This window comes from Kitasatospora purpeofusca (assembly GCF_000718025.1).
GTDB lineage: Bacteria > Actinomycetota > Actinomycetes > Streptomycetales > Streptomycetaceae > Kitasatospora > Kitasatospora purpeofusca.
The window spans coordinates 171,083-228,753 of the sequence record NZ_JODS01000010.1; the positions used below are offsets into that span (position 1 = coordinate 171,083).

44 protein-coding genes, 1 tRNA gene, 1 other RNA gene and 1 riboswitch (2 of these 47 running past the window's edge) are annotated in these 57,671 nt (G+C 73.2%); of the genes, 10 read left to right on the forward strand and 36 right to left on the reverse strand.

Annotated elements, in window-relative coordinates:
* A protein-coding gene (locus tag IF01_RS0116890; RefSeq protein WP_037779999.1) for a hypothetical protein crosses the window boundary here: on the forward strand, positions 1-337 show its 3' portion. The gene continues 233 nt to the left of window position 1, outside the view; 337 of the gene's 570 nt are visible here — the last part of the coding sequence; its start codon lies off the left edge, out of view; the stop codon is at positions 335-337.
* A 30-nt stretch (positions 338-367) separates the two neighbouring features.
* On the opposite strand, the gene IF01_RS0116895 is transcribed toward IF01_RS0116890, so the two are convergent.
* A complete protein-coding gene (locus IF01_RS0116895) occupies positions 368-901 on the reverse strand; it encodes a VOC family protein (protein ID WP_051742541.1) in 534 nt (177 codons plus the stop codon).
* Positions 902-1,293: 392 nt separating this feature from the next.
* Between IF01_RS0116895 and IF01_RS0116900 the strand changes: the two genes are divergently transcribed.
* Positions 1,294-1,755, forward strand: a complete 462-nt coding sequence (locus IF01_RS0116900) for an Lrp/AsnC family transcriptional regulator (RefSeq protein ID WP_030308163.1) — start codon at positions 1,294-1,296, stop codon at positions 1,753-1,755.
* A gap of 67 nt (positions 1,756-1,822) precedes the next feature.
* Here the strand turns inward: IF01_RS0116900 and IF01_RS0116905 are convergent, their stop codons facing one another.
* The 3 genes from IF01_RS0116905 to IF01_RS0116915 all read right to left on the reverse strand — a co-directional run bounded on the left by IF01_RS0116905 (position 1,823) and on the right by IF01_RS0116915 (position 5,695).
* Positions 1,823-2,629, reverse strand: a complete 807-nt coding sequence (locus IF01_RS0116905; protein ID WP_030394258.1) for a S16 family serine protease — start codon at positions 2,627-2,629, stop codon at positions 1,823-1,825.
* 79 nt (positions 2,630-2,708) lie between these two features.
* Positions 2,709-3,359 (reverse strand): IclR family transcriptional regulator, encoded by a 651-nt coding sequence (locus tag IF01_RS0116910; RefSeq protein WP_030308168.1) that lies wholly within the window; start codon positions 3,357-3,359, stop codon positions 2,709-2,711.
* A 503-nt stretch (positions 3,360-3,862) separates the two neighbouring features.
* Positions 3,863-5,695 carry a DEAD/DEAH box helicase gene (locus IF01_RS0116915; protein ID WP_051742540.1) on the reverse strand — a complete coding sequence of 611 codons (1,833 nt, stop codon included), beginning with the start codon at positions 5,693-5,695 and terminating at the stop codon, positions 3,863-3,865.
* A gap of 325 nt (positions 5,696-6,020) precedes the next feature.
* Between IF01_RS0116915 and IF01_RS0116920 the strand changes: the two genes are divergently transcribed.
* Positions 6,021-6,455: an SsgA family sporulation/cell division regulator gene (locus IF01_RS0116920; protein ID WP_030394260.1), complete on the forward strand. Its 435-nt coding sequence runs from the start codon at positions 6,021-6,023 to the stop codon at positions 6,453-6,455.
* A gap of 83 nt (positions 6,456-6,538) precedes the next feature.
* Here the strand turns inward: IF01_RS0116920 and IF01_RS0116925 are convergent, their stop codons facing one another.
* The 3 genes from IF01_RS0116925 to IF01_RS0116935 are packed head-to-tail and all read right to left on the reverse strand — an operon-like array spanning position 6,539 to position 11,156.
* The gene (locus IF01_RS0116925; RefSeq protein ID WP_051742539.1) at positions 6,539-9,190 is read right to left on the reverse strand and encodes a rhomboid family intramembrane serine protease; all 2,652 of its coding nucleotides are present in this window, start codon (positions 9,188-9,190) and stop codon (positions 6,539-6,541) included.
* Complete coding sequence (locus IF01_RS0116930) at positions 9,187-10,515, reverse strand: alpha/beta hydrolase (RefSeq protein ID WP_051755506.1); 1,329 nt, start codon at positions 10,513-10,515, stop codon at positions 9,187-9,189. Before IF01_RS0116930 ends, IF01_RS0116925 begins: the two co-directional genes overlap by 4 nt.
* Positions 10,512-11,156, reverse strand: a complete 645-nt coding sequence (locus IF01_RS0116935) for a class F sortase (RefSeq protein ID WP_030394263.1) — start codon at positions 11,154-11,156, stop codon at positions 10,512-10,514. Before IF01_RS0116935 ends, IF01_RS0116930 begins: the two co-directional genes overlap by 4 nt.
* 434 nt (positions 11,157-11,590) lie before the next feature.
* Here IF01_RS0116935 and IF01_RS0116940 point away from each other — a divergent pair, with 434 nt between their 5' ends.
* A complete protein-coding gene (locus tag IF01_RS0116940) occupies positions 11,591-12,835 on the forward strand; it encodes a polysaccharide deacetylase family protein (protein ID WP_030394264.1) in 1,245 nt (414 codons plus the stop codon).
* An 81-nt stretch (positions 12,836-12,916) separates the two neighbouring features.
* Here the strand turns inward: IF01_RS0116940 and IF01_RS0116945 are convergent, their stop codons facing one another.
* Together IF01_RS0116945 and IF01_RS0116950 are read right to left on the reverse strand one after the other, a co-directional pair.
* Complete coding sequence (locus tag IF01_RS0116945; RefSeq protein ID WP_037780001.1) at positions 12,917-14,356, reverse strand: MFS transporter; 1,440 nt, start codon at positions 14,354-14,356, stop codon at positions 12,917-12,919.
* Between the two features lie 96 nt (positions 14,357-14,452).
* On the reverse strand, positions 14,453-14,767 hold the full coding sequence (locus IF01_RS0116950) for a DMT family transporter (protein WP_030394266.1): 315 nt from the start codon (positions 14,765-14,767) through the stop codon (positions 14,453-14,455).
* Positions 14,768-14,812: 45 nt separating this feature from the next.
* A riboswitch (guanidine-III (ykkC-III) riboswitch) is annotated at positions 14,813-14,877 on the reverse strand.
* Positions 14,878-15,135: 258 nt separating this feature from the next.
* On the opposite strand from IF01_RS0116950, the gene IF01_RS0116960 reads away from it, so the two are divergent.
* Positions 15,136-15,210: transfer RNA gene (locus tag IF01_RS0116960), tRNA-Cys, on the forward strand.
* Positions 15,211-15,331: 121 nt separating this feature from the next.
* Here the strand turns inward: IF01_RS0116960 and IF01_RS0116965 are convergent.
* The 6 genes from IF01_RS0116965 to IF01_RS0116990 form a co-directional block, all read right to left on the reverse strand.
* Positions 15,332-17,659: a xanthine dehydrogenase family protein molybdopterin-binding subunit gene (locus IF01_RS0116965; RefSeq protein ID WP_030394268.1), complete on the reverse strand. Its 2,328-nt coding sequence runs from the start codon at positions 17,657-17,659 to the stop codon at positions 15,332-15,334.
* Positions 17,656-18,915 (reverse strand): (2Fe-2S)-binding protein, encoded by a 1,260-nt coding sequence (locus IF01_RS51550; protein WP_094745574.1) that lies wholly within the window; start codon positions 18,913-18,915, stop codon positions 17,656-17,658. Before IF01_RS51550 ends, IF01_RS0116965 begins: the two co-directional genes overlap by 4 nt.
* Positions 18,912-19,778 carry an FAD binding domain-containing protein gene (locus IF01_RS50000; protein WP_051742572.1) on the reverse strand — a complete coding sequence of 289 codons (867 nt, stop codon included), beginning with the start codon at positions 19,776-19,778 and terminating at the stop codon, positions 18,912-18,914. Before IF01_RS50000 ends, IF01_RS51550 begins: the two co-directional genes overlap by 4 nt.
* A gap of 325 nt (positions 19,779-20,103) precedes the next feature.
* The gene (locus tag IF01_RS0116980; RefSeq protein WP_030394271.1) at positions 20,104-21,714 is read right to left on the reverse strand and encodes a beta-N-acetylhexosaminidase; all 1,611 of its coding nucleotides are present in this window, start codon (positions 21,712-21,714) and stop codon (positions 20,104-20,106) included.
* A gap of 96 nt (positions 21,715-21,810) precedes the next feature.
* On the reverse strand, positions 21,811-22,092 hold the full coding sequence (locus IF01_RS0116985; protein WP_030394272.1) for a DUF3039 domain-containing protein: 282 nt from the start codon (positions 22,090-22,092) through the stop codon (positions 21,811-21,813).
* Positions 22,093-22,177: 85 nt separating this feature from the next.
* On the reverse strand, positions 22,178-22,762 hold the full coding sequence (locus IF01_RS0116990) for a YqgE/AlgH family protein (protein ID WP_030394273.1): 585 nt from the start codon (positions 22,760-22,762) through the stop codon (positions 22,178-22,180).
* Positions 22,763-23,080: 318 nt separating this feature from the next.
* Between IF01_RS0116990 and murA the strand changes: the two genes are divergently transcribed.
* Positions 23,081-24,454 carry a UDP-N-acetylglucosamine 1-carboxyvinyltransferase gene (murA, locus tag IF01_RS0116995; protein WP_051742537.1) on the forward strand — a complete coding sequence of 458 codons (1,374 nt, stop codon included), beginning with the start codon at positions 23,081-23,083 and terminating at the stop codon, positions 24,452-24,454.
* Between the two features lie 115 nt (positions 24,455-24,569).
* Here murA and IF01_RS0117000 read toward each other — a convergent pair whose 3' ends face one another.
* From IF01_RS0117000 to ftsE, 8 genes are all read right to left on the reverse strand, one after another.
* Entirely contained in the window at positions 24,570-24,851 is a 282-nt protein-coding gene (locus IF01_RS0117000) for an HU family DNA-binding protein (RefSeq protein WP_030308200.1), read from the reverse strand.
* Between the two features lie 558 nt (positions 24,852-25,409).
* Positions 25,410-26,882: an NAD-dependent malic enzyme gene (locus IF01_RS0117005; protein WP_030394275.1), complete on the reverse strand. Its 1,473-nt coding sequence runs from the start codon at positions 26,880-26,882 to the stop codon at positions 25,410-25,412.
* Positions 26,883-27,328: 446 nt separating this feature from the next.
* Entirely contained in the window at positions 27,329-29,629 is a 2,301-nt protein-coding gene (locus IF01_RS0117010; RefSeq protein ID WP_030394276.1) for a HelD family protein, read from the reverse strand.
* 128 nt (positions 29,630-29,757) lie between these two features.
* Positions 29,758-30,139, reverse strand: a transfer-messenger RNA (tmRNA) gene (gene ssrA / locus IF01_RS45010).
* A gap of 86 nt (positions 30,140-30,225) precedes the next feature.
* Complete coding sequence (smpB, locus tag IF01_RS0117015) at positions 30,226-30,702, reverse strand: SsrA-binding protein SmpB (RefSeq protein ID WP_030394277.1); 477 nt, start codon at positions 30,700-30,702, stop codon at positions 30,226-30,228.
* A 44-nt stretch (positions 30,703-30,746) separates the two neighbouring features.
* The gene (locus IF01_RS0117020) at positions 30,747-31,895 is read right to left on the reverse strand and encodes a S41 family peptidase (protein WP_030394278.1); all 1,149 of its coding nucleotides are present in this window, start codon (positions 31,893-31,895) and stop codon (positions 30,747-30,749) included.
* 122 nt (positions 31,896-32,017) lie between these two features.
* Positions 32,018-32,929, reverse strand: a complete 912-nt coding sequence (gene ftsX / locus IF01_RS0117025) for a permease-like cell division protein FtsX (protein WP_030394279.1) — start codon at positions 32,927-32,929, stop codon at positions 32,018-32,020.
* Between the two features lie 76 nt (positions 32,930-33,005).
* A complete protein-coding gene (ftsE, locus tag IF01_RS0117030; RefSeq protein WP_030394280.1) occupies positions 33,006-33,695 on the reverse strand; it encodes a cell division ATP-binding protein FtsE in 690 nt (229 codons plus the stop codon).
* Between the two features lie 350 nt (positions 33,696-34,045).
* Here ftsE and IF01_RS0117035 point away from each other — a divergent pair, with 350 nt between their 5' ends.
* Positions 34,046-34,240, forward strand: coding sequence for a hypothetical protein (locus IF01_RS0117035; protein ID WP_030394281.1), 195 nt, complete (start codon positions 34,046-34,048; stop codon positions 34,238-34,240).
* 103 nt (positions 34,241-34,343) lie between these two features.
* Here the strand turns inward: IF01_RS0117035 and prfB are convergent, their stop codons facing one another.
* From prfB to IF01_RS0117050, 3 genes are all read right to left on the reverse strand, one after another.
* On the reverse strand, positions 34,344-35,456 hold the full coding sequence (gene prfB / locus IF01_RS0117040) for a peptide chain release factor 2 (protein WP_030394282.1): 1,113 nt from the start codon (positions 35,454-35,456) through the stop codon (positions 34,344-34,346).
* A 103-nt stretch (positions 35,457-35,559) separates the two neighbouring features.
* Entirely contained in the window at positions 35,560-36,819 is a 1,260-nt protein-coding gene (locus tag IF01_RS0117045) for a serine/threonine-protein kinase (protein WP_030394283.1), read from the reverse strand.
* Positions 36,820-37,044: 225 nt separating this feature from the next.
* Positions 37,045-39,030 carry a serine/threonine-protein kinase gene (locus IF01_RS0117050; RefSeq protein ID WP_030394284.1) on the reverse strand — a complete coding sequence of 662 codons (1,986 nt, stop codon included), beginning with the start codon at positions 39,028-39,030 and terminating at the stop codon, positions 37,045-37,047.
* Between the two features lie 428 nt (positions 39,031-39,458).
* Between IF01_RS0117050 and IF01_RS0117055 the strand changes: the two genes are divergently transcribed.
* On the forward strand, positions 39,459-42,278 hold the full coding sequence (locus IF01_RS0117055) for an FtsK/SpoIIIE domain-containing protein (protein WP_030394285.1): 2,820 nt from the start codon (positions 39,459-39,461) through the stop codon (positions 42,276-42,278).
* A 148-nt stretch (positions 42,279-42,426) separates the two neighbouring features.
* Here IF01_RS0117055 and IF01_RS45550 read toward each other — a convergent pair whose 3' ends face one another.
* Positions 42,427-42,648 (reverse strand): DUF397 domain-containing protein, encoded by a 222-nt coding sequence (locus IF01_RS45550; RefSeq protein ID WP_341845491.1) that lies wholly within the window; start codon positions 42,646-42,648, stop codon positions 42,427-42,429.
* A gap of 17 nt (positions 42,649-42,665) precedes the next feature.
* On the reverse strand, positions 42,666-43,481 hold the full coding sequence (locus IF01_RS0117060) for a helix-turn-helix domain-containing protein (RefSeq protein WP_244215532.1): 816 nt from the start codon (positions 43,479-43,481) through the stop codon (positions 42,666-42,668).
* Positions 43,482-43,751: 270 nt separating this feature from the next.
* On the opposite strand from IF01_RS0117060, the gene IF01_RS0117065 reads away from it, so the two are divergent.
* Positions 43,752-44,189 carry an ATP-binding protein gene (locus IF01_RS0117065; RefSeq protein WP_051755518.1) on the forward strand — a complete coding sequence of 146 codons (438 nt, stop codon included), beginning with the start codon at positions 43,752-43,754 and terminating at the stop codon, positions 44,187-44,189.
* Between the two features lie 174 nt (positions 44,190-44,363).
* Positions 44,364-45,320, forward strand: coding sequence for a helix-turn-helix domain-containing protein (locus IF01_RS45555; protein WP_208624321.1), 957 nt, complete (start codon positions 44,364-44,366; stop codon positions 45,318-45,320).
* Here the strand turns inward: IF01_RS45555 and IF01_RS41845 are convergent, their stop codons facing one another.
* The 8 genes from IF01_RS41845 to IF01_RS0117110 all read right to left on the reverse strand — a co-directional run.
* On the reverse strand, positions 45,321-46,409 hold the full coding sequence (locus IF01_RS41845) for a CU044_5270 family protein (protein WP_051755520.1): 1,089 nt from the start codon (positions 46,407-46,409) through the stop codon (positions 45,321-45,323).
* Entirely contained in the window at positions 46,406-47,035 is a 630-nt protein-coding gene (locus IF01_RS0117080; protein WP_030394290.1) for an RNA polymerase sigma factor, read from the reverse strand. The genes IF01_RS41845 and IF01_RS0117080 overlap by 4 nt, the downstream gene beginning before the upstream one ends.
* Before the next feature lie 100 nt (positions 47,036-47,135).
* Positions 47,136-48,032: a hypothetical protein gene (locus IF01_RS0117085; protein ID WP_051755522.1), complete on the reverse strand. Its 897-nt coding sequence runs from the start codon at positions 48,030-48,032 to the stop codon at positions 47,136-47,138.
* Positions 48,033-48,142: 110 nt separating this feature from the next.
* Positions 48,143-53,089 (reverse strand): NAD-glutamate dehydrogenase, encoded by a 4,947-nt coding sequence (locus IF01_RS0117090; RefSeq protein WP_030394292.1) that lies wholly within the window; start codon positions 53,087-53,089, stop codon positions 48,143-48,145.
* 333 nt (positions 53,090-53,422) lie between these two features.
* Entirely contained in the window at positions 53,423-55,048 is a 1,626-nt protein-coding gene (gene pruA / locus IF01_RS0117095; protein ID WP_030394293.1) for an L-glutamate gamma-semialdehyde dehydrogenase, read from the reverse strand.
* A gap of 218 nt (positions 55,049-55,266) precedes the next feature.
* Positions 55,267-55,923: an HAD family hydrolase gene (locus IF01_RS0117100; protein ID WP_030394294.1), complete on the reverse strand. Its 657-nt coding sequence runs from the start codon at positions 55,921-55,923 to the stop codon at positions 55,267-55,269.
* A gap of 126 nt (positions 55,924-56,049) precedes the next feature.
* The gene (locus tag IF01_RS0117105) at positions 56,050-56,559 is read right to left on the reverse strand and encodes a DUF6912 family protein (RefSeq protein ID WP_030394295.1); all 510 of its coding nucleotides are present in this window, start codon (positions 56,557-56,559) and stop codon (positions 56,050-56,052) included.
* Positions 56,560-56,734: 175 nt separating this feature from the next.
* On the reverse strand, positions 56,735-57,671 hold the 3' portion of the coding sequence (locus IF01_RS0117110) for a patatin-like phospholipase family protein (protein WP_078880032.1). Its footprint extends 173 nt past the window's final position; the window shows 937 of its 1,110 coding nt (coding positions 174-1,110); the start codon falls outside the window, past its right edge; the stop codon is at positions 56,735-56,737.

Below are 57,671 nucleotides of genomic sequence, written 5' to 3' on the forward strand. Positions count from 1 at the left end.
CCCGGTGTCGGCCACCCCGTCCAAGGCCGCTTCCCCGGCCGCCGCCGCGCCGACCGCGGCCCCGTCGACCGCCGCCGCCGTGTCGCACCGCCCGGCGCCGGCCACGAGCACGACGTCCTCCGTCCGCAGTTATCTCGTCCCGGGCGGCAAGGTCGCCCTGGACCTCGGGCCCGACCGGGCCTCGCTGGTCACGGCCGCCCCGGACCCGGGCTGGCAGATGCAGGTCTGGGACGGCCCGCAGTGGATCCGGGTGGACTTCACCAAGGACAACCAGGCCAACTCGGTGTTCGTCTACTGGAACGGGCACCCGCCGGTGGTCGACACCGTCACCCGCTGAGCGGGTCCGGCCCGCGCCCCCGGCGCTCCGTCACCACCGCTCGAAGGGCACGTAGCCCGGCAGGTAGGGCCCCCGGTAGCGGGACCGGTCGACCAGGGTGTGCCTGGTCCCGCCGGGCACCCCGATCGCGGCGAGCACCACCGTGCCGTACGCGTCCCGCACCTCGTACGGCTCGGCGAGCGAGGCCGCGCCCCGGTCGACGGCGTAGTCGTAGGCGTAACAGACGTCCGGCACGGCCACCGCGAGGTCGATCACGCCGTCGCCGTGCCGGGCCAGGTGGCCGGCCAGCTCCCGGCCGCGCGGGCCGATCACCTGGACCAGCGAGGTCAGCACGAAGCGGGTGCCGGGCCCCTGCAGTACGTAGGAGACGATCTCGGGTTCACCGGTCTCGGGCCCGGCGTACGCCGCGCAGCGCAGGCCGAGCGCGACCGCGTACCGGTGGGCCGCCCGTTCGGCGTCGCCGACCACGAAGACCACCGCGTCGGCGCGGCCCATCGGGAGGAGGCCGGGCTCGTCGGGCCCGGCGGCGGTGAGCAGCACGGGTTCGGCGGCGGTGTCGGTCATGTCAGCCCTCCCGGTGGGGGTACGGGACCACGGTTCCGCTCGCGGACCGGTGGGGGCCGGCGCGCGGGGTTGTGGCTGGAGGGTGGCGCCGGGGCGACATCCGCGCAACTGTTCCGTTTCCTCCTGGTCAAGCTGTGCTCCGGGGCGGGAGAATCGGCCGCGCCGCTGTACACAATGCCCACCCGAGGACGGAGCCCGTGATGCCCCCCGCCCACGCCGCCAGCCCGACGGGCGCGCCCGGATCGCCCAACTCGCCCACCGGGCAAGGGCATTCCGGCACCACTCCGCCCCCTGCCGGAACCGCGGCCGGAACCGGGACCGGAGCCGGGACCGGAGCTGCGACCGGAGCCGGGGTCCCGGCCGGGGCGGCCGCGGGGAGCACCAACGACGCCATCGACGCCCTGGACGGCCGGCTGATCCGGCTGCTCGCCGAGGAGCCCCGGATCGGCGTCCTGGAGTGCTCGCGCCGGCTCCAGGTGGCCCGCGGCACGGTGCAGGCCCGGCTGGACCGGCTCCAGGCGCGCGGGGTGATCGGCGGCTTCGGCCCCGAGGTGGACCCGGCGGCGCTCGGCTACCCGGTGACGGCCTTCGCGACCCTGGAGATCTCCCAGGGCCAGGGCGCGGACGTGCGCGCGCACCTGGCGGCGGTGCCGGAGGTGCTGGAGCTGCACACCATCACCGGGCACGGCGACATGATGGTCCGGATCGTGGCCCGGTCGAACGCCGATCTGCAGCGGGTGATCGACCGGGTGGTGGGCTTCGACGGGATCGTCCGCTCCTCCACCGCGATCGCGCTGGAGAACCCGGTGCCCTACCGGATCCTGCCGCTGGTCGACCAGGCCGCCGCCGAGTAGCCCACCGCCCCGGCCACCCGACCGCTCGGCTGCTCGGCCGCTCGGCAGAACCCGGCGACCCGGCGGCTCAGCACCCCGGAACGGCCCCGCCCGACTGCAGCGCCTCCAGCACGGAGACGGACTCCCCGAGCGTGCCGACCGGCACCAGCCGCAGCCCCGCCGGGAGGTTCACCTTGGCGTCCGAGCACTCGTCCTTGGGCACCAGGAAGACGGTCGCGCCGTCCCGCGCCGCCGCCTGGGTCTTGAGCGGCACACCGCCGACCGGGCCGATCACACCCTGGTCGTCGATGGTCCCGGTGCCGGCGACGGTCTGCCCGCCGGTGAGGTCGCCGCCCTTGCCGTCCCCGCGGAGCTTGTCGACGATGCCGAGCGCGAGCATCTGCCCGGCGCTGGGGCCGCCGATGTCACCGAGGTCGATCTTGACCTTCACCTGCGCGGGCGACAGCTGGAGGTAACCCAGTGCGGCCGTGGTGGCGGCGTCCTGGGACTCGGTCATCTGCTGGGCGGTGACCTCGTTGGCCTTGGCCGGGTCGCCCTGGGGGTAGACGGTCTCGCTGGGCCGGACGGCCTCGTCCTCGTCGAACCAGGCCTGCAGCGAGCGCCACAGCGTGGTCCGCTCCCCCGGGTTGGTCGCCGAGATGGTCACCATCCGCAGCTGCCCCTGGGTGGCGCGGACCGGGGCGCCGGTGACGGTGAGCACCGGACGGCCCTGGTAGCTGCCGAGGGTGTCCGCGGTCACGCCGGGGAAGGTCAGCGTGTAGGGCAGCGGGACGAAGGCGGCCACCCCGAACAGCGCGGCGACCGTCGCGCCGCAGAGCGCGAGGGCCCGGGTCCGGGGGGAGGTCAGGGCCTTGGGCAGCTTGGTGTCGGACACAGAGGCATCCAAACACACCGGGGCCGTCCGGCGGGCACGCACACGGCCACCCGAACGGCCCACCCGGCGGCTCGGGCGGTCAGCGCAGCGCGTCGGCGACCTCGGTGGCCGCCTCCACCACCCGGGGGCCGACCCGCTCCGGGACCAGCCCGTTCAGCATCACCACGCCGACGCTGCCCTCGATGCCGCTCAGTCCGAGCAGCGCCGCGGCGGCGCCGGACGCGCCGGACTGCTCCTCCGCCCGGGTGATGACGAAGCCCTGCTCCGGCCGGCGCTGGCTGGGGAAGGTCCGGGCCTCCAGGATCGCCCGGCCCGCCGCGCTCTCCCCGAGGGGGTGGCGCAGCCCGGTCCGGTAGGCGACGTGGAAGTCGGTCCAGCTGGGTTCGACGACGGCCACCGCGAGCGCCTCGTTGCCGTCCACCAGGGTCAGGTGGGCGGTGGCCCCGAGGTCCTCGGCGAGGCTGCGCAGCGCGGGCAGTGCCGCCTCGCGCAGCAGCGGGTGCACCCGGTGGGCGAGCCGCAGCACGCCCAGGCCCACCCGGGCCCGGCCGCCGATGTCCCGGCGGACCAGCCCGTGCTGTTCCAGGGTCGCCAGCAGCCGGTAGACGACGGTCCGGTTGACGGCGAGGCGGGCCGCCAGTTCGGTCACGGTGAGCCCGCGCTCCGAGTCGGCGAGGAGTTTGAGGACCCGGACTCCCCGGTCCAGGGTCTGGGAGGTCTCTGCAGTCACGACGCGCAATTCCTTTCCGCGGCGGTCGCGGATCGGCTGGCCGGTCCGGGACTCGGTGGTCGCGCGCAGGGGGGTGGCCGCGCCAGGGCCGCGGTGTGTCGTCCTTGACGTCCTGGGGCCCTGCGGCGCCCGTCCGGCGGGGGTTGCCCGGCGGGAGAGCGTGGGGGAAAGGTAGTGAAGGAATTGCGGCGGCGGAAGTGTTTGTCCAAAATTCGGTCAAGATCAATTCTTCCGGGCCGGACAGAAGCGGACGAACCCCCGCATTCCACCCGGCCCGACCGGGCGCAAGTTCGAGCACAGTCCGAAGTCCGGACAGACAGCCGGGACCGGAGGAGCCGGGCGACCGACCCGGAACAGCCCCGGAGCGCCCGGGAACGACCCGGAGCACCCCGGCAGCACCCCCCGAACGCCGACCCGGCCACCCCGCCGGCGAATCCGGCGGAATGGCAGGCCCACAGACCGGCGGACCCACAGGCCCACCGGCCCGCGGCCCCGACGGATCGTTACTTCGCCCACTCCCGGATCTTGGCGATCCGCGCCTTCAGCTGGTTCGCGGTGGCCTGCGCGGTCAGCGGACCGCCGCACTGCCGGCGCAGCTCGTTGTGGACCGTGCCGTGCGGCTGGCTGGTGCGGTGGTGCCAGGCGGCCACCAGCGCGTTCAGCTCCTTGCGCAGCTCCCGCAGCTCCTGATGGGTCACCACCGGCCGCTGCTCGGCCGGCAGCTCCAGCAGGTCGGCCTCCTCGGCCGGCTTGCCCTTGCTCCGCTGGATCTGCCGGTGCTGACGCTTCTGCAGCAGCATCTGCACCTGGTCCGGCTCCAGCAGGCCCGGGATGCCGAGGTAGTCCTCCTCCTCCTCGCTGCCCGGGTGCGCCTGCATCCCGAACTCCATGGCGTTGTAGAGCACCCGGTCGAAGACCGCCTCGGAGCCCAGCGCCTCGTAGGAGAACTCGTCGCCGCCCGCGCCGTCCGGGCCGTCGTTGGCCCGCTCGGCCTCGGCGAGCAGCCGGTCCTCCTCGTCGAAGAGGCCCTCGCCCTCCTTCTTCGGCCGGTCCAGCACATGGTCGCGCTGGAGCTCCATCTCGTTGGCGAAGCCCAGCAGCATCGGGACGGTCGGCAGGAAGACGGAGGCGGTCTCGCCGCGCTTGCGGGCGCGCACGAAGCGGCCGACGGCCTGGGCGAAGAACAGCGGGGTGGAGATCGAGGTGGCGTAGACGCCGACGCACAGCCGGGGCACGTCGACGCCCTCGGACACCATGCGGACCGCGACCATCCAGCGCGAGGTCCCGGCCGCGTAGTCGGAGATCCGCTGCGAGGCCTCGGTCTCGTCGGAGAGCACCAGGGTGACCTTCTCGCCGCTGATCTCGCGCAGCATCTTGGCGTAGGCGCGGGCCACGTTCTGGTCGGTGGCGATCACCAGGCCGCCGGCGTCCGGGATCGCCTTGCGGACCTCGGTGAGCCGGCGGTCGGCGGCCTGCAGCACGGAGGGGATCCACTCGCCCTGCGGGGAGAGCGCGGTGCGCCAGGCCTGGGCGATGAGGTCCTTGGTCATCGGCTCGCCGAGCCGGGCCTCCAGCTCGTCGCCGGACTTGGTGCGCCAGCGCATGTTGCCGCTGTAGGACAGGAAGATCACCGGACGGACGACGTGGTCGGCGAGCGCGTGCCCGTAGCCGTAGGTGTAGTCGGCGACCGACTTGCGGATGCCGTCGCCCCCGGCCTCGTACTGGACGAAGGGGATCGGGTTGGTGTCCGAGCGGAACGGCGTACCGGTCAGCGCGAGGCGCCGGGAGGCCGGCTCGAAGGCCTCGAAGCAGGCCTCGCCCCAGGACTTCGAGTCACCGGCGTGGTGGATCTCGTCCATGATGACCAGCGTCTTGCGGGCCTCGGTGCGGTTGCGGTGCAGCATCGGGTTCACGCCGACGCCCGCGTAGGTGACCACGATGCCGTGGTACTCCCGGGAGAGCGGACCGGAGGAGTAGCCCGGGTCCAGCTTGATGCCTATCCGGGCGGCGGCCTCGGCCCACTGCTTCTTCAGGTGCTCGGTGGGCGCGACCACGGTGATCTGCTGCACCAGGTGGTTGTGGAGCAGGTACGAGGCCAGGGTCAGCGCGAAGGTGGTCTTACCGGCGCCCGGGGTCGCGACCGCGAGGAAGTCGCGCGGCTGGTTCTCGATGTACTTGTCCAGCGCCCCCTGCTGCCACGCCCGGAGCTTGCCCGCCGTACCCCAGGGGGCACGGCCGGGGAAGGCCGGGGACAGCTGGTGCGAGGTGGTCGGCGCGGCATGGCCGACGGCCCGGACGGGCGCGTGCGACTCGTTCGCGTCGGAGAAGAGCGGCATCGGGGCGGCGGCAGTACTCACGGTCTCCGAGGGGGGATCATCGCAGGTCAGAGGCGTTTTCGCGGCCTCGATCCACGGTCGGACGGCGTTCGGACAACCCACCCAGCGTACCGGTCCCGGCGTCGTTCGGGCGGCCACGGCGGCGCCGGGCCGGGCGGGCGTCCGCCCTGCCCGGGGCGGGTGCGGCCGGAAATCGATGTGAGGTGGATCACAGCGGAATTCCGGGAAACCCGGGTAAGCGGAACCCCTCCCACCGCCTCTCTTCGGGGTGAGGCCGCTCCACCCTCCACCGCCCGCCGCGGCCTCACCAGCGAAGGGAAGCGCCGTGCACGCCACCGCCGAAGAGACCGTCCAGGCCCGACTGATCCTGTCCGCGCACCGGTCCGCCCGGCTGCGGGTCACCCTGACCTATCGGACGGACGACCCGCTCGCGGTCCGGATGGCCTTCCCCGGCGAGTTCTCGCTGGACGAGCCCACCGCCGCGGCCGGGCCGGAGGGCGGCGACATCGTCTGGGTCTTCGCCCGCCGGCTGCTCGCGGGCGGCCTGGAGCTGCCCTCCGGCGTCGGCGACGTGCAGGTGCGGCCCGGACCCGGCCGGAGCACCCTGGTCGAGCTGCGCGCGCCCGAGGGCACCGCGCTGGTCCGGTTCGACGCCGCCGACCTGCGGCGCTTCCTGTGGCGCAGCCGCCTGCTGGTGCCCGAGGGCGAGGAGCACCTGTACCTGGACGCCGACCGCGCCCTCGCCGAGCTGCTCGGCTGAGCGGGGCGGCCCGGGTACGGCGGACGCCGGTCGTCCGGGACCGAGGTCCCGGACGACCGGCGTGACGAGGAGCAGGCATCCGGCTAGGACGACAGCTTGCGCATCAGCCGCACGCCCTGCGTCGGCGTGAGGTGCGGCAGGTACGCCTTGCCGATCGCCCGGGTGATGCTGGGCAGCGCCGCCGGGTCGGGGTACGCCATGTACATCGGCCGGTACTCCGGCTGGAACTTCGCCTTGAAGGCGAGCAGCGAGCGAAAGCCGTACACCGGCTCCAGCACCCGGCCCAGCCAGTCCAGGGTCTTCTGCAGCCCGGTGGGCGGCTCCTTCTCCGAGCGGGCCAGCGGCGCGCCGGAGAGCGAGAGGAAGCGCGCGCCCTCCTGCTTGAAGCCGAGCGCGGCCGAGGCGATCAGGAACTCGGTGACGCCGCGGAAGCCGTCCGAGCGCCGCCGCATGAAGTCCAGCGTCCAGCCGACCGGCTCGCCGTTCTCGTAGACCGGCATCCAGCTGGTCAGGCCGTGCACACTGCGGTCCTCGTCGATCGCGAGCAGCAGCCGCACCGCCGGGTCGTCCAGCTCCTCCAGGCCGCCGAGGGTGAACCCCATCTCGGGCAGGCCCTTCTCGGAGACCCACTCCTCGGAGATGGCCCGGATCTGCTCCTTCAGCGCCAGCGGGGCCTCGTGGTAGGACCACCACTCGGCGGTGATGCCCTGCTTGCCGGCCTTGTTGAGCGCGGTCCTGATGTCCTGCCACTTGCGGCCGGTGAAGGCGAGGTCGGGCAGGGCGACGACGGTGTCCTCGGCGACCTGGAGCGAGCGCCAGCCGAGCTCCCCGGCCGCGGCCCGGGTCTGCGGGGTGACGCTGTAGAAGCACGGCGTCCAGCCCTTGGCGTCGCAGTACCGGGCGAAGCCGGCCACCGCGCGGTCCCGGGCCGCCGGGTCGCCGAAGGGGTCGCCGGTGGTCAGCGCCACGGTGTTCAGCACCCGGTAGGCGACGGCGGCCCGGCCCTCCTCGTCGAACCAGTAGTGGTTGCCGTCCCAGGTGGTGAGGAAGGACAGCGTGCCGCCGCCGTGCTCGGTGAGCAGGGCCCGGGCCCGGGCGGCGTCCTCGGCGGCGACCTGGACCACCGGCCGGCGGAAGGTCAGCAGCAGCGCGGCCAGCGCGACCGCCCAGAAGCCGAGCCCGCAGTACGTCTCCAGGGCGCGGGCGAACGGCCCGACCGCGATCGGGTAGTCCGGCAGCAGGTCGTTGTAGGCGGGCGGCAGGAACTGCGCCGGCAGCCCGTGGACCAGCCCGCGGAAGGTCGCGCCCGGCTCGAACTGCCCGGCGGCCAGGACGCCCAGCCCGGTGTAGGCGGCGGAGGCGACGACCAGCGCCCCGCCGACCACCGCGAACAGCCGGCCGAGCACCGCGCCCGGCAGCCGCAGCGTGAAGCGCTTGCGGGTGGCCAGCAGCAGGCCGACGGTGACCATCGGCAGCAGCAGCGCCTCGACGAAGTACTGGACGACGTCGCTCGAACCGGTGCTGGTCTCCGCGAACAGGACGACCAGCATCGCGGTCCAGAGCAGCTCGGTGGCGACGGTGATCCGCCAGGCGAAGCGCAGGCCGCGGCGCAGGCCCTCGGCGAGCACCAGCAGCAGGGCCGGGAAGAGCGTGGCCATCAGCCGGGCCGGGGTGTCGAAGATCCGCTGCACGGCGTGCGCGCGGGCGCAGTCGTGGGCCGAGACCGAGCAGAAGTCGGCCACCTCGTCCGGGGTGAGCCGGTGCGAGAGGTAGATCTCCGAGAAGGTGTTGAACGGGCCGGCCGCGTTGTCGTACAGCGAGGCGATCATCGGGCCGAGCGCGGCGGCGACCAGGCAGAGCGCGACCAGCACCCGGGTCTCGGTGTGGGAGGAGCGGTGCGAGCGCAGGTGCGGGCGGCGGCGGAACAGCAGCGCGCCGGCGGCGAGGCCGACCAGCGCCCCGCTGAAGCGCTGGACGCTCTGCAGGTGCCCCACGTACAGCGCCATCACCAGCGGCATCAGCAGCACCAGCAGGTGCAGCCGCCGGCGCCAGAGCACGGTGAGCCGGTAGCCGAGCACGCCGGCCAGCGCGAACAGGCCGACGCCGGGGCCGACCGCGGTCTGGCCCGCTATGGAGAGGGTCCACTGCTCGCCGAGCTTCGCGCCGACCACGACCACGACGGTCCCGGCCATGACGCCGGCCAGCTGTCCGGCGACCAGCACCGCGACGGTGCGCAGCCGGCCGAGGCGGCGCTCGGCGGCCGGGCCGACCAGGAGCAGCAGCAGGCTGGTGAAGACGTAGGCGCCGATGCCGGAGCACCAGAACAGCGAGGTGAGGGGCGTCCACCAGCGGCCCGCGTGCAGGGTCGGCCGGCCGATGCCGACCTGCTCCAGCAGGGCGTCGGACGGCCCCCGGGTGAGGCTGCCGGTGGCGGCGCCGACGGCCCACAGGCCGACCAGCAGCACCAGGGTCAGCGGCGCCTCGCCGAGCCGGGCGGCCAGCCGGGCGACGAGCCCCGCGGCCGCGCGGACGACCCGCTGCCGGGGCCGCGGCGCGGGCGCGCCGGGGCCCGGGGCGCCGCCGTCGGACCCGCCGGAGTCGGCGGACGCGGCGTCGGCGCGGTTGGAGCCGGCCCCGGTACGGAAGGGCCTGGGCACGAGCAGGCGCGACTGTCCCCCGCCGCGGCTCTGCTCCTGCTCGGCGGCGACTCCCGGGGAGGCGCCGAGCAGGGTCACCGGATCATCCCGGTCTGCTGTGCCAGCCAGGGCAGCTGGTCGGCGATGCCGGGCCGGAAGATGATCCAGCCGTGCCCGCCGGGCATGAGGTCGAACTTGGCCTGCATTCCCGCCTCCACGACCGCGCGGTACACCTTCTCCTGCTGCGGCCGGAACTCGTCGTCGTCACGGCCGACCACGATGGCCCCCGCGGTGTCCGGGAACTTCTTCCGCGCCATCACCTGGAGCGGGTCGACGGCGGCGAACTTCGCCGCGTCGCCGTCGTAGGCCGCCTGGACGGTCTCCTCACGGGTGCCGAGGGTGGGCTCGTCCTGACCGGACATGTCGAGGAACGAGCCGTAGACCTCGGGCGCGTTGACGGCGAGCTGGAGCGCGCAGGTGCCGCCCATCGAGGCACCGGCGATCACCCAGTTCTTGCGGCCCTCGGCCGTCTGGAGGTTGGCGTGCACCCAGGCCGGCACGTCCTCGGCCAGGAAGGTCTGGACATTGGCGATCTTGGAATCGAGGCAGAGCGTGTTGTTCCAGGTCGAGCCCAGCTGGTCGACCATCACCACGATCGGGGCCAGCCCGTGGTGCTCGGCGGCGAAGGCGTCGAGGGAGTCGGCGATCTGGCCGCCGAACACCCAGTCGCCCGGCGTGCCCGGCTGGCCGGCCAGCAGCACGACCACCGGCAGCAGCGGACGGGGAGTGGCCTGGTAGGCCGGCGGCAGGTACACGTACCCGTCGCGGGACTCGAAGCCGGACTTGGTGCCCGGGACGGCGACGGAGGAGACGGTGCCCTTGGCCGGGAGGTCCGCGGGCGGCTGCCAGACCTCCTCCAGCACCTTGCCGGGCGGGCGGCCGATGGTGGCGGCGGCCTTCCCGGTGGTCAGCTCCTGGGTCTTCTCCAGCCACGGCGCCAGCATCACCCGGCCGGTCGGGTACTGGTCGAAGCCCCGGTTCACCTGGGAGGAGGCCATCAGCAGCACCAGGGCCCCGGCGCCGACCGCCAGCAGCCTGCGGCGCAGCGTGCTGCCGCGCATCCGGAAGGCGACCAGGGAGAGCCCGAGCAGACCGACGGCTATCCACCAGGTGACGTAGTGCGGGGTCCCCTCGGGGAAGGGGTGCCACCAGTCGTCGACGGCGGTGTCCAGCAGCAGGCTGAGCGCCGCCGCCGTGACCAGGGCCGCGGGCAGTCGGCGGCGCCACCACCCGCGGGTGCGGGAGTAGCAGGCGAGGAACAGCAGTGAACCCCAGCCGGCCACCAGGACGGCGCGCGGGATCGGGCCGCGGGTCAGCGGCCAGTCGATCGGGTTCCAGCTCAGGGCGAGGGAGACGGTGGTCATACGTTCGTCCCCGAACGCCTGGTGTCGGCCAGGAAGCCGTAGGCGACGACGTTGCCGTCGTAGCCCCGCTCCTCGCTGTAGCCTCCGCCGCAGGTGATCACCCGCAGCTGGGCATCGGCGGCCTGGCGGTACACCCGGTCGTCCGGGAAGTCCTTTCGGTCGTGCACTTCGATGGCGTAGAGCTGGTAGACCGCGGTGCGGCCGTCCTCGCGGAGGATCTCGATCCGGTCCCCGCGGTGCAGCGCGCCCAGGTCGTAGAAGACGGCGGGCCCGCTGTGGTTGTCGACATGGCCGGCGATGATCGCCGTGCCGCGCTGGCCGGGGGTGGCACCGTCCCGGTACCAGCCGGCGAGGTTTCGGTCCTCCTCGGGAGGGGTCTGGAGGTGGCCGTCCCGGTCGAGGCCGAGGCCGGTGACCGGGGCGTCGAGCCGCACGGCCGGGATCCGGATCCTGGTCGGCCGGGAGGGGCCGAGCGGTGGCACCACGGAGACCGGTGCGAAGCCGGTGAGGGCCTGCCCGCTGCCGGGGGCCGGGGGGAGTACGGCGTGACCGCCGTCGGTGAGCAGCCATGCTCCCAGCACGAGCGCGGCGCCGACCGCCAGGGTACCCGGCCACGGGCTCCTGCTCTGCTGGGCGCCCACCGGCGCTCCCCTCTGCTGACGTCGGACGGTTGCCGGTTTCTGGGAGATGTCTGAGAACAATGCAACCGGATCGGACCTTATGCCACATCCATACGATGGTCGTACTCACTCCCCCCGATCGGCAGGGTCCGAGGGGCCCGACATGGTCCGCGCGGGTGAGTCGTCACCGTGACGCCACACTCCGGTCACCTGGCGGTTGTCCGGTGAAGGGACAATCTCTTCATCTGACACTCAGGAACGTCATCGCGGTTGCATCCTTCGGGCGATGAGTTCCGACCGTTCGTGGTGGAGCGTTGACCGCTTCCGATCACATGCCATGCTGACCCCGTTCACAGGCCTATCACCGCACTTGTCCCACCGGACCCCCGTCCGGCGGACGGTCGCGCGCGCCTGCCGTGCCCCGCCCCCGCGCACGCCCCACGAACGGAGTGACCATGGACGCCCTCTCCCGCCGCACCCTGCTGGCCGCGGGTGCCGCCGGAGCCGCCAGCCTCGCCGCGGGCTGCGCGAGCCGGACCGGTCCCGACGGCGCGCAGGCGAACACTCCGGCCCCGGTCCCGGCCACCCCGGCCGAGGACCACGCGACGACCCCGACCGAGGCCGCCAAGCCCCCGGTCACCCTGATCGGCGACGGCTCCACCTCGGACACCGGCCCGCAGCCGAACCAGCCCACCCTCGAACCGCTGCGGCCCGGCCAGCGCCCGCCCCAGTTCGTCGTCTTCTCCTGGGACGGCGCCGCCGAGCTCGACAACGGCCTGTTCGCCCGCTTCCGCCGGCTCGCCCGGGAGCACAACGCGTCCATGACCTTCTTCCTCAGCGGCTCCTACCTGCTGCCCGAGGCGAAGAAGGACCTCTACCGCCCGCCGCAGCACAAGGTCGGCGCCTCCGACATCGGCTACCTCAGCGACCAGCACATCCACGACACCCTGGAGAACCTCCACGCCGCCTGGCTGGAGGGGCACGAGATCGGCACCCACTTCAACGGCCACTTCTGCGGCGCCAACGGCGTCGGCCAGTGGTCCCCCGAGGACTGGGACAGCGAGATCGAGCAGGCGATGGGCTTCGTCACGAACTGGCGGACCAACACCGGCTTCAGCGACCTGCCGGCACTGCCCTTCGACTACCGCAAGGAGCTGATCGGCAGCCGCACCCCCTGCCTGGAGGGCCAGCGCAACCTGCTGCCCACCGCCGTCCGGCGCGGCTGGCGCTACGACAGCAGCGGCAACGGGACCCAGGTGTGGCCGCAGAAGATCCAGGGCGGCGCGCTCTGGGACCTCCCGCTGCAGTCCATCCCCTTCCCCGGACACACCTTCCAGGTGCTGTCGATGGACTACAACATCATGTTCAACCAGTGCGGCAGCAACACCAAGGCCGACCCTGCGCTCCACCCCGGTTACCAGACCCAGGCCCGGGAGGCCTACCTGCTGGGCTTCGAGCGCGCCTACACCACCAACCGCGCCCCGTTCGTCATCGGCAACCACTTCGAGGAGTGGAACGGCGGCATCTACATGAACGCCGTCGAAGAGGTGATCAAGGCGATCGCCGACCGGCCCGAGGTGCGGATGGTGTCCTTCCGCCAGCTGGTCGACTGGCTGGACGCCCAGGAGCCGGCGCTGCTGCGCAAGCTGCAGAGCCTCGCCCCCGGCCAGGCACCGCCCGGGGGCTGGGAGACCTTCTGATTGTCGCCCGCTCGCCTCCGGGGCAGGGCTCGGGGCGGGTTTCCACCCGTTCGCGCACAGGTGGGGGCCGGGGGCGCCCGCTCAGGCGGCCTTGCGGACCCGGCCGGAGACCAGGGCGCCGAGCAGCGCCACCCCGGCCATGACCCCGAAGATCACCGCGAAGGCGCCGGTCGAGCCGGCGCCCGTCGCGCCGTCGTGGACGGCGGCCACCGAGCCGCCGCCCAGCGCCCCGAACAGCACCCCCGCCAGACCCATCAGCAGCACATTGCCCAGCGCGTCGCTCACCTGGAGCGAGGCCGAGTTGGCGCCGGCGTCCTCCGGCGTGGACAGCTTCATCATCAGCACGCTGATGCTCGCCACCGCCAGGCCCATGCCGATCCCGCCGACGCCCCAGGCCACCGCCGCCACCCAGGCGGGCACCGCCGGGACCAGCACCAGCGCCGCGCCCGCGATGGCCACCGCGGTCAGCACGAAACCGCCGCGGATCATCAGCGTCCGGTGGCGCTCCGCCCCCGGCCGGCCCTGGATCCAGGAGCCCAGCGCCCAGGACAGGCCGCCGCTGGTGAGGGTGAGGCCGGCCAGCGTCGGCGAGAGCCCGCGCTCGGTCCTCATCATCAGCGGGATGAACGCCTCGGCCGCGAAGAACGCCCCGGCCGCGACCCCGCGCAGCAGGATCACCGTCGGCAGCCCGCGCCCGGCCCGCAGCGTCCCGGCCGGCAGCAGCCCCAGCACCGCCGGGAGCAGCAGCGCCGCCCCCACGGCGGCCGGCAGCAGTCCGGGCAGGTCGAGCCGCTGGCCCGCGTACTGCAGCAGACCGGCGCCGACCGCGGCCATCGCGGCCAGCCCGGTGCGGCGGCGGTCGAACGCGGCGCCCTTGAGCAGCGGCTGCTCACGCTCCGAGCGGCGCAGCGCCGGGCCCATCACCGCGAGCGGCAGCAGGATCAGCGCCGGCACGGCGAGGAAGACCCAGCGCCAGCCGATGTGCTGGGTGACCGCCCCGGAGACCAGCGGGCCGACGATCGAGGGCAGCACCCAGGCCGCCGAGAAGGCCGCGAAGACCGAGGGCCGCAGCCGCTCGGGGTAGGCCCGGCCGACCACCACGTACAGGGCGACGATCACCAGGCCGCCGCCGAGGCCCTGGAGCGCCCGGCCGCCCACGAAGATCCACATCCCGGGTGCCGCCCCCGCCACCAGGAGACCGGCGCCGAACACCGCGATGCCGGTGAAGAGGGGTCGCAGCGGCCCGCTGCGGTCGCACCACTGTCCGGAGACCACCAGGGCGAACAGGGTGGTGGTGAAGTAGCCGGAGAAGGCGAAGGCGTACAGCCCGAACCCGTCGAGCTCGCCGGCGGCGACCGGCATCGCGGTGTTGACGGCCGTCGCCTCGAAGGCGATCACCAGGACCACCGAGACGATGCCCAGGGTCAGCGCCCGGAAGCGGTCGCCCATGACCCCTCCGCCGGGGTCGGTCGATATCGGAACGGAGGCGGTGTCGGCCGACACGGGGGAGGCTGTGGTCATACGTATGATCGTAAGGCGCATCTGGCCCGATGGCCCCTGACCGTGGTCGTAGTCCCACTCCTCCCCCGGTCCTAGGACGGGAGGGTCGCGGGAGGGTCAGTGCAGCACCTTCAGGCCCACCACGCCGGAGACGATCAGGAGCAGGCAGCCGATCCGGGCCAGGGTCGCCGCGTCACCGAGCACGGCCATGCCGTAGAGCGCGGTACCCACCGCGCCGATGCCGACCCAGACCGCGTAGCCGGTGCCGATCGGGATCGTGCGCATCGCGTACGCCAGTCCGCCCATCGAGAGCGCCAGGGCGATGCCGAACACCACGGTCGGGACCAGCCGGGAGAAGCCCTTGGAGTTCTCCAGGGCCACCGCCCACACCGTCTCCAGGACACCGGAAATAATCAGAACGAGCCAAGCCATGACGGCCGTACCTCCGCAGTCGGCAGCGGCCGGGTTGCCGCTGTCACTGCGCCGTCTTGTCGTGACCGGGTACGACGCGCTCGTCCGGGGCGGCCGCGAGGACCACCTGTTCCCGACCGTAGCACACCCGGTCGGGAATCCCGCCACACAGAATTTGCAACAGGATATTGACGCTCCGCCCGGTATTCCGCCAGACTGAATTCATCAACACGGCGAACGACGACAAGGAGTCGGACATGGACAGGAGGACGGCGGCCCTCGCGCCCCGCACCTGCACCACCGCTCCCCGGTGTTGTCGCGCCTGTCGCTGCTGCCGCTGCGCCTGAGCGCACCCGCAGTTCCAGCCCGCACCACCAGCCCCACCCCATGGCCGTGTGCCCGAGTGGTTTAGGGAACCGCCTGCAAAGCGGTGCACACGGGTTCGATTCCCGTCATGGCCTCCAGAAAACGAATTGCCGGTCCGGCGCCGAAATGGCGCCGCCCGGCAATTCGTCGTGCTTTCCGAAACAGAACGCGGGCCCCGGGTGATTCCGCGCTCCTGCGGAATCACCCGGCGGCACCGGCTCAGCCGGTGACGGCGTCCTCCGGGCGGATCGGCAGCCGGCCCACCGGCAGGCCGGTGGCGGCCCGGACCGCCGCGGCCACCGCCGCCGGCGCGGTCACGGCCGGCACCGCGCTGACCGCCTTGGCCCCGAACGGCGCCACCACGTCACGCTCCTCCAGCAGGGCGGCGACCCGGATCTCCGGGGTGTCCAGCGCGGTCGGCAGCCGGTAGCCGGTCAGCGAGGGGTTCGCCAGCACGCCGCCCTCGGTACGGAGGTCCTCCAGCAGCGCCAGGCCGACGCCCTGGGCGACCCCCGCCTCGATCCGGTCCTCGATCTGCCGCGGGTTCAGCGCCCGGCCGACCTCCTGGGCCACCGTCACCTCGACCACCCGGACCGCGCCCAGCTCGATGTCCACGTCCACCACCGCGCGCATCGCGCAGAACGCGATGGAGACGAAGGCGTCGCCCTGGCCGGCCTCGTCCAGCGGCTCGGTCGGGTGCGGGCGGCACTGCGCGGTCGCCCACAGCTCCTTGCCCTCCAGCGCCTCGGCCACCGGCATGCCGAGCACCCCGTCGTACGAGGTGATCTTGCCCTCGGCGATCTGCAGCAGCTCCACCGACATCCCGAAGTCGGCGGCGATCGGCTGGAGCAGCTGGTGGCGGACCATCAGCGCGGCCCGCTCGACCGCGCCGCCGGACACCCAGGTGTGCCGGCCCCGGGCCGCCGGCCCGGCCACCGCCTGGTCGCTGTCGGCGGGCGCGATGTACACCTCGCTGACGCCCAGCACGCTCTGCACGATCTGCCGGGCCAGCGTGGCGAAGCCCTGGCCGGCGTCGACCGCGGCGCAGATCACCGTGGCGTGGTCGCCGCTGACCCGCACCGTCGCGGTGGCGACCTCGTCCTCGCCCTCGGCGCCCAGCATGTGCACCATGCCCAGCGCGTAGCCGATCCCGCGCCGCACCGCGGCCGGGTCGCCCGCGCCGCCGGGCCCGCCCGGCAGCAGCCATTCGGCGTCCGGGTCGTCCACCGGCAGCGCCGGCAGCGGCTCCGCGGCCACCGCGTCCAGCAGCGCGGCCACCGGCGCCGGGCAGGTGACGGCCTGTCCGGTGGGCAGCGGGTCGCCGGTCGCCATCACATTGCGCCGGCGGACCTCCACCGGGTCCACGCCGATCCGGGCGGCGAGCTGGTCCAGCTGCGACTCGTAGGCGAAGCACGCCTGCAGCGCGCCCTCGCCGCGCATCCGTCCGGCCGGCGGGTTGTTGGTGCGCACCGCCCAGGCGTCCACGAAGACGTTGGGGCAGTTGTACGGGCCGACCGAGAAGGCAGTGGCGGCGGCCAGCGCCTCGGCCGAGACGTCCGCGTAGGCGCCGCCGTCCAGCAGGATCTGCGCCTCGACCTTCACCAGCGTGCCGTCGGCGTCCGCGTGGTGGCGGTAGCGCAGCAGCGCCGGGTGCCGCGAGGTGTGGGTGTGGAAGGACTCCTCGCGGGTGAGCGTCATCTTCACCGGACGGCCGGTGCGCAGCGCCAGCAGCGCCAGGGTGACCTGGAAGGAGAGGTCCTCGCGGTCGGAGGTGGCGCCGGGCACGCCGGTGACCACCAGCCGGACCCGGTCCGGCTCCAGGCCCAGGCAGGTCGCGGTGCGGTCCCGGTCGCCGTGCGGGTCGGTGGAGGACAGGTGCAGCTCGACGCCGCCGTCCGGGCGCGGCACGGCCAGGCCGGCCTCGGCGCCGAGCGGGGCCGGGTCCTGCCGGCCCACCTGGTACAGGCCCTCGACGATGATCTCGCCGGCCGCGTCCGGGTCGCCGGTGCGCAGCGGCAGGTGGCGGAAGAGGTTGCCGTCCGGGTGCAGCGGCGGGGCGGTGAAGGCCTGCTCGGGGTCGGTGACGGCCTCCAGCGGCTCGTACTCGACGACGATCAGGCCGACCGCGAGCCGGGCGGTGTCGGGGTGGTCGGCGGCGACCGCGGCCACCGGCTCGCCGTGGTGGCGGACCACCCCGGCGGCCAGCACCGGGCGGTCGGCGACGATCGGCCCGGAGGGCGCGCCGTCCGGGCTGCCGTCCGGACCGGCCGGCAGGTCGGTGGCCGTGACCACCGCGTGCACACCGGGCAGGGCCAGCGCGGCCGAGGTGTCGATGCCGAGGATCCGGGCGTGCGGGTGCGGCGAGCGCAGCACCGCGCCCCACAGCAGGCCCTCGGCCCACAGGTCGGCGGCGTACGGGTAGATGCCGAGCGCCTTGGGCAGGGCGTCGCTGCGCAGCGGGGAACTGCCCAACCCGAACGGCTCCGTCGTGCCGCCCGCGTCGCCGTCCTGCTGGGGTGCTGCGCCGATGTCGGTAGGCGACGTCATGATGCGTGGTCGTCCTCGGGGAGCCGGATGCCGTGGGCGGGGGTGGCGCCGTACGGGACGCCGGCCTGGGCGGTGCCCTCGGCCGGGACGCCGTGCGGGGGTGCGGGGACGTACGGCGTGCCGTGCGCGGGGGTGGCGGGGGTCTCGTAGACCGGGCCGTCGTACGCCGAGGCGGTGTCGTAGCCGGGCTGCTGCGGGTAGCCGCCCTGGTCGGGGTAGCCGGTCCCGGGCAGGTAGGTGCCGTGCGCCGGGGTCGCACCGGGGTACGGCTGCTGCTCGGGGTAGCCCTGGGCGGGGTAGAACCCGGTGGACCCGTCGGCCTGCTGGGGCGGGACGTCCCGGACGGGGGCCAGCACGGTGGTGTCGTACACCCCGCTGTCGTAGCCGCCCTGCCCGTCGTAGCCCCCCCGACCGTCGGGGGCGCCGTGACCGTCGGGAGCGCTGTGCCGGTCGGGCGTGCCGTGCCCGTCCTGGGTGCCGTAGCCCGTGCCGACCCCGGCGCCGGTGCCGGCCGTGGTGCCGGCCTCCTCCGTGCGCGGCTGCGGGACGTGCTCGATCCAGGTGTCCTCGGTGTAGACCGGCAGGTCTGCGGTCTGCGGTCCGGGGTCCGCGGGGGCGGCCGCGGCGGGTGCGGCGGCCCGGTCCGCCGGGGCGGCCGCGGCCTCCTCGGCGGCCGCCTCCGCGGCGCCGGCCACCGCCGCGCGCGCGTCGGCGACGGTCTGGACGGCGGCCAGCGCGCCCCGGTAGCCGGTGCACCGGCAGAGGTTGCCGCACAGCGCCTGGCGCGCCTCGACCTCGGTGGGCCGGTGGTTGCGCTGGAGCAGGTCGTGCACGGCCATCGCCAGGCCGGGCACGCAGTAGCCGCACTGCACCGCGCCGGACTCGGCCAGCGCCTGCTGGACGTCGCTGGCGCCGCCGCCGGCCGACAGGCCCTCGACGGTGTTGATCTCGCTGTCCTGGGCGAGCGCGGCGGGCACCAGGCAGCCGGCCACCAGCTGGCCGTCGACCTGCACCGAGCAGGCCCCGCACTCGCCCTGCTCGCAGCCGTCCTTGGCGCCGGCCAGGCCCAGCCGCTCGCGCAGCACGTAGAGCAGGCTCTCGCCGATCCAGGCGTCCGTGACGGGCCGTTCGAATCCGTTGACCCGCAGGGTGTACGAGGTGGTCGGCCGCAGCTCCCGGCTGACCTGCGGCGCGTGGTCGTGCGCGTGGTCGAGCAGCCCCGCGTCCAGGGCCTCGATGGGGTGGTCTGTGGTCACTTGAGCGCCCTTCCCAGTGCCCGGCGGGCCAGCACCGCTACGGTACGCCGCAGACGGACGGCGGCCGCGCTCGGCCCCTCGGTGACGGCCTCCCAGGCACCCTCCGCGCCGTAGCCGTCGGGGACGCAGGCCGCGGCCACGTACTCGCCGAAGGCCGCGGTCGCGGCGGGGTCGATCTCCCGCGAACCGTCCCAGTCGATGCAGCCCGCGACCCAGGCCTCGGCCTCCAGGGGCCGCAGCGGGACCGGGGCGACGGCGCCGACGGCGCAGCGCACGGCGCGCCGGGCCGGGTCCAGGACGAGGGCGACGGAGGCGGTGGCGCGGGCCGGGCCGCTGCGGCCGGTGGCCTTGAGGAAGACCTGCGGGGCGTGCAGCAGCGGCACCCGCACCCAGGTGAGCAGTTCGCCGGGCCGCAGCGGGTCGAGACCGGTCAACAGGTGACTGACCGGGACCTCGCGGGTGGCGCCGGCCCGGGCCAGGGTGACGCTGGCCTCCAGCGCCGCGAGCACCGGCAGGGTGTCCCCGGCCGGGGCGGCGGTGGCAATGTTGCCGCCGAGGGTGCCGACGTTGCGGACCTGCGGGGGGCCGGCGGTGCGGGCGGCGTCGGCGAGCGCCGGGATCAGGGCGGCGAAGTCCGGGCGGTCCATCCGGGCGTGGGTCAGCCCGGCGCCGAGGACCGCGGTGCCGCCGTCCTCGTAGCGCCAGCCGCGGAGTTCGGTGATCCGGCCGAGGCCGACCAGCGAGGCGGGGCGGAGGCGTCCGGCGTTGACGGCCTCCATCAGGTCGGTGGCGCCGGCCACCGGCACCGCGGCCGGATGAGCGGCCAGCGCTTCGACGGCCTCGTCGAGGGAGGCCGGCAGCATGATCGTCCGGTTCACCTGGGTCCCACCGTGCTCCACTTGCTCATCGATCGCCTGCCGCCCGCGGCCCCTGGACCGGGGTGTCCGCTCCGGCAGCCCGGCCTGGCCCGTAGGGTACGGGCGATCGGGCCGGGTTGGGCAACTCTGGCACACAATGCTCGATGATCATTTCGGGACAGGCGAACGGTACTGCCCGATTGGGACCGATACCGGGCGGTATCCGCCCCGGTCCGGTTCGGACCGGGGCGGATGTTCATCTGTTCTTGACGTCCGACGACCGCCCGGAAGTTCCCGCGGGCCGTCCGGTCCGGACCGCCGGCCGTGCGGTTCAGACCGCCGGCGGGGGTCCTTCGATCGGCCGGCCCACCACTCCCGGCCGGGTCTGCCACGGGTGCGGCCCGCCCGCCGGGCGGTACTCGACGCCGAGCGCGTCCAGCACCTCCAGATGGCCGGCCAGCCGCTGTTCGAAGCCGGCGAAGTCGCGCGCGGCCGGGTCCGCGGGCAGCGCGGACCAGGCCACCTCGGCGAAGGCCGCGAGCCGGGGGAAGGCCCGGTAGTCGATGTCCCGGGCGCTGTCCATGAACTCGCTCCACAGGTTCGCCTGGGTGCCGATCACCCGGCGCGCCGCCTCCTCGTCCAGCTGGGCCGGCACCGGCTCGAACCGGTAGACGTCCTCCAGGGTGCGCACGAAGCCGACCGGGATCGGCTCCTGCTCCCCCGGTGCCTGCCGGTGGTCCAGGTAGACGTGCTGCTCGGGGCACATCACCACGTCGTGCCCGGCCTGCGCGGCGGCGATCCCGCCGCCGTAGCCGCGCCAGGAAGACACCGCGGCGCCCGGGGCGAGGCCGCCCTCCAGGATCTCGTCCCAGCCGATCAGCCGGCGGCCGCGCTCGGCCAGCCAACGGTCGAAGTGCCGGATGATGTGGCTCTGCAGCTCGTCCTCGTTGCTCAGGCCCAGCTCGCGGATCCGCGCCTGCGCGGCCGCGCTGTCCTTCCACTGCTCCTTCGGGCACTCGTCGCCGCCGAGGTGGACGAACTCGGACGGGAAGATCTCCAGGACCTCCTCCAGCACGCCCTCGAAGAACCGCAGGGTGGCCTCGGAGGGGTTGAGCACGTTGTGGCTGACCCCCCAGTCGGTCCACACCCCGAGCGCCCCGGTGTCCACCACGTCGGTGTTGCCCAGCTCGGGGTAGGCGGCCACGGCGGCCTGGGTGTGGCCCGGCAGGTCGATCTCGGGCACCACCGTGACGGCCCGCTCGGCCGCGTAGGCGACGATCTCGCGCAGGTCGTCCTGGGTGTAGAAGCCGCCGTGCGGGCGGTCGTCGCGGCGCCCGGCGGACCGGTAGCCGACCATCGAGCGCTCGCGCCAGGACGCCCGCTCGGTGAGCCCGGGGTAGCGCTTGATCTCCACCCGCCAGCCCTGGTCGTCGGTCAGGTGCAGGTGCAGCACATTGAGCTTGTGCGCGGACAGCTGGTCGACGAAGCGCAGTACGTCGGACTTGGGCAGGAAGTGCCGGGCGACGTCCAGCAGCGCCCCGCGCCAGCCGAACCGCGGCTCGTCCGCGAGGTCGACGCCGGGCAGCACCCAGCCGGACGGGCGCAGCGGCGCGCGCCGGTAGGCGTCCGGGCCGAGCAGCCGACGCAGCGTCTGGGCGCCCCAGAGCGCGCCGGCCGGGCCGCCGGCGGTGACCACCGCGTGGCCGGGGCGCACCGAGAGCCGGTACGCCTCACCGGCGAGCGCCGGGTCGAGGAGCAGTTCGACGCCCTCGCCGGGCCGCCCCGGGGCGAGCGGCAGGCCGGTGGCGGCGGTCAGCGAGGAACGCAGCCACCGTTCGGCCCCGGCCAGCTCCGGCGGCGCGGTCAGGGTGGTCGTCCGGTCGAGCGGGAAGTCCTGGTCCGGGAGGCGGACGGAACTCACGGGGGCAGGGATGAGGTCCATTGCGCCATCCTGCCCCGACCCCGACCAGTGGCATAGACCACTCGGGAAACGCGGCACCATGCAAAACGGTGGTGTGCGGAACGGGCGGGACGCGGGCTACTTGCCCTTGTCGCCGTCCCCGTCCTGCGGCTTGCCGATGCCGTCGTAGATCTCCTTGCACATCGGACAGACCGGGTACTTCTTCGGGTCGCGACCGGGCACCCACACCTTGCCGCAGAGCGCCACCACGGGGGACCCGGAGAGCGCGCTCTCCATGATCTTGTCCTTCTGGACGTAGTGCGCGAAGCGCTCGTGGTCGCCGTCCCCGTGGGACACCTGCGGGACGGGCTCGACCAGGGTGCCGGTGCCGAGGCCGCGCTCGGGCTCAAGAGTGCTCATGAGTGCCAAGTCTATGGGCGCCCCGGAGAAGCGGGCCAGTGTCGCGGCGCCGGTGTGACGGCGCACCTTCGATTCCGAGCCGGATTCAGTTCAGGGTCGGATCGTCCGGATAGGTCGCCAGCAGCGCCAGCGGCCCGCGCTGGCGCCGCAGTACCGCCCGCCACAGCCGCTCCGGCTCCGGGCTGGAGATGTCCCCGGGCTCGCAGTCCACCAGGTACCAGGCACCGGTGGAGATCTCCGACTCCAGCTGCCCGGGCGCCCAGCCCGCGTAGCCGGCGAAGATCCGCAGCGCCCCCAGCTCCCCGGCCAGCACCTCGGGCGGCGCCTCCAGGTCCACCAGGCCGATCGCGCCGTGCACCCGGCGCCAGCCGAGCGGCTCCCCGGTGCCCGGCTCCCCCGGCGCCACCGCCAGGCCGAGCGCCGAGTCCAGTGCCACCGGACCGCCCTGGAACACCACCGCGGGCAGGCCGACCAGCACCCCCCAGCCGTCCAGCACGCTGCCGACCTCGACCGGCGTCGGCCGGTTCAGCACGACACCGAGCGCCCCCTCGGCGTCGTGGTCGAGGAGGAGCACCACCGCCCGGGCGAAGTTCGGGTCGGTGAGCACGGGCGTCGCGACGAGCAGTCGGCCGGTGTGGGACCGGCCTCCGTGCGAATGGGCCGCCGTCATGCCTCACATGATCCCGCAGAACCCCCGGCGACGGCACCCGAAACGGCGACCGCACCGGCCACCCGGCCCCGCCCGACCCGCTCGCCACGAACACCCGTACGGACGCACCGGCGCGCGCCCCGGGGCCCGGGGAGAGCACCATCACGGGAGAGGCTCACAGGAACCATCGGCACGACCACTACCATCTACTGATGGTGGACGCCCCTCCACGGTGCCGACTCGGTCACACCGGGGGCCCGACGCGCCCGTGAAACGCTCCACCGACCGGCTCGTCGCCGAGCCCGCCCCACTCCTCTGGCACCCCGGATTGCGAGAACGATGACCGACGACGTCCTGCTGGTCCACGGCGGAAACCCGCTCGAAGGCGAGATCCGCGTCCGCGGTGCGAAGAACCTGGTCCCCAAGGCCATGGTCGCGGCCCTGCTCGGCCAGGGCCCCAGCAGACTGCGCAACGTCCCGGACATCCGCGACGTCAAGGTGGTCCGCGGCCTGCTGCAGCTCCACGGCGTGACCGTGCGCACCGGCGACGAGGACGGCGAGCTGATCCTCGACCCCTCGCACGTGGAGAGCGCCAACGTCGCCGACATCGACGCGCACGCGGGCTCCTCGCGCATCCCGATCCTCTTCTGCGGCCCGCTGCTGCACCGCCTCGGCCACGCCTTCATCCCGGGCCTGGGCGGCTGCGACATCGGCGGCCGTCCGGTCGACTTCCACTTCGAGGTGCTGCGCCAGTTCGGTGCCACCATCGAGAAGCACCCGCAGGGCACCTACCTGGTCGCCCAGCAGCGGCTGCGCGGCACCCGGATCGAGCTGCCCTACCCCTCGGTCGGCGCGACCGAGCAGGTGCTGCTCACCGCCGTCCTCGCCGAGGGCGTCACCGAGCTGCGCAACGCGGCCATCGAGCCGGAGATCGTCGACCTGATCTGCGTGCTGCAGAAGATGGGCGCGATCATCACCCTGGGCACCGACCGCACCATTCTCATCACCGGTGTGGACGAGCTGGGCGGCTACAACCACCGGGCGCTGCCGGACCGGCTGGAGGCCGCCTCCTGGGCCTGCGCGGCGCTGGCCACCAAGGGCGACATCTACGTCCGCGGCGCCCGCCAGCTGGAGATGATGACCTTCCTCAACACCTTCCGGAAGGTCGGCGGCGCCTTCGAGGTGGACGACGAGGGCATCCGCTTCTGGCACTCGGGCGGCGAGCTCAAGGCGATCGCCCTGGAGACCGACGTGCACCCCGGCTTCCAGACCGACTGGCAGCAGCCGCTGGTCGTCGCGCTGACCCAGGCCACCGGCCTGTCCATCGTGCACGAGACGGTGTACGAGTCGCGGCTGGGCTTCACCGGCGCGCTGAACCAGATGGGCGCGCACATCCAGCTCTACAGCGAGTGCCTGGGCGCCACCCCGTGCCGCTTCGGCGCCCGGAACTTCCAGCACTCCGCGGTGGTGTCCGGCCCGTCCAAGCTGATCGGCTCCGAGCTGGTCATCCCGGACCTGCGCGGCGGCTTCTCGTACCTGATCGCTGCGCTGGCGGCCGAGGGCACCTCGACCGTGCACGGCATCGACCTGATCAACCGCGGCTACGAGAACTTCATGGACAAGCTGCGCGACCTCGGCGCCCACGTCGAGCTGCCGAGCGAGCTGCCCGCGGTGGCCGCCGGTGAGCCGAGCGGCGCGCTCGTCGACGCCTGACCGGTGCGTCCGGCGGCCCTCCGGGGCCGCCCGGGCCGCCGAGGCCCCCGGAGAACGAACAGGAGGCCGGGTCCCCACGAGGGGGACCCGGCCTCCCGGGCGTTCAAGGGGTTGTTCAGGCGCCCTTGGCGGCTTCCTTCAGCTTGGAGCCGGCGCTCACCTTGGCGCTGTAGCCCTCGGGGATCTGGATCGGCTCGCCGGTCTGCGGGTTGCGGGCGGTGCGGGCCGCGCGGTGGGTGCGCTCGAAGGTCAGGAAACCGGGGATGGTGACCTTCTCGTCGCCCTTGGCGACGACCTCGCCGACGATCTCGGCGAAGGCGGCCAGAACGGCGTCGGCGTCCTTGCGGGTCACCTCGGCGCGCTCGGACAGCGCGGCCACCAGCTCACTGCGGTTCATGTGTACTCCTGTGGTCTGTTCGCTTGCGGTGTGCCGGGGCCCGTCGGTACTCCCACCGGGAGGCACCCCGATGGGCCGCGGGTCCGCACACTGTGCTCATGCAGGCAATGCGTGGTCGCGGGCCGGGTCCGCACCCAGTGCCGCGCGCCGTGCCTTCGAAGGCCCGCCTGCCTGCCCGGATACGAATCCTGCCCCGACCGGCCCCGAGAAAGCCAATCGGGCCCCGGCGGAACGACCCGAACAGCGCCCGCCCGCCGGAGGTGTGACGCTCCGTCGGCTCCGGCGGACCGGGCGCGGGCGGCGGTCGGGACGACGCGCCGGAAGACCAGGGGGACGTTCCGTACTTGTCGGACACGCCTGCCCCGTGCAGGGCTACCGTACGCCCTAGGTCCGACAAGCCCAAACACGCCCCTCGCCCTTGTGTCGCAAGGGTTCGGGGCGGGAATGGGCGGGTACGACCGTTAATCGGTCATTTGATCGATCCACGTCACCGCGCGGGCACCGCCGCGGAAGCCGGATGGCGGGCCCGGCGCAGGGGCCCGTCGACGGATTCCGAGGTCAGAGCCGCACAGCGGGGAAGGACGCGGTGTCGAGCGTACCGACGATGCCCGGGGTCGGGCGGGACGGCGTGGGCGCCTCGGAGGTGGCGGCCAGGGCGGCGTCCCGGACGGCGGCGGCCACGGTCTTGGCCACGTCCTTGTGGAACACGCTGGGGATGATGTAGTTCGGGTTGAGCTCGTCGTCGCCGACGGTGGCGGCCAGCGCCCGGGCGGCGGCGATCATCATCTCGGTGTTGACGGTGCGGCTCTGGGCGTCCAGCAGGCCGCGGAAGACACCCGGGAAGACCAGCACGTTGTTGATCTGGTTCGGGAAGTCGCTGCGGCCGGTGGCGACCACCGCGGCGGTCTGCCGGGCCACCGCCGGGTCGACCTCCGGGTCCGGGTTGGCCAGCGCGAAGACGATCGCGTCCGCGGCCATGGTGGCCAGGTCCTCGCCGTCGAGCAGGTTCGGGGCCGAGACGCCGATGAAGACGTCGGCGCCCGCCACGGCCTCCTTGAGGCTGCCGGTGCGGCCCGAGCGGTTGGTGTGGTCGGCGATCCAGCGCAGGTTGTCGTTGAGGTCGTCGCGGCCCTGGTGGACCACGCCCCGCACGTCCGCCACGGTGGCGTGCTCGACGCCCGCCGCCATCAGCAGCTTGAGGATCGCGGTGCCGGCGGCGCCGGCGCCCGACATCACCACCCGGATCTCGGAGATCTCCTTGCCGACCACCTTGAGCGCGTTCATCAGCGCCGCCAGCACCACGATCGCGGTGCCGTGCTGGTCGTCGTGGAAGACCGGGATGTCGAGGGCCTCGCGCAGCCGGGCCTCGATCTCGAAGCAGCGCGGCGCGGAGATGTCCTCCAGGTTGATGCCCGCGAAGCCCGGGGCGATCGCCTTGACGATGGCCACGATCTCGTCGGTGTCCTGGGTGTCCAGGCAGATCGGCCAGGCGTCGATGCCGGCGAAGCGCTTGAAAAGGGCCGCCTTGCCCTCCATGACCGGCAGCGCGGCGGCCGGGCCGATGTTCCCCAGGCCCAGCACCGCGGAGCCGTCGGTGACCACGGCGACGCTGTTGCGCTTGATGGTGAGGCGGCGGGCGTCCTCGGGGTTCTCGGCGATCGCCATGCAGACCCGGGCGACACCCGGGGTGTAGATCATCGAGAGGTCGTCACGGTTGCGGATCGGCAGCTTCGAGGACATCTCGATCTTGCCGCCGAGGTGCATCAGGAAGGTACGGTCCGAGACCTTGCCGATCGTGACACCGTCGATGGTCCGGAGCTTCTCGACGATCTCCTCTCCGTGCGCCACCGAGCTGGCCGCCACGGTCACGTCGATCCGGAGTGCCTCCAGGCCGGAGGCCGTGACGTCGAGGCCGGTCACCGAGCCGCCGGAGGACTCCACGGCCGTGGTGATCGCGCTGACGGCGTTGCCCGTGGCCGGGACCTCCAGCCGTACCGTGATCGAGTTGGAGACACTGGGCACCGTCGCCATCGACGTTCCTTCTTCCGTCTGTCCGTCCGCGAGTTCAACAAATTGTTGAAGTCCCTCGCCTGCGCATGCTAGACCTCGATCGTCGCACCTACCAGGGCACAGTCAGAAATAACGTTCATTGAGTGTGCGGACCCGACAACTTCTTGCCTCCGGCGCCCGATGCGTTACATTGGACGGGACACCGGCTCGATCCAAGCCCCCGGGCCCAACCTTCGTCCCTTCGAGGGACCACTTGCCGCGAGGCGAGCATGGCGGGTCGGTGTCGTAGCTTCTGAAGGCCCCTCACCCACCGGGTGAGGGGCCTTCTTCGTGCTCCCGCAGTGCTCTCGCGGTGCTCCGCGTCAGCACTCCGCCGCCGTGCCCGCGCAGCGGTCCGGCGACGGCCGGTCCGGGCGGACCGGCCGTCACACTCCGTCAGGTGCCCGCGCGGGCGGACGGCGGCGCGCTCAGCCGCGCAGCAGCGCGGGCGTCCCGGCCGCGTCGGGCAGGTCGTCCGGCCCGGACAGCACGGTCAGCCGCTGGGTCGCCCGGGTGAGCGCCACGTACAGCACCCGCAGGCCCGCCTCGGACTCGCCGGCGATCCCGGTCGGATCGGCGACCACGGTCGCGTCGTACTCCAGGCCCTTGGCCTCCAGACTGCCCAGTGTCACCACCCGCTCGCCCAGTCCCTCGGCCCAGCGGGCCGCCTCGGCCCGCCGGTCCATCGGCACCACCAGGGCCACCGTGCCGTCCACCTTGCCCAGCAGCAGCTCCAGTTCGGCCCGGGCGGCCGCGCCGAAGGCCTCCGGCGAGGGGTCGGTGACGGCCGCGAACCTCGGCTCGACGCCCACGTGCCGCACCGCGCTCGGCGACGGGGTGCCCGGCGCGGCCAGCGCCAGCACCTTGGCCGCCACCTCGGCGATCTCGGCCGGGTTCCGGTAGTTCACGGTCAGCGTGTAGCGGCGGCGCGGCTTGCCGGACAGCACCTCGTCCAGCGCGGCCTGGGCCTCCTGCGGGAACGGCCAGGAGGACTGCGCCGGGTCGCCGACGATGGTCCAGGTGGCCGTCCGGGCCCGGCGGCCGATCATCCGCCACTGCATCGGGGTGAGGTCCTGCGACTCGTCCACGATCACATGGGCGTACTCGGTGCGCTCGGCCGGCACCCTCTCCCGCTGCCGGGCGTTGCGGTCGGCGAAGGTGGTGACCTCGTCCAGACCGGTCAGCAGGTCCGCCGCGTCGACCTCGCGGAACTTCGGCCTGGCCGGCTCGCCCAGCAGCAGCTGCAGCTCGTCCACCAGCGCCACGTCGTGCGCCGACAGCGCGCCCTCGCCGTGCTCGGACAGGTGCCGCCAGGAGGCGGCCAGCACCTTCGACTCCTCCGGCGTGACCGCGCCGCGGGCGATCCGGTTGGTGTTCCGGGACTGCTTCAGGGTGCCGAGCACCGCGCGCGGGGTGACCGCGGGCCACCAGGCGTCCAGGAAGGCCAGGAACGGCGCCTCGTCCGAGACGTACTCGTCGAAGGCCTCCTTCTCCTCCTGGCGCCGCTCGCGGGCGTAGTGGTCGGCCGGCCTGGGCAGGTCGCGGACGGCCTCCTGCCAGAGCGCGTCCAGCAGCAGCCGGCGGGCTCGCGGGCGGAGCAGGTTGAGCGGGGTGCCGCCGGAGCCGACGACATTGCCGCGCACGGTCCTGAGCCGGCCCGCGTCCAGCCGCAGCACCTCGCCGCGGGCGACCACCTTGAGCTCCTGCGGGGCGCGCAGCTCCAGGGTCGCCCTGGCGGCCCGGCGCAGCAGCTGGACCATCCGGGCCGAGCCCTTGATCCGGGCCGCCCGCGGAGTGTCGTAGGTGCCCGCCTCGATGCCGTCGACCAGCGAGCCGACCGCGCGGATGGCGACCTGGCCCTCCTCGCCGAGCGAGGGCAGCACGCCCTCGGTGTAGGAGACCAGCAGCGGGGTCGGCGAGACCACCAGGATGCCCCCGGCGTACCGGCGGCGGTCCTGGTAGAGGAGGAAGGCGGCACGGTGCAGCGCGACCGCGGTCTTGCCGGTGCCCGGCCCGCCGGTGACCAGGGTGGCCCCGGCCGCGGGGGCGCGGATGACCTCGTCCTGCTCCTTCTGGATGGAGGAGACGATGTCGCGCATCGTGTGGCTGCGGGCGCGTCCGAGCGAGGCCATCAGTGCGCCGTCGCCGACCACCGGCAGTTCCTCGCCGTCCAGGGTGGGGGTGAGGTCGGGGCGGAGCAGGTCGTCCTCGACCCCGATCACCTTGCGGCCCTTGGAGCGGATCACCCGACGGCGGAGGACCCGGCCGGGCTCCAGCGGGGTGGACCGGTAGAACGGCGCGGCGGCGGGCGCCCGCCAGTCGATCACCAGCGGACCGAACTCGGCGTCCAGCACGCCGAGCCGGCCGATGTGCAGGGTCTCGGCGACGGTCGGGTCGGCCGGGTCGAGCGGGGTGTTCGAGGGGATGCCGTGCTCCTCCGGGGCATCGGCCTGCTGGAGGTCGACCCGGCCGAACAGGAAGTCCTCGAACTCGTTGTTGAGCCGCTGGAGGTGCGCGCCGGCCCGGTACACCTGGGCATCGCGCTCGGCGAGCGCGCCCGGAGTTCCGACGTGCACCCGCTTGGCGGCGTCCTCGAGGATGTACTCGGCCTCGGCGAGCTTCTCCTCCAGACGGTGGTAGACGGTGTCGAGGTGGCGTTGCTCACCGGCGATCTCGCGCGCGCGCACTGTCTCGTGGTCGGTGGCGGTGGTGTCCGTGTTGCTCTGCATGGCCTCGGTGGTTGCGGCGGAATCCCGCTCCGGGATACGAGCGGACGGACGATCCTACGCCCAGGCCGGGGGAAACGTGAAGGCCGCCCTCCGCAACGCGGTGGACGGCCTTCACTGTGAACATGGGGTGGTGGAGATGCCGGGAATCGAACCCGGGTCCAGTGGAGTTAATTCAGGGCTTCTCCGAGCGCAGTCCGCTGTGCTTTTCTCGGCCCTGGCAGTCACACGGACAAGCCGCCAACAGGCCCAGCTGCTGTTTGATTTCCCATCCACCCTCGCAGCCCGGGCGGACGGTTGAGTTCCCTAGATTATGCCAGGGTCCGGGTCGGGAACTCCCCGGTCTGACACCCAAGCGCTATCGGTGCTTATTAGGCAGCGAGAGCGAACTGCTGGGAATCGCGCTTAGAGTTGGCGATTATTTTTTTGCGGCATGTGGTTAACGAGATCATTGCCGCGTTCCTCGGCTCGCTTCCCCTGTTTCAACATCCCCTGTCGAAACCGATCATCCCCATGTTTTTTTGAGAAACAGCGCGGACGGTGACCGTCCTTGTTGCTGGCGCCATCCTACGCGAGGCGACCAGCGGGGGTCCAGCCGATTAACGCTGGCGCCGCCGGGCGGCCGCCACGGCGCGTGCCGTCTCGCGGGTGTCCTGCTTCTCGCGCAGGGTCTGCCGCTTGTCGTAGAGCTTCTTGCCGACCGCGAGGGCCAGTTCGAGCTTCACCCGGCCGTCCTTGAAGTACAGCGAGAGCGGGACGAGGGTGTGGCCGGCGTCGCGGACCTTCGTCTCGATCTTCTGGATCTCCATCCGGTGCAGCAGCAGCTTGCGCTTGCGCCGGGCCGCGTGGTTGGTCCACGTCCCCTGGGTGTACTCGGGGATGAAGACGTTGTCGATCCACGCCTCGTGGTTCTGGATGTAGGCGTAGCCGTCGACCAGGTTCGCCCGCCCCTCCCGCAGTGACTTCACCTCGGTCCCGGTGAGCACGAGGCCGCACTCGTAGGTGTCGAGGATGGTGTACTCGTGTCGCGCCTTCTTGTTCTGCGCGATCAGCTTGTGTCCGGTTTCCTTTGCCATAGCGCCGTCATTCTCGCACCTCCGGCCGTGTTCCAGCAGCCCCTTTACGTGCGGCTGCCGAGACCGGCGAGCACCCGCAGGGCGAGCGCGTCCGCGTCCTCCGCGGCGCCCGCCGGGACGTCCGGGGCCAGCCCGGCGCCCTCCGGGGAGCGGCCGGCCGGGGTGTAGTAGCGGCCGACGGTGAGTTCCAGCACGGCGCCGTCGGCGAGCCGGCTGGGCTGCTGCACGGTGCCCTTGCCGAAGGTCCTGCTGCCGGCCACCACGGCCCGGCCGCGGTCCTGGAGGGCGCCGGTGAGCAGTTCGGCGGCGCTCATGGTGCCGCCGTCCACCAGCACCACCAGCGGGGTGCGCTGGTCGCCGCCGGGCGGGGCGGTGAGCTCGCGGGTGCCGCCGCGGTCCTGGTAGGAGCCGACCGGGCCGCCGTCCAGGAAGACCCCGGCGGTGCCGACGGCCTCCTCGACCAGCCCGCCGGAGTTGCCGCGCAGATCGAGCACCACCCCGGCGCGCGCGCCGCGCACGGCGGCGCGCACCTGCTCGGCCACGCCGGAGGTGAAGGCCCGGACGGCGATCCGCACCACGCCGCCGGCCAGGTGCTCGACGGTCACCTGCTGGCTGTCCAGCAGTGCCCGGCGCAGCCGGACCTCGCGGACGTCGCCCTCGCCCCGTCGCAGCTCCAGCACCACCTCCGAGCCCGCCTGCCGCTCGGCGCCCTCGCGTCCGCGCAGCCGGGCGACCACCTCGGTGACCGGCAGCCGGTCGGCCTCGTCCTCGCCGATCCGCAGCAGCCGGTCGCCGACCGCGATCCCGGCGGCGGCCGCCGGACCGGCGGGCAGCACCTGGGAGACGGTGGTGACGCCGTCCTCGCCCCGGCCGACCGACAGGCCCACGCCCAGGTAGCGGCCGTCCAGGCCCTGGCTGAACTCGGCGTACTCCTGGGCGCTGTAGTACGCGCCCCAGCGGTCCCCGGTGGCGCCGATCAGATGCTCGGCCTGCTGCTCGGAGAGGTTCGCGCCGGCCGGGTCCTGGCCGGCCCCGAGGGGCGCGGCGACGGCCTGGGCGGCGTCCGCCGAGGGCGGGCGCGCCGCCGCGCCCGGCTCGCCCCAGGCGCCGGTGGCGGCCCCGGCCAGCAGGACCACGCCGAACACCAGGCCGAGGGTGGCCGCCTGACGGGTCGCACGGGGAGAGACGGGCATGGCACCGGAGTCTAGGCGCAGGCCGTCACGAGCAGGGCCGCAACGGACGGCGGCGGAACGCGGGCGGCCCCGGACGGCGCAGTGCCGTCCGGGGCCGCCCGGTCGTCCGGAGCGTCGTCCGGTCAGACCTTCAAGTACTTGCGGAGGGTGAAGAAGGCCGCGATGCCGGCCATGCCCATACCCACCACGACCAGCAGCGGTATCACCGCGAGCACCGAGGAGAGGCCGATGAAGTGGATGAACTGCACCCGCTCGGCCAGCCAGTTCTGGACGAAGAAGTGCCCGCCGAGCAGCAGGCCGGAGGCCATCACCGCGCCGAGCAGCGCGGAGAACGCGGCCTCCGCGATGAACGGCATCTGCACGTAGAAGTTGGAGGCGCCGACCAGGCGCATGATGCCGGTCTCGCGCCGCCTGCTGAACGCCGACACCCGGACGGTGTTGACGATCAGCAGCAGGGCGACGAAGAGCATCAGCACCATGATCACGAAGGCCGCCGTCTGGAGGCCGTTCAGCAGGCCGAAGAGGTTCTCCAGGATCTTCCGCTGGTCCTCGACCGACTTCACGCCGGGCTTGCCGGCGAAGGCGCTCTGGATGACGTCGTACTTGGTCGGGTCCTTCAGCTTCACCCGCCAGGACTGCGGGATGGCGTCCGGGCCGAGGACGGAGATGAGCGGGTTGTCCGGGTTCATCTCCTTCCAGTGCTTGTACGCCTCGGTGGAGTTCTCGAAGGTCGAGGTCTGGACCACCGAGTCCATCTTGTCCAGCTGGGTCTTGATGTCGGCGATCTGCTGGTCCGTGGCCGCGCCCTTGTCGCACTGGGGCGAGTTGCGGGCGTCGGCCTTGGTGCAGAAGTAGATGCTCACCTCGACCTTGTCGTACCAGTACCCCTTCATGGAGTTGACCTGGTCGCGGACCAGGAGGGAGGCACCGGCGAGGGCGAGGGAGAGCGCGACACTGACGACGACCGCGATGGTCATCGTCAGGTTGCGGCGGAGACCCACACCGATCTCCGACAGGACGAACTGGGCGCGCATGCGTTCAACAACTCCAGGGTCGGTACTGCTGGTCGGAGGAGGCGGGCGGACGGCCCACGGGTTCAGCGCCGAGCGGTCAGTGCTGGTACCCGTAGACGCCGCGGGCCTGGTCGCGGACCAGCAGCCCCTTGTCGAGCTCGATGACGCGCTTGCGCATCTGGTCGACGATGGCCTGGTCGTGGGTGGCCATCAGCACCGTGGTCCCGGTGCGGTTGATGCGGTCGAGCAGCTTCATGATGCCGACCGAGTTCTGCGGGTCGAGGTTGCCGGTGGGCTCGTCCGCGATCAGCAGCATGGGGCGGTTGACGAACGCCCGGGCGATCGCGACGCGCTGCTGCTCACCACCGGAGAGCTCGCCGGGCATCCGGTCCTCCTTGCCGCCGAGGCCGACCAGGTCGAGCACCTCGGGCACCACCTTGCCGATGGCGCTCTTCGGCTTCCCGATGACCTCCAGCGCGAACGCGACGTTCTGCGCGACCGTCTTGTTCGGCAGCAGCCGGAAGTCCTGGAACACGGTGCCCAGCTGGCGGCGCATGTGCGGCACCTTCCAGTTGGACAGCTTGCCCAGGTCCTTGCCCAGGACGTGCACCTCGCCGGTGCTGGGCCGCTCCTCGCGCAGGCACAGCCGCAGGAAGGTGGACTTGCCCGAGCCGGACGAGCCGACCAGGAAGACGAACTCACCCTTCTCGATCTCCAGCGAGACGTTGTCCAGGGCGGGACGGTTCTGCTTGGGATAGGTCTTGGAGACGTTGTCGAATCTGATCACGGCTGCATCACGGAGGCCATCCTAGGCGGCGCCAGTCCTCGGTCGATCCGCCCCTCGGCATGCCCGCCCGGGGGCGGGCGAGGGGAGCGGAACGGCCGCTCCCGGCTTGGGACCATACGCGAAGGCCCGCCCGGCCCGCAGGTTCAGGGAGTGACAGCGGCAGAAAACTGGGGGAGAATGCCCGGTTATGCCCTGAAAATTGGGAGCCATCTCACAGCCCGGGGGCCGGAACGGCCGGAACCTGGCAGAGTGGAGGGTGCGGTCGGGCCCGACCGCTCCGCCGCACAGGGCACAACGAGGAACCAAGGCCCGCTCCGGTGCGTTGGCAGTAGCAGCGAGGAGGAGATCGCATGACCTGCGACCATCTGGTGTGCGCCAACTGCAACGGCCGCGTCAGCGACGGCCGCTGCCCCGCCTGCCGGGCCACCCGGGCCAGGCTGCAGGAGCAGCAGGGTCCGTTCGCCGCGCTCTCCCCCGCGATGCTGCTGGCCGTACTGGCCGGGCTGCTCGCGGTGGTGCTGCTCGCGCGGCAGGCACTGGCCTGAGGAAGGTACCGGCGGTACACGTACCCCGCGGTACACGGACATACGGGAAGGGCCCCGACCGGAACTCCGGTCGGGGCCCTTCCCGTACGTCCACCGCTGTCGACTACTGCGCGGCGGTCTCGCGCTGCTTGCGCCAGCGGATGCCGGCCTCGATGAAGCCGTCGATGTCGCCGTCCAGCACGGCCTGCGGGTTGCCGGCCTCGAACGCGGTCCGGACGTCCTTGACCATCTGGTACGGGTGCAGCACGTAGGAGCGCATCTGGTTGCCCCAGGAGCTGCCGCTGTCCTTGAGCGCGTCCATCGCGGCGCGCTCCTCCTGGCGGCGCCGCTCCAGCAGCTTGGCCTGGAGGACGTTCATCGCGGACGCCTTGTTCTGGATCTGCGAGCGCTCGTTCTGGCAGGAGACCACCACGCCGGTCGGGATGTGCGTGATGCGCACCGCCGAGTCGGTGGTGTTGACGCCCTGGCCGCCGGGGCCGGAGGCGCGGTAGACGTCGATGCGCAGCTCCGACTCGTCGATGTCGACGTGGTCGGACTGCTCGACGACCGGGAGCACCTCGACGCCGGCGAACGAGGTCTGCCGGCGGCCCTGGTTGTCGAAGGGCGAGATGCGGACCAGGCGGTGGGTGCCCTGCTCGACCGAGAGGGTGCCGTAGGCGTAGGGCGCCTTCACGGTGAAGGTCGCGGACTTGATGCCGGCCTCCTCCGCGTACGAGGTGTCGTAGACCTCGGTCGGGTACCCGTGCCGCTCGGCCCAGCGCAGGTACATGCGCATCAGCTGCTCGGCGAAGTCGGCGGCGTCCACGCCACCGGCCTCGGCGCGGATGTTGATCAGCGCCTCGCGGGCGTCGTACTCGCCCGACAGGAGGGTGCGGACCTCCAGCTCCTCGACCGACTTGGCGAGGGCCGTCAGCTCGACCTCGGCCTCGGCGCGGGTGTCCGCGTCGTTCTCGGCCTCGGCCAGCTCGAACAGGACGCCCAGGTCGTCCAAGCGGCCGCGGAGGCCCTCGACCCGGCGCAGTTCGCCCTGGAGGAAGGAGAGCCTGCTGGTCACCTTCTGCGCGTTCGCGACGTCGTCCCACAGGCTGGGGGCCGCTGCCTCCTCCTCCAGGACCGCGATGTCGGCCCGGATCTTGTCCAGGTCGAGGACGGCCTCGATCGACCCCAGGGTCGTATCGAGGTTCTTGAGCTCTTCGGAAGGATCGACGGCTGCCACGCCCCCAGGGTAATGGTTCCCGGGGTGCACATGACGACCCCGGGGGCCTCCGGGGCCCGGAGTGCGCCGCCGGGGCGGCCGCCCGGGGCGCGGACGGCGTCGGTCAGGGAGCCCGCGGAGCCGTCGCGGAGGTGGCCGGGCGCGGGCCGGGACCGGCGTCCGGGACGGTCGCGGCGAAGGCGGTCCAGGCCGCCGCGGCCCCGGCCAGCAGCAGGATCGTGGCCAGCAGCACGGCCAGCATCCGGCGGCGGCGCAGCAGCGCCTGGCGGTCGCGGCGGTGGGCCGTGCCCGGGGCGGTCCGCTGGGCCCGCGACTCGGCCGCGTAGGAGGCCAGCTCGTGCGCGGAGGGGCGGCGCAGGCTGGTGTGGGTGTCCCGGGTGGAGTCCGGGGCGGCGCCCGGCACCAGCGGGACGGCCGGGCCGCGGCGGCGCTTGTGGGTGCCGGGGGCGGCGTCCACCTCGGCGTAGACCGCCTCGCCCGGGGTCAGCTGCTCCTCGGCCGGCGCCCGGCCCTGCTGCGGGACGGCCAGCACCGGCAGTCCGGCCAGGGCGGGCAGCTGCTCGCGCAGCCGGGCCGCCAGCTCGGCGGCGCGCAGCCGCGAGGCCGGGGCCTTGGCCAGGCACTCGGCGATGATCCGCCACAGGCCGTCGGGCAGGCCGGGGATCGGCGGCACCTGCTCGGTGACGTGCCGGCGCAGCACCGCCCCGGTGTGGCCGCCGCCGAACGGGGTGAAGCCGGCCAGCAGCTCGTAGAGCACGGTGGCGAGGGCGTAGATGTCGACGGCGGCGCGCGGCTCCAGGCCCTCGATGATCTCGGGGGCGAGGTAGTCGGGGGTGCCGATGATCCTGGTCGCCCGGGTGCGGCGGGGGGCGTCGACCAGCCGGGCCACCCCGAAGTCGGTCAGCTTGGCCCGGGGCGCGCCGCCGGGCCCAGGGGCGGCGGACAGGTCGAGCAGGACGTTCTCCGGCTTGACGTCGCGGTGCACGATTCCGGCCGCGTGGGCGGCGGCCAGGCCGTCGGCGACGTCCGCGATGATCGAGGCGGCGGCCTGCGGGGGCAGTGCGCCGTCGCGCTCCAGCCGGGAGCGCAGGTCGGTGCCCTGGACGAGTTCCATCACCAGGGCGAGGTCGCTGCCGTCCACCACCATGTCGCGCACGCCGACCACCCGGGGGTGGTCGAGGCTGGTCAGCGCGGCCCGTTCCTGGACGAAGCGCCCGACCAGCACCTGGTCCGCGGCCAGGTCCTCGCGGAGCAGCTTGACCGCGACCGGACCGTCCGGGCCCTCGCCGAGCCAGACCGTCCCGGCCGAGCCGCGGCCGATCACCTGGTGGACGGTGTAGCGGCTGCCGATCTTGCGTGCCAATGCTGCTCCGTGGGCGGCGGGAGCGCCCCGGGAGGGTCCGGTGCGCTCGGTGGGGCGGGACAACAGCGACCAACCTACGCGCCCGGACACCCTCCGCGGGCCGCCTGAGGCCGCTCGGCGGGCGGGAAACGGCAGGAATTCCCGGGAAGTGTCGACAAAACGTCAATTCCACCGACCGGAGCCGGTACCGGGCCCCGGTGCCGCCCCGCCGTCACCGCGGCACCGTCATTTCTTCGAGTCGAAGATATTGGTCGCCCAGTCCTTCGCGCTGGTGAACCAGTCCTGGACGTTGGCCCAGTACTCGGGGAGCGGGGTGAAGTTCCACAGCGCCACCGCGGCCACCGCGAGCACCAGCAGCACCATCAGGCAGCCCTTGAGACAGCCCAGGCCCGGGATGTACATCCGGTTGCGGCTGCGCGGGCGCGGCTCGCGGCGCGGCGCCTCGCGGGGTGCCTCGTGCGGCGGCTCGGCGCGGCGCTGCGGGGGCTCGCGGTGCTGCGGCGCGGGCGGCTCGGCCCGGCGCGGCGGAGCGGCGGGGGCCGCGGCCGCCCGGCGCGGGGCCGGCTGCGACGGCGCGGGGGCCGGCGGCTGCTGCCCGTACGGCTGGCCCTGGCCCTGCTGGGACGGCTGGTTGTAGCCGGCGGGCGGCTGCGGACGGCCGCCGCCGGGCTGCTGCCCGCCCGGGCCGCCGCGGTACGGCGGCGGGGCGACCGGCGGGCGCTGGGCGTAGCCGGGCGGGGCCTGGTGGTGGCCGCCGCCCTGCGGCTGCTGGCCCTGCTGCGGGTAGCCCTGCGGCTGCTGACCGGGCTGCGGGTAGCCCTGCTGGTAGCCCTGCGGCGGCCGGTACCCCGGCTGCTGCTGGTGCTGGTAGCCCTGCTGGCCCTGCTGCTGGTGGCCCTGACCGGCCTGGAAGGGCGGCGGGGCGACCGGCGGGGCCTCGAAGTCCTCGGGCTCGAAGTAGCCGATCTCGGTCTGCTGGTTGCGGTCCCGGGCGGCCCGCAGCTGGGACTGCCACGGGTGCGGCGCGTCGGCCTGCGGCGGCCCGGCCGGGGGCGGCGGCACCGCGGCGGGCGGCATCACCCGGGTCGCGGCCGCGGGGTCGTACGGGGGCGGCTGGGTGCCCATGACCCGGGTGGCCGCCGCCGGGTCGTACCCCTGGCCCGGCTGACCGGGGGCGGCCTGGCCGGCCGGGAGCACCTGGGTGCGGTCCTCGGCGCCGAACGGCATGCCGGCCACGCCCGGACCGCCCAGCGGGCCCTGGCCCGCGGCGTCGGCGCTGCCGGGCACCAGGGTCGGCTGCGGATCGGGCACGAGCAGCGCGCCGACGGCCAGCGCCGCGTCCACCGCCGCCGGGGAGGCGTGCACGCCCACCCCCGCCGCGACCACGCGCAGCGCGCGGGAGAGCGAGACCGCGCCGGGCCGCTGCGCCGGGTCCTTGCGCAGACAGCGCTCGATCACCGTCCAGAGCGGCTCGGGCATGGTGGACGGCCGCTGCGGCTCCTGGGCCAGGTGCGCCTGGAGGATCGCCAGCGGGTTGTCGCCCTGGAACGGCTGGCGTCCGGTGACCAGCTCGTACAGCATGATCCCGGCGCCGTAGACGTCCACCGCGGAGGTCTGCGGGCGGCCCTCGGCCGACTCCGGCGCCACATAGGCGGGGGTGCCGACGAACTCGTGGCTGCGGGTGATGCCCGGGGAGTCCGCGAGCCGGGCGATGCCGAAGTCGGTCAGCATCGGGTGCATCTGCTCGGTGCCCTCGACCACGGCGGTGGCGAGCAGCACGTTGGCCGGCTTGAGGTCGCGGTGGACGATGCCGTCGGCGTGGCTGGCGGCCAGCGCGTCGGCGACCTGGGCCATCAGCAGGGCGCCCGCGATCGGGCTGAACGGACCGTTCTGGCGCAGGTAGCGGGACAGGTCGGGGCCGTCGACGAGGTCCATCACCAGGGCCAGCAGCTCGCCCTCGACGACCAGGTCGCGGACCTTGACGATGTTCGGGTGGGTGAGCCGCAGCAGCAGCGAGCGCTCGCGCAGGAACCGCATCACCACATCGGGGTCGGCGGCGAGCTCCTCGCGCAGGATCTTGATCGCCACCTGCTGCCCGGGCGCGGTACCGGGGACTTCCACGTCGGCACGGACCTGGCCGCGCCAGACGGTGCCGGTGGCCCCTCGTCCGAGGGTCTCCTCCAGCAGATACTTGCTCCCGACTGGCCGCACCTGTCGCACTCCTCGCCGTGCCGCCCGCGCGGGCGGCTCCTCCGCCGGTGCGGTGAGCCTGCCGGGCCCGTGTTTCCGGCCACTCTAACGGGGCCCGTTCACGTTTTTGGGTCGACCGGCAGGGCGTTCGCCCGGGTTGGGGGACATCCCCTACGGGAAGACCCGCAGGGCCCGCCGGCGGTTCCACCGGGGCCGCCGGGCCTGCCTTTCCGGGCACCGGTTGACCTGACTCTCCGTCGCCCGCAAACATGGCGATGATCGCAAGATCGTCAAATCCGGTACCGTGCGCGGACTGTCCGTGACGGATGGCAGGATGACACTCGCCACTCTTGTGGCCCAACCGGTGTCGCGGCCACCCCCCGCTCCCCCGCGGCGGCCCCGCGCAGCGGCACAACGGCGTCACACCAGCAGAAGGGACCGCGGGCGAGATGCAGATCCGGCTGACCGTCCTCCGACCGCGCAGCGGACCGGCAGTCGCCGGCACCGCCATCCCCTACGTGGACGTGCTGGTCACCGCACCCGTGGGCACCGCGCTCGGCTCCCTCGCGGGGGCGCTCGCGGGCGCCGTCGGCGTGCGCGGGCCCCGGGCCGCCACCCATGTGCACCTCTACGCCGGGGCGCGCCGGGTGGACGAGCACACCCTGCTCGGCCATCCCCCGCTGCTCGACGGCGCCGTCCTCTCCCTCAACGAGCCGGACCCGACCGCCGACGACCCGGACGACACCCCCGCCGCCGCCGAACTCCGCGTCGTCGGCGGCCCCGACGCCGGCGGCGTGCACCGGCTGCACGGCCGGGAGATCCGGGTCGGCCGCTCCGGCGAGGCCGACGTCCCGGTCGACGACCCCGACGTCTCGCGGCTGCACCTCGCCCTGCACCTCGCCGAGGACGGCACGGTCACCGTCCGCGACCTCGGCTCCACCAACGGCACCACCGTGGACGGACGGATCGTTCCGCCGGGAGCGCCGGAGGAGGCCGTCCCGCTCGACGGCACCGGCCTGCTCCGGCTCGGCGAGACCACCCTGCGGGTGACCGTCCCCGACACCCGGGACGGCTCCGGGCCGCCCGCCCGCGCCGCGCTCCCCGACGGCCACGGCCACCTCCAGCTCGCCGCCCCCGCCCCGGCCCGGACCGCCCCACCGGTCACCGAGCCGCCCAGCGCGCCCGAACCGCCCACCGGGCGCGGGCGCGGCCTGCTCTCGCTCCGGCTCGGCCGCTCCGCCGCCGAACCGCCCGAGGAGAGCGCCGAGCGGCACCACGCCGCCGTCCGCACCCGGCAGGCCGCCGCCCAGCGCGAGCGCTGGCCCGACCTCGCCACCCTCCTGCTCAACGCGGTCGGCCGCGGGCCCCGGCTCTGGGAGCGCGGCCCCGGCCACCCCGACGCGCTCACCCTGCGGCTCGGCACCGCCGACCGGCCCGGCGGCCCCGGCACCTCGCCCGGCACCGTGCTCCCCGCCGTCCCGGTCACCCTCGACCTGCAGACCGCCGGCAGCCTCGGCCTCAGCGGCCCGCGCGAGCGGCTGGACGCGCTGACCCGCGCCGTCGTCGCCCAGCTCGCCGCCCTGCACCCACCGACGGGGCTGAGCCTGGTGGTGGTCGACGCCGACCCGGCGCGCACCCCGCAGGACCGCGTCGACACCTGGGCCTGGGCGCTGTGGCTGCCCCACCTGCGGCCCGCCGAGGGCCAGGACTGCCGGCTGCTGCTCGGCCTGGACGACGAGCAGGCCGCCGCCCGGCTCACCGAGCTCACCACCCGGCTCAGCGGCCCGGTCGGCCTCGGCGGCCACCCCGCCACCGTGGTCGTGGTCGACGGCCGCCCGGCCACCGAGGCCGCCCGGCAGGCCCTCGACCTGCTGCTGCGCCAGGGTCCGGCGGTCGGCATCTTCCCCGTCTGCCTCGCCGAGCAGCCCGAACTGCTGCCCCGCGGCCTCGGCGCCACCGCGCTGATCACCGGCGAGGTCGGCACCCAGCTGTCGCTCGACCGCCCGGGCCCGGTCGCCCGCGGTCGCGAGACCCTGCACGAGATCTCCCTGGACGCCGTCTCCGACGCCTGGGCCGAGCGCCTCGCCCGGGTCCTCGCGCCGCTGCGCGAGGCCACCCCGGCCAACCGGGGACCGCTGCCGGACGCGCTGCGCCTGCTCGACCTGCTCCAGCTGGACACCGTCACCCCGGCCAAGCTCTCCGCCCGCTGGGACGCCCACGCCGGCGGCATCGGCGCCGCCACCGCCCTGCTCGGCACCACCCGCGACGAGCTGTGCGTGCTCGACCTCGCCGACCCCGAACTCACCCTCCCCTCCCCCGACCCGGGCGGCCCGCACCTGCTGATCGGCGGCGCCCGCGGCTCCGGCAAGACCGAGCTGCTGCGCACCCTGATCGCCTCGCTCGCCGTCTCCGAGCGGCCCGAACGCCTCGCCGTCACCGTGGTCGAGGGCCGGGCCACCGAGGACGGGCTCGCCGGCTGCACCGAACTCCCGCACGTCACCGGCCTGGTGAACGCCGACGCCGACCCGCGCGGCGCGCTGCTCGCCGCCGAGGCACTGGAGGACGAGCTCGCGATGCGGGAGCGGCTGTTCGACGGCCTGGACTTCGCCTCCTGGCACGCCGCCCGCATCCTCGACGGGGAGCCCGTCCCGGTCCCCGCCACCGTCGGCGCCCCGGCGCCCACGGCGAGCACCCCGCGCATCATCCAGCCGCGCAGCCCCGAGGGCCCGGTCACCCCGGCGGCGGCGGGGGATTCCGGGCCCTGCCCGCCCCGGCTGGTGGTCGTGGTCGACGACTACGACGCCCTCCTCGCACCGACGTCCCCGGCCGGCCGCCCGCTCGCCCGGGCCCTGGCCGCCGTCGCCCGCCGCGGCGGGCCGCTCGGCATCCACCTCGCGGTGACCACCGGGCACCCGGAGGAGACCACCGGCACCGAGGTCGACGACGCCGCCCTGCTGCGGATCGCCCTGCGGACGGACGACCCGGCCGACTCCGACCTGCTGATCCACCTCGGCGACGCGGCGGCCCTGCCGGACACGACTCCGGGCCGCGGCTACCTGCGCCTGCCGGACGGCGGCGTCACCGCGTTCCAGACCGCCCGCATCAGCGGCCGCATCCCGCGCACCGCCACCCTGCGCCCCACCGTCGTCGCCATAGACCCGCTCCAGTTGGGTGCCCCACCGGCACGGCGCCCGGTCCGCGAACTGGGCAACGGCCCCACCGACCTCGCCCTCCTCGCCAGCGCCCTCCAGCGCGCGGCGGCGCGCTGACCCTGGACGAAGTCGAAGGAAGGTCGGCCCGCCTCCTAGGACGCGGGCCCACAGAACAAGGCCGCGCCCCGGACGGGTCGCGGCCTGGCAAGAGGCGAACCAGAGGTCGGCCTGCGTCCATGGACGCAGGCCGACCGAGAAAGAACGTTCAGCCTCCGACGCCGAACTCCCCCACACGCACAGCGGTGACGAACGCTCCCCATGCCTCATGGGTGAAGACGAGAGAAGGCCCCGACGGATCCTTGGAGTCACGCACGGGCAGCACCCCGGGAGCCCCATCGGCAACCTCGACGCAGTCCCCGGTCTCTCCACTGAACGTGCTCTTCCTCCAGTTCACGCGACTGAGATCGGAAACAGACACCTTCAGCACCTCCGCTTGATACCGAGCTACAACTCTCCTCCGACCCGGGCCAGTAGGTCGAGGCTCTCGGAGACGCTCAACGCACTCGACCGCAGCGAGTCGAACGTGAGCGTATAGGCAGACGTCTCCTCCTGCGTCTCCAGATAGAGCATGCCTGCCCGATGCTCCAGACACACGACATCGGAGAAGGCCGAAGTCGGGAAGCTGAAGAGCACGAACGAGCCCATGATTCCCGCATGAGCACCCGCGCTGAACGGAAGCACCTGCAACTCGATGTTCGGGCGGTCACTCACCTGCCGCAGGTGCTCCAACTGTGACCGCATGACCCCCACTCCGCCTACTTGTCCACGAAGTGCGGCCTCTCCCAGGATCACGCTGAGCCTGGACGACTCAGCGTGATCCAGAAACCTCTGCCGTTGCAGGCGCACCGCCACCAGCTCATCGATCCGCTGCGGCGGGATGTCAAATGGTGAAGCCTCATAGATCGCGCGCGCATAGTCCGCCGTCTGCAACAGGCCCGCCACCATCATCGGTTGGAACGAGCGGATGTGACTGGCGCTCTCCTCGTAGTCGATGTAGTCGACATACGAGGGCGGGGAGATGTCGAACTGCTGCGCCCAACCTCGCTCCGCACTCTTCCGGTTGAGCGCGACGACCTCCTCCACGTACACCGGGTCGTCCACGCCGTAGAACATCAGCAGATCGCGCAACTCGCTGCTGGAGATCGGCAGCCAGGCATTCTCCATGCGGCTGATCTTCGAACGATGGCAGTCGATCCGCTTCGCCGCCTCGTCGGGCGTTCTGTCCGCCGCCTCCCGATGGCGGATAAGCAAGCTCGCCACGCGACGGCGTCGAACTGATGGGCGCAACTGGGACAAGTGATCAACTCCCCGACTCCACAGGTGGAATGGCCTCAGAGTACCCATTTACCAAGATCGGAAATTGTTCTTCGAAGAACAGTTGCGAAGATTCCGACTCCGGGCGCATGCTACCCAAAGTGGCTCACTCATCCACGCTGAGTGATGACCGCTCGGGCATTCCTGTGCCCATCACCCTCCACCGGGCTGCCAGTTCGCCCGGACACCCCCCAACCCACCGGAGGTGGCTCCCCCATGCCCGGAACCGACAGGCCCACCGACCCGACGTCCGCGCGCAACGCCTGGTTCCCCCGCTCCCGCAGATCGCCGCAGCTCGCGCGGCGGATGCTGCGCGAGCTGCTCGACACCGTGCCGGGCGGCCAGGACTTCCTGGAGGTCGGCGAGTTGCTCACCTCGGAGCTGGTCGGCAATGCCGTGCTGCACTCGGGGATGCCCGGGCGGCTGATCCGGGTCTTCTTCGACGTCGACGACACCCGCCTCCGCATCGAGGTCCACGACGCGAGCGAGCACCCGCCCGTCCCCCGGCAGCCGGCCGCGACCGACGGGTGCGGCCGCGGCCTGCTCCTCGTCGAAGCCCTCGCCCTCAAGTGGGGGCACTCCGCCCGCACCGAAGGACCCGGCAAGGTCGTCTGGTGCGAGTGCGGGCCCTACCCGATCGGGGCCGCCACATGACCCCGATACCCAAGGGTGGGGCCGAGGGCAGACCCTCGGCCCCACCCTTTTCAATCCCGAACGCTTCGCACGCTCCGTGGCGAATGTGCTACGTTCCGCATTATCAACAGAACATAGAAGACCCCGGCGGTGGTGGAACACCCCGGGGTCCGGCACCAGGAGCAGCAACTCCAGATGCAGATTCATCGTAGCGCCCACGCGCGCTCATTCACCGTGCTTCCCAACGGCCTGTTGCAGGACCGGCGACTCAGCTTCACCGCCCGCGGACTCCTCGCCGATCTCCTCTCGCGCCCCGACGGATGGCGCGAGGACGGCAGACACATGGCGGACACCAGCCCCCAGGGGCGCGGCACCGTCCGCCGGGCGCTCAAGGAACTCACCGACGCCGGGTACTACTGGGTCGTCCGCGTCCGACGCCCCGACGGGACGATCCGCTCCGAGGCCCACGTCTTCGACGTCCCGCAGCTCGTGCCACCGGATGTCGCCCGTCCGGTCGCCGGTCGACGGAACACCGGCCGCCCTGACGCCCCTCCCGTAAAGAACCCGGAAGAAGTACCCACCCTCCCGGCCGAGTTGCCCGACGAGCAGACCCGCGAAGCCGTGGCCGCACTCTTCCGCGCCCTCCGACCCGAACCGCGCCTGCGCCTCGGGCTCGCCGAGGCGCAGGCGCTCGCACCGCTCGTCTGCCGCTGGCTCGAACACGGCAGCACCGCCACCGACCTGGCCCACGCCCTGCTGCCCGGCCTGCCCACCCAACTGCACTCGCCGGTCGCGCTCCTCCGCGACCGGCTCCGGCGCAAACTCCCACCCCCGCGCGCCGGAGCCGCGCCCGCCACGTACTCCGAGTGCCCCCACTGCCACGACCCGGTCCGCCGCCCCGGCCCCTGCCGCCCCTGCACCGAGATCGCCCCGAGCACCCCGGTCACCGCCGCCGTTGGCGCCACCCTCGCCCGCGCCGCCCTCCACCGAGGAGGACATCCGGGCCACGGCACCCCCTTGACGGGCCATGTGCCCTCGGCGAGAGTGCGAACGGCAGGAAGGGACGATGGAGCCGGACTTCACGACAGCACTGCCCCGAAACGGCTGTGGGGCCCGCTTCCACCGGGCCCCACAGCTTCGCTCAGGACGTGATCAGGCGTTGTTCTGCTTCGGCTCGTCGCCCGGCTTGTCGGTGATCGAGCGGCCCAGCACCGCCGTGTGGCCGACCACCGTACCGGCCTTGCCGAAGTCGCCGTCGGTGACGACGACCTCGCGCTCACCGAGGAACTCGTGGCTCTTCGGGTCGAAGATCCACTCGGTGCGGACACCGCTGTCCTCGTGCGCCACGGCGACACCGTGGCGGCCCGAGGCGTCCGCCGAGTCCGCGACCGCGGTGACGCCGGGGATCTTGGCGGCGGCGCGGTAGAGGGCGGCGCTGACGGCAGGCGGGGCGATCTGCTCGCGCAGCAGGTCCCCGATGGTCCCGAACGCCTGCTGGTCAGGGGTGCGGCCCTGGCCCTTGGTCTCGGCGTAGATCTTCTTCAGCAGCGCGTCCGGGTCGGTCGGCAGACCGGCCAGGTAGTTGTAGGTCGGCGCGCCGATGCTCGGCTTCTTGGTCGGGTCGATCCACAGCCCGCCGTCGGGACGCGGCGCGGGTCGCTTGTCCCCCTCCTTGGCGGCGGCCTCGCCCTTGCCGAACTTGCCCTCCTCCTTCAGGACGCCCCACTGGCTGCCGTCCACCGACAGCCAGATCTGGCGGCGGTGCGGCGCGTCGACCTTCGTCTCGCCGGTGGCCAGGTTGGTGCCCGCGAAGGACACCAGGCTGTCGATGTAGACGAACTGGTTCTTGCCGGGCTTCGGGTCCGGCTTGCCGGCCGCGGTGTCGGCGGCCTGGGTCAGCAGCTGGACGGCGGCGACCGGGGCGACGTTCAGCGTGGTGCTGCCGCTCTCGGCCGGCTGCTGCTCGCCCTGGACCTGCTGCCCGCTCTGCTGCTGGGCCAGCGGGGCCTTGGAGGCCGCGCCGTCACTGCCGCCCGGCAGGACCATCGCCAGGGCCAGACCGCCCGCCAGGGCCGGAATCGCCACCCAGCCGAGCTTGCCCCGCCGGACCCGCGCGGGCTTCGTGTCCCGGATCTCACTCATCAGATGTCCCCTCAACAGCCGGTGGCGGTCTGAGGAGAGTTCGGGCCGCGCCGGCGGCGGCAACAGCCGGGCCAGCTCGGCACGCTCGTGCTCGTTCATCGGTTCGTCTCCCGTGTCGACCGGGCCGCATCGGTGCGGCCAACCCGTACCTGTCCGGGCTCGGGGCGGAGTTCCCGCCCTTTTTGCAGTTCTTCCTCGGCGAGCGCCCGGAGCTTGGTGCGGGCGCGCGAGAGCCGCGAACGCACCGTTCCGACCGGCACCCCGAGCGCCTCGGCGGCACTGGCGTAGTCGAGCCCGGCCCAGACGCAGAGGCCGAACACCTCCCGCTCCGCCTTCCGCAGCCGCTCCAGCGCCCGCCGCGCGGCGGCCAGTTGGGCGCTGTCGTCAAGCCGCCCGACGAGTTCGTCGGCGAAGTCCGGCACCACGTCCCGGGGTGGCAGCCGCTCCATCGCGGCGCGGTGCCGCCGGGCCGCCCGGGTCGTGTTCCGCAGCACGTTGGCGGCGACCCCGAACAGCCAGGGGCGGACCGGCTCGTCGCTCTCGCGCAGTTTGTGGCGCAGCCGCCACGCCTCCAGGAAGGTCAGCTGGACGATGTCCTCCGCGACCGCCCAGTCCCCCGACACCCGCACCGCGTACCGGTACAGGTCGTCTGCCGACTGATCGAAAAGCTCCCCGAACGCCCATTGGTCCCCGTTCCGTATCCGTCCCCGCTGTGACAGCTCCACACCTCCACCTGTCCGCGGCAGCGTCGCGGTTCCGAAGCCGTTCCGAAGCCGTTCCGAGGGCCGTTCCGAGAGCGGTTCCGGGAGCCGACCCGGGAACGGCTCAGGAGCAGTAGGTGTCGCGGTTGGCCAGGGCGAGGCCGGTCACCCGCTCGGCGTCGACGGTGAACTCGTACCGCCACCCCTGCTCGACCTGGCCGATCCCGGCCCACAGGGTGTACTTGCCGTCCTTGCCGAGCTGGAGCCCCTGGACCTCGTAGGCCGCCTTGAGCTCCGCGACCGTGGAGCCCGCCCCGATGCCCTCGGCGGTGCGCGCACCGGCGGGGGCGACCAGTTCGCGCAGGCCCTCCAGGCCGAAGCCGGCCCGGCCGGTGGTGAGGAAGGCGAGGTCCCGGGCCTCACGGGCCGCCTTCAGCTCGTCGAACACCTTCATCAGCTGCTCGTGCGCCTCCTGGCGGGCCTTCGACTTCTCCTGGAAGGCCGCCATCCGGTCGGTGAAGCTCTTGACGTCCTTCGCCGAGTAGCTGGCCGGAGGGGCCGGGAAGACCTCCGTCTCCTTCCTCGCGGCCTCGTTCCGGGCGTTGGCCTGGACGTACTTGGCCTGGAGCGCCTCCTCGGCGGCCATCCGGACCGGGTCCGGGGCAGGGCCGCTCCGGTACGCGAAGTCGGTGCAGCCGTTGAGCAGCGACACGGGGGCGGCCTCCAGGGCGCCGGTGGCCAGCGCGACGTCCTTGGTCATCCCGGGCTTGAGCCCGCGGTAGCCGACGAGAGCGGAGAACGGCTCCGGGGTCGCGGACGGCGTGGGGCTCGCGGTCGGCGGCGCACCGGCCCGGCCCGCGACCGCCCCCGCGCCGTCGGCGCCCGCCCCGTTCGACCCGCAGGCCGCCGCCCCTCCGGCGAGCAGCGCGGCCGCCAGCGCGGCTCCGGTCAGACGCCCGACCCGTCCTGCCCGCCCGGCCTGCCCGGCCTCTCCGCTCCGCCCGGCCCATGACTTCGACACAGTGTTCAATCCCCTCGTTCGGGGGTCACCGTATCGAACGTGTGCGCACACGAAGCGGCGGGCCCGCGTCCACCAGGACGCGGGCCCGCCGTCGAACCGCTACAACCTCGTCAGCGCATCGAACCCGTGCGGAGCAGGGTCCGGATGACACGCATCGCGACCGAGAGGCTGGACAGCTCGTAGTTGTCCGAACCCCTTATGTCGTCGAGGGTGCTCTTGGCCCGGTTCAGCAGGGTCGCGTTGAGCTCCGCCCAGGCGGTGTACCGCTCCTCGGGGGTGGCACCCTCGGGGCCGCAGGCCAGGATGTCGGCGGTCAGCGCCGCGTGGGCCGCGAAGAGGTCCTCGCGGATGGCGGCGCGGGCCATCGACGACCAGCGGTCGATGCGCGGCAGCTCGATGATGCGGTCGAGCAGGTGGGTGATCTGCAGGCGGTCGGCGAGGTCGTAGTAGAGCTCGGCGACCTGGGCGACGTCCTTGCCGGACCGGTCCGCGACCTCGGTGATGTCCAGGGTCGGGAAGGTCGAGGACAGGCCCGCGATCCGGGTGGCGAGCTCCTCCGGCACACCGGCGCCGGCGAGCTCCCCGTAGACGTGCTCGAACCAGGCCAGGTCCTCGCCGCGCAGCGGCTTGGGCAGCGAGCCCCACACCTGGTTGACCCGGTCGTGGAAGAACTCGATGGTGCCGGCGATGTCCAGCGGCTGGCGCCGGTTGTTGAGCATCCACCGGGTGGCGCGCTCGACCAGACGGCGCGAGTGCAGCCGCATCTTGGTCTGCGCCCGGGCCGGGACCCGGTTGTCCAGGCCCTCGATCTCGGACCAGATCTCCTCCAGGCCGAAGACGGCCCGGGCGGCGGTGTGGGTGCGGGCGACCTCTTCGTAGGTCGCGCCGGTCTCCTCCTTCAGGCGGAAGGCGAAGGTGCAGCCGCCGCGGTTGATCGTGTCGTTGACGATCAGCGTGGTGATGATCTCGCGGCGCAGCGGGTGCCGGTCGATCTGCTCGGCGAACCGGGCCCGCAGCGCGCTGGGGAAGTACTCGTGCAGCGCGGTGCGGAAGAACGGGTCGTCGGGCAGGTCGGTGGCGAGCAGCTCGTCGGCCAGGGTGATCTTGGTGTAGGCGAGCAGCACCGACATCTCGGGCTGGGACAGGCCCCGGCCGTTCTGCTGGCGCTCGCGGATCTGCCGCTCGGTGGGCAGGTACTCCAGGCCCCGGTCGAGCTGGCCGGCCGACTCCAGCCGGTTGATCATCCGGGAGTGGACGTTGACCATGCTGTGCGCCTGGGCGACCGCGTTGGCCAGCACCACGTTCTGCGCGTAGTTGTTGCGCAGGACGAGGTGGCCGACCTCGTCGGTCATCTCGGCGAGCAGGGTGTTGCGCTGCTTGACCGTCATGTCGCCGTCGGCGACCACCTGGTTGAGCAGGATCTTGATGTTGACCTCGTGGTCCGAGGTGTCCACGCCGGCCGAGTTGTCGATGGCGTCGGTGTTGATCCAGCCGCCGGTGCTCTCCGGGCCGCCGGAGGCCGCGTACTCGATGCGGCCGAGCTGGGTGCAGCCGAGGTTGCCGCCCTCGCCGACGACGCGGGCGCGGACCTGCTCGCCGTTGACGCGGATGGCGTCGTTGGCCTTGTCGCCGACCTCGGCGTTGGTCTCGGTGGAGGCCTTGACGTAGGTGCCGATGCCGCCGTTCCAGAACAGGTCGACGGGCGCCTGCAGGATGGCCTTCATCAGCTCGGCGGGGGTGAGCCGGGTGTCGGAGACGCCCAGGGCGGCCCGGACCTGCGCGGTGAGCTGGATCGACTTGGCGCTGCGCGGGAAGATCCCGCCGCCGGCCGAGATCAGCGACCGGTCGTAGTCGTCCCAGGAGCTGCGGGGCAGCTCGAACAGGCGGCGGCGCTCGGCGTACGAGGAGGCCGCCTCCGGGTTCGGGTCCAGGAAGATGTGGCGGTGGTCGAAGGCGGCGACCAGGCGGATGTGCTCGCTGAGCAGCATGCCGTTGCCGAAGACGTCGCCGGACATGTCGCCGATGCCGATGACGGTGAAGTCCTCGGACTGGGTGTCGACGCCGAGCTCGCGGAAGTTGCGCTTGACGGACTCCCAGGCGCCGCGGGCGGTGATGCCCATGCCCTTGTGGTCGTAGCCGGCCGAGCCGCCGGAGGCGAACGCGTCGCCCAGCCAGAAGCCGTAGGACTCGGCGACACCGTTGGCGATGTCGGAGAAGGTCGCGGTGCCCTTGTCGGCGGCGACGACCAGGTAGGTGTCGTCCTCGTCGTGGCGGACCACGTCGGCCGGGTGGACGACCTCGCCGCCGACCAGGTTGTCGGTGATGTCCAGCAGCGCCGAGATGAAGGTCTTGTAGGACGAGATGCCCTCGGCCAGCCAGGCGTCACGGTCCACCGACGGGTCCGGCAGCTGCTTGGCGACGAAGCCGCCCTTGGCGCCGACCGGCACGATGACGGTGTTCTTCACCATCTGCGCCTTGACCAGGCCGAGGATCTCGGTGCGGAAGTCCTCGCGCCGGTCGGACCAGCGCAGACCGCCGCGGGCGACCTTGCCGAAGCGCAGGTGCACGCCCTCGACCTGCGGCGAGTAGACCCAGATCTCGAACGCCGGGCGCGGGGCCGGCAGGTCCGGGATGGCCTTCGGGTCGAACTTCATCGACACGTAGGAGTGCCAGGCGCCGGTGCCGTCGTGCTGGAAGAAGTTGGTCCGCAGGGTGGCCTTGATGAGGTGCAGGAAGGAGCGCAGGATGCGGTCCTCGTCCAGCGAGACGACCTCGTCCAGCGCGCCGTCCAGCTCCTCCAGGATGCCCTCGGTCAGCTCCAGCGCGCCCTGCTGGTGGCTGGGGCTGAGCCGGGCCTCGAAGAGGTTCACCAGCAGGCGGGTGGTGTGGGTGTTGTTGCGGAGCGCGTCCTCCATGTAGTCCTGGGAGAACGTGGAGCCCGCCTGGCGCAGGTACTTGGCGTACGCGCGCAGCATCATCGCCTGGCGCCAGGTCAGCCCGGCGGTCAGGACGAGGTCGTTGAAGCCGTCGTTCTCGGCCAGGCCGGTCCAGGTGGCGGCGAAGGTCTCCTGGAAGCGGTCGCGGGCCTCGTCGGTCAGCTCGACGGCCTCGCGCAGCCGCAGACCGAAGTCGTACACCCAGGCGGTGGTGTGGTCGGAGCGGGTCAGCGCGTACGGGTGCTCGTCGAGCACCTCGACGCCCAGTCGCTGGAGGACCGGCAGCACCTCGGTGAGCGAGATCGGGCCGCCCACCCGGTAGATCTTGAAGCGGCGCTCGTCGTCGCCGGCGCCGACCGGCTGGTAGAGGTTCAGCCGGAAGTCGCCGTCGCCGTGCAGCGACTCGATCTGCTTGAGGTCCGCGACCGCGGTGCGCGCGGTGAAGTCCGCGCGGTAACCGTCGGGGAAGGCGTTGGCGTACTTGCGGGAGAGCTCGGCGGCCTTCTCCTCGCCCAGCTCGACGTGCAGCTGGTCGTTGAACCCGTCCATCCAGAACCGGGCGGCCTCGGCCAGCTTGGCCTCGATCCGCTCGATCTCGGCGTCCGACAGGTGCGGCAGCTCGCTGCCGGGGGTGACCCGCACGACGAAGTGCAGTCGGGTCAGCACCGACTCCGTCGACCAGACCGTGTAGTCGATCGAGGCGCCGTTGAGCTCCTGCATCAGGATGTCCATGAGGCGCAGCCGGATGCGGGTGGTGTAGCGGTCGCGCGGCAGGTAGACCAGCGCGGAGAAGTAGCGCCCGTACTCGTCCTGGCGCAGGAACAGCCGCAGCCGGCGGCGCTCCTGGAGGTAGAGCACGCTGGTGGCGATCTGCAGCAGCTCGTCGGCCGGAGTCTGGAAGATCTCGTCCCGGGGGAAGGTCTCCAGGATCTGCAGCAGGTCGCGGCCGTCGTGGCTCTCGGTGGAGAAGCCGGAGTCGACGATGACGTCCTGGACCTTGCGGCGGACGACCGGGATGCGGCTGACCGACTCGGTGTAGGCGGCGGCCGAGAACAGGCCGAGGAAGCGGCGCTCGCCGATGACCACGCCGTTGGCGTCGAACTTCTTCACGCCGACGTAGTCGAGGTAGGACGGGCGGTGCACGGTCGCCCGGCTGTTGGCCTTGGTGAGGACGAGCAGCTTCTTCTCGTGGGCCTTGGCGCGCACCGGCGCGGACAGCCGGCCGAAGGCCTCGCTGACGGCGTGGTGCTGGTCGTCGTGGCCGATCGGGTCGGAGCGCAGGATGCCGAGGCCGGTCCCGGCGACGGCCTTGAGGACCTCCTCGCCCTCGTGCTCGACCAGGTCGTACTCGCGGTAGCCGAGGAAGGTGAAGTGGTCGTCGGCGAGCCAGCGCATGAGCTCCCAGGCCTCGCCGACCTCCTGCTCGGGCAGGCCGGCCGGGGGCTGCTCGGCGAGCTCGTCGGCCAGACGCAGCGCGGAGTCGCGCATCTTGGTCCAGTCCTCGACGACCTCGCGGACGTCGCCGAGCACCCGGCGCAGGTCGGTCTCGATCTCGCGCAGGTCGTCGCGGTCGGTCTCGCGGTCGACCTCGATGTGCATCCACGACTCGACGGTCGCGTCGGCCGGCCACTCGGTGCCGGAGGCCTGGCTGCGGGCGCAGGCGTCGACGTCGAGGATCTCCAGCAGCTTGCCGGTGATGTCGCGGCGGACGACCAGCTGGGGGTGGATGACGATGTGGATCGCGCGGTCCTGGCGGGACAGCTCGTTGGTCACCGAGTCGACCAGGAACGGCATGTCGTCGGTGACGACCTCGACCACGGTGTGGCCGCAGGACCAGCCGTTCTCCTCGACCGAGGGGGTGTGCACCCGCACCTCGGCGGTGCCCTGGGGGCGCTTGAGGCCCAGGCGGTAGTGCGAGGCGGCCGCGCCGTAGACGTCGACCGGGTCGCGGTCGACCAGGTCCTCGGCCGCCGTGTGGAGGTAGTAGTGGTGCAGGTACGCGGACAGAGCGCCGTTGCTCAGTCCCTCCCCCGGCGCCGCTCCCCCCACCTGGCTGTTCTCAGCGGCTGCTGCTGCCTTCCTGAGCAGTTCGGCCTTGGCTGCGTCCAGCTTGGTCTGCATGACTTCTTGGCTCCTGTCGCGCGCCGTTGCGTGACTCGGTGGTGGTATCGGGATCCACCGCCGGGGTCTTCCGCAATCCTGCCGCACCATCCAGCTGAAAAGGCCCCATGGCGCGCATGGAACACCTCTGCAGTGGGTAGGACGCAACGTTCGGCCTGCGGAGCCACCCGACGACGCCAGCCAGCCTAACGGGATCAATCGAAGGTGTCAGGGGACAAGCAGGCGCAAACCTGCAGGAAGATCGAGCCGTCCTGGACAGCTTGTCCAATCAGCCTGCCGGTTTGCGCCGAAAGCCGGAACTTCGTGCGGAGCCGGTGTGCACACGGTCGGCGTTCAGCCCATGTGCGGGTGAACGTGGGTGGTCGGCGGCACGAACGTCTCCTTGATCGACCTCGCGGAGGTCCAGCGCAGCAGGTTCTGCGGCGCGCCCGCCTTGTCGTTGGTGCCGGACGCCCGGCCGCCGCCGAACGGCTGCTGGCCCACCACGGCGCCGGTCGGCTTGTCGTTGATGTAGAAGTTCCCGGCGGCGAACCGCAGCGCCTCCAGGGCCTGCGCGATCGCGTAGCGGTCCTGGGCGACCACGGCGCCGGTCAGCCCGTACGGGGCGCCCGCGTCGACCCGGTTGAGCACGTCGTCCCAGCGGGAGTCCTCGTAGACGTGGACGGCCAGGATCGGGCCGAAGTACTCGGTGCGGAACATCTCGTTGCGGTGGTCCGAGGAGACCAGCACGGTCGGGCGGACGAACCAGCCGATCGCGTCGTCGTACTGGCCGCCGGCCACCAGCTCCACCGTCGGGTCGGCCTTGGCCCGCTCGATCGCGTCCCGGTTCCGCTCGAACGCGCGCCGGTCGATCAGCGCGCCCATGAAGTTCGACAGGTCGGTGACGTCGCCGACCGCCAGCGCGTCCACCTCGGCGAGCAGGTCGTCCTTGATCCGCTGCCAGAGGCTGCGCGGCAGGTAGGCGCGGGAGAGCGCCGAGCACTTCTGGCCCTGGTACTCGAAGGCGCCCCGGATCAGCGCCGCCTTGAGGATCTCCGGATCGGCCGAGCGGTGCGCCAGCAGGAAGTCCTTGCCGCCGGTCTCGCCGACGATCCGGGGGTAGCTGCGGTAGCCGCCGATGTTGGCGCCGATCGTCTGCCAGAGCGACTGGAAGGTCGCGGTGGAACCCGTGAAGTGCAGCCCGGCCAGCGCCGGGTCCGCCAGCGCCACCGCGGACAGCTGCTGCCCGTCACCGGTGACCAGGTTGATCACCCCGGGCGGCAGCCCGGCCGCCTCCAGCAGCCGCATCAGGTGGTACGCGGCCAGCGTCTGGGTCGGCGCCGGCTTCCACACCACGGTGTTGCCCATCAGCGCCGGCGCGGTCGGCAGGTTCCCGGCGATGGCGGTGAAGTTGAACGGGGTGATCGCGTAGACGAAACCTTCCAGCGGGCGGTGGTCGACGCGGTTCCACACCCCGGGCGAGGAGACCGGCTGCTCGGCCAGGATCCGCCGGGCGAAGTGGACGTTGTAGCGCCAGAAGTCGATCAGCTCGCAGGCCGAGTCGATCTCCGCCTGCTGGGCCGTCTTGGACTGGCCGAGCATGGTCGCCGCGTTGAGCGTCTCCCGCCACGGGCCGGCCAGCAGGTCGGCGGCGCGCAGGAAGACCGCCGCCCGGTCGTCGAAGGACAGTCCGCGCCAGTCCCGCCCGGCGGCCAGCGCGGCGTCCACGGCGGCCCTGGCGTCCTCCCGGGTGGCGTTGCCCAGCACGCCCAGCTTCGCCGCGTGGTGGTGCGGCTGGACGACGTCGATCCGCTCTCCGCCGCCGAACCGCTGCTCGCCGCCGATGGTCATCGGCAGCGGGACCGGCTCGGCCGCCAGCTCGTCCAGCCGGCGCACCAGCCGCTCCCGTTCCGGGCTGCCGGGCGCGTAGCCGAGCACCGGCTCGTTGCCCGGGACCGGGACGTCGGTGACTGCGTCGATGGGCATGGGCGGGCTCCGCTCCTGGTGGGGCGGCCGGCCCGTTCCGACGACGGGCCCGGCACCCGTCCAGCCTGACCAGCCGGGGGGCGCCGCGCCCGCCCGGACACGCCAGCGAGTGGAGTGGCGCGCGCCACTCCACCGCCCGTCTGCCGACCCTCCGCCGACCCTCCGCCGCCCGTCCGGGACCCGTCCGGGGCCGGTTCGCAGCCGGGAGCGCGTCAGCCGGCGATCCGGCCCGCCAGCTCCACCGCTTCCGCCAGGCTGTCCACCACCGGCACGCCGACCGGCTCCAGCTTCTCCCTGGTGTGCGAGCCGCCGGTGTAGAGCACGGCGTGCGCGCCCGCCTCCAGCGCGGCCAGCGCGTCGTCCGCCGCGTCCCCGATCAGCACGGTGCGGGCCGGGTCCACCTGCTCGCCGAGCGCCGCCAGGTGCCGGACCAGGTACTCGGCCTTCTGCCCGCCGGCCGGGCCGCTGCGCCCGTCCACCCGCAGGAACTGGCCGGTCAGGCCGAAGCCCTCGACGACCGGCAGCAGCCGGTCGTGCTGGTACATGGACAGCAGCGACTGGCTCCGCCCGGCCGCGCGCCAGCCGTCCAGCAGCTCACGGGCGCCGTCGGTGAGGCCGCAGGCGGCGCTCAGCTGGTGGTAGCGGTCGTGGAACGCGTCGTCCAGCCGCAGCCACTCGGCCTCGGAGGGCAGCCGGCCGAGCAGCCGCTGGTAGAACCTGGGGATCGGGATCTCGTACTGCTCTCGGTACTCCTGCAGCGTCATCGGCGCCACGCCGATGGTCGCGAAAGCGGCGTTGCTCGCTCCGAGCACCGCTTCCATGTCGTGGAAGAGCGTTCCGTTCCAGTCCCAGACGATATGAGTGCGCACGTCTGAACGGTAGCGCCGCGTCCGGCCGGACCGGTAGGACGGGGCTCACGGCGGCCGGGGCCCTGGTCCTCGGCGCCCCTGACCCTCGGGGCCTCGGGGCCTCGGAGTGCGGGACCCGGCGCGGGCTCAGGCCAGCAGGCCGGCGATCTCCTGGGTGGCGAACCACAGCAGGTCGTGGTCCTCGGCGCCGTCCACGGTGAACTGGGCGTCCTGGTCGCCCGCGTCCGCGGCCGCCACCGCCCCGACCGCGGCCGCCACATCGGCCACCACGTCGCGGTCCGCGACATCGGCGTGCACGGCCGCCGCCTTGGCCAGCTTCAGCGGCCCGGCCAGCACCACCCGGCCCAGCGAGGCCTGGTCCTGGTACTCGTCGCCGGGGAACGGCGTCACGGCCGAGTCGGCGACGTCGAGCGCGATCACCACCCGGCGGCGCGGGGCGTCCGGCTCGGCGGCCAGCAGACGGAGCGAGGACTGGGCGGCCCGGTTGAGCGCCGCGTACTCCAGCTCCTCCAGGTCGTCGCTGACGTACCACTCGCGCAGCGCGGGCGTCACGGCGTACGCCGCGGACTGCTCCAGCGCGCCGCCCGAGTGCGCCGCCGCCAGGCCGGTCAGGGTGGTGGGCACGTACACGCGCATCGGTGGCACTCTCCGGTTCGTCCAGCGGCACAGCTTCCAGCGTCCCCAAGAATAAGCTCCGGACGCGTCGACGCGATCACCCGTGCACCCGTCGGCCCTCCGCCCGGGCCCCGCGCGCGCCCCGGCGGGCCCGCCGCCGCGCCGTTCCGGGGGCCGTCCCGCCCGCCGTACCGGATCAGCCGGCGGCCTCCAGGACCCGGCGGCAGGTGTCCAGCGCGCTCTCCAGGACCGGGCCCCGGCGGGACGGGTCCATCATGTTCGGCCCCATCACGGCCAGGTCCGCGGGTGCGGGCGCGAGCAGGTGGACCCGGACGCCGCCCGCCCGCAGCAGTCCGGCCTCGCGCAGGAGCTGCCGGGTCACCGCCCTGCGGTAGCGGCCGACCACCTGGGCGAGCACCCCGCGCGGGAGGTCCCGCCCGCGCCGGGCGCGCGCGAAGACGGACGCGCCCGGGACGGACTCCGAGTGCCCCGGTTGCGGATGCCCCGGCGGGTCGCTGCACAGCGCCATGGGCGCCAGGACGTAGACCTCGTCGAGGCCCCGGTCGAGCATGAGATCGGCGTTGGTGGCCGACCAGCAGCCGCCGTCCACGTAGTCGGCCCCGCCCACCCGGACGGGGGCGAACCAGCCCGGGATCGCGCAGGAGGCCATCACCGCCTCGCCGACGCCGGCGGGCGGGGCGTCCGGGTCGCCGAAGACCACCCGGTGGCCGCTGCGGTAGTCCACCGCGACGACCCGCAGCGCCGAGGCGCGCCCGGCCGCCCCGGTCACTCCGGCCGCCCCGGTGGCCGTCGCCCCGGCACCGCCGAACAGGCCGCCGACCAGCGCGCCCACCGGCTCCAGCGAGCCCCGGCCGTGCGGGGCCATCGCCGAGACCAGGGTGAGCAGCGGGTACTCGCGCGGGTGCCGCACGGCGTCCCGCAGCAGCCCCGGCGAGCCGATGCCCGCCCGGGGCCGCGGCGGCAGCGCGCCGCCGACCGCCGTGTCGTAGTCGAAGTCGACCCCGGCCAGCGGCCCGGACGTGATCGGCAGTCCCCGCTGGTGGTCCCGGAGCTGTTCGGCGCCGACCCCGGCGGCCAGCAGCGCGCCCAGGATCGCCCCGGCCGAGGTGCCG

Excerpts from the sequence above, each read along its gene's own strand:
- IF01_RS0117005 (WP_030394275.1), bottom strand. The coding sequence starts at position 26,882 with ATGGCGACGGTGCCCAGTGTCTCCAACTCGATCACGGTACGGCTGGAG.
- IF01_RS0117090 (WP_030394292.1), bottom strand. The coding sequence starts at position 53,089 with ATGCAGACCAAGCTGGACGCAGCCAAGGCCGAACTGCTCAGGAAGGCA.
- IF01_RS0116965 (WP_030394268.1), bottom strand. The coding sequence starts at position 17,659 with ATGACGTCGCCTACCGACATCGGCGCAGCACCCCAGCAGGACGGCGAC.
- smpB (WP_030394277.1), bottom strand. The coding sequence starts at position 30,702 with ATGGCAAAGGAAACCGGACACAAGCTGATCGCGCAGAACAAGAAGGCG.
- IF01_RS0116990 (WP_030394273.1), bottom strand. The coding sequence starts at position 22,762 with ATGACGGCGGCCCATTCGCACGGAGGCCGGTCCCACACCGGCCGACTG.
- IF01_RS0116980 (WP_030394271.1), bottom strand. The coding sequence starts at position 21,714 with ATGGACCTCATCCCTGCCCCCGTGAGTTCCGTCCGCCTCCCGGACCAG.
- IF01_RS0116950 (WP_030394266.1), bottom strand. The coding sequence starts at position 14,767 with ATGGCTTGGCTCGTTCTGATTATTTCCGGTGTCCTGGAGACGGTGTGG.
- IF01_RS0117065 (WP_051755518.1), top strand. The coding sequence starts at position 43,752 with ATGCCCGGAACCGACAGGCCCACCGACCCGACGTCCGCGCGCAACGCC.
- ftsX (WP_030394279.1), bottom strand. The coding sequence starts at position 32,929 with ATGCGCGCCCAGTTCGTCCTGTCGGAGATCGGTGTGGGTCTCCGCCGC.
- IF01_RS0117020 (WP_030394278.1), bottom strand. The coding sequence starts at position 31,895 with ATGCCCGTCTCTCCCCGTGCGACCCGTCAGGCGGCCACCCTCGGCCTG.
- IF01_RS0117035 (WP_030394281.1), top strand. The coding sequence starts at position 34,046 with ATGACCTGCGACCATCTGGTGTGCGCCAACTGCAACGGCCGCGTCAGC.
- IF01_RS0117010 (WP_030394276.1), bottom strand. The coding sequence starts at position 29,629 with ATGCAGAGCAACACGGACACCACCGCCACCGACCACGAGACAGTGCGC.
- IF01_RS41845 (WP_051755520.1), bottom strand. The coding sequence starts at position 46,409 with ATGAACGAGCACGAGCGTGCCGAGCTGGCCCGGCTGTTGCCGCCGCCG.
- IF01_RS0116985 (WP_030394272.1), bottom strand. The coding sequence starts at position 22,092 with ATGAGCACTCTTGAGCCCGAGCGCGGCCTCGGCACCGGCACCCTGGTC.
- IF01_RS0116915 (WP_051742540.1), bottom strand. The coding sequence starts at position 5,695 with ATGCCGCTCTTCTCCGACGCGAACGAGTCGCACGCGCCCGTCCGGGCC.
- IF01_RS45555 (WP_208624321.1), top strand. The coding sequence starts at position 44,364 with ATGCAGATTCATCGTAGCGCCCACGCGCGCTCATTCACCGTGCTTCCC.
- IF01_RS0117055 (WP_030394285.1), top strand. The coding sequence starts at position 39,459 with ATGCAGATCCGGCTGACCGTCCTCCGACCGCGCAGCGGACCGGCAGTC.
- IF01_RS0117105 (WP_030394295.1), bottom strand. The coding sequence starts at position 56,559 with ATGCGCGTGTACGTGCCCACCACCCTGACCGGCCTGGCGGCGGCGCAC.
- IF01_RS0116895 (WP_051742541.1), bottom strand. The coding sequence starts at position 901 with ATGACCGACACCGCCGCCGAACCCGTGCTGCTCACCGCCGCCGGGCCC.
- IF01_RS0116945 (WP_037780001.1), bottom strand. The coding sequence starts at position 14,356 with ATGACCACAGCCTCCCCCGTGTCGGCCGACACCGCCTCCGTTCCGATA.
- murA (WP_051742537.1), top strand. The coding sequence starts at position 23,081 with ATGACCGACGACGTCCTGCTGGTCCACGGCGGAAACCCGCTCGAAGGC.
- IF01_RS0117000 (WP_030308200.1), bottom strand. The coding sequence starts at position 24,851 with ATGAACCGCAGTGAGCTGGTGGCCGCGCTGTCCGAGCGCGCCGAGGTG.
- IF01_RS50000 (WP_051742572.1), bottom strand. The coding sequence starts at position 19,778 with ATGCTGCCGGCCTCCCTCGACGAGGCCGTCGAAGCGCTGGCCGCTCAT.
- IF01_RS0116940 (WP_030394264.1), top strand. The coding sequence starts at position 11,591 with ATGGACGCCCTCTCCCGCCGCACCCTGCTGGCCGCGGGTGCCGCCGGA.
- IF01_RS0116930 (WP_051755506.1), bottom strand. The coding sequence starts at position 10,515 with ATGACCACCGTCTCCCTCGCCCTGAGCTGGAACCCGATCGACTGGCCG.